Source organism: Staphylococcus sp. AtHG25, from assembly GCF_003217445.1.
In the GTDB taxonomy this organism is placed as follows: domain Bacteria; phylum Bacillota; class Bacilli; order Staphylococcales; family Staphylococcaceae; genus Staphylococcus; species Staphylococcus haemolyticus.
On record NZ_QJSN01000009.1, the window covers coordinates 57,422 to 98,440 of the forward strand.

Annotated in this window: 39 protein-coding genes, 1 tRNA gene and 1 pseudogene (1 of these 41 running past the window's edge); 14 read left to right on the forward strand and 27 right to left on the reverse strand. The window is 32.9% G+C overall.

Annotated features, from left to right (window positions below; all coding sequences use genetic code 11):
• Positions 1 to 635, reverse strand: the 5' portion of a protein-coding gene (locus BDW31_RS08040) for a sugar-binding transcriptional regulator (protein WP_016930995.1). It extends 379 nt beyond the left edge of the window; 635 of the gene's 1,014 nt are visible here — the first part of the coding sequence; the start codon lies at positions 633 to 635; its stop codon lies off the left edge, out of view.
• 337 nt (positions 636 to 972) lie between these two features.
• Between BDW31_RS08040 and BDW31_RS08045 the strand changes: the two genes are divergently transcribed.
• Positions 973 to 1,182, forward strand: coding sequence for a hypothetical protein (locus tag BDW31_RS08045; protein ID WP_053024255.1), 210 nt, complete (start codon positions 973 to 975; stop codon positions 1,180 to 1,182).
• A 66-nt stretch (positions 1,183 to 1,248) separates the two neighbouring features.
• Here BDW31_RS08045 and BDW31_RS08050 read toward each other — a convergent pair whose 3' ends face one another.
• Positions 1,249 to 1,998: a DUF4887 domain-containing protein gene (locus tag BDW31_RS08050; protein WP_016930993.1), complete on the reverse strand. Its 750-nt coding sequence runs from the start codon at positions 1,996 to 1,998 to the stop codon at positions 1,249 to 1,251.
• 207 nt (positions 1,999 to 2,205) lie between these two features.
• On the opposite strand from BDW31_RS08050, the gene BDW31_RS08055 reads away from it, so the two are divergent.
• From BDW31_RS08055 to BDW31_RS08065, 3 genes are all read left to right on the forward strand, one after another.
• Positions 2,206 to 2,385 carry a hypothetical protein gene (locus tag BDW31_RS08055; RefSeq protein ID WP_053024254.1) on the forward strand — a complete coding sequence of 60 codons (180 nt, stop codon included), beginning with the start codon at positions 2,206 to 2,208 and terminating at the stop codon, positions 2,383 to 2,385.
• Between the two features lie 305 nt (positions 2,386 to 2,690).
• A complete protein-coding gene (locus BDW31_RS08060; protein ID WP_110709496.1) occupies positions 2,691 to 3,590 on the forward strand; it encodes a TIGR01777 family oxidoreductase in 900 nt (299 codons plus the stop codon).
• A gap of 22 nt (positions 3,591 to 3,612) precedes the next feature.
• On the forward strand, positions 3,613 to 3,798 hold the full coding sequence (locus BDW31_RS08065; protein WP_180529069.1) for a hypothetical protein: 186 nt from the start codon (positions 3,613 to 3,615) through the stop codon (positions 3,796 to 3,798).
• Positions 3,799 to 3,866: 68 nt separating this feature from the next.
• Here the strand turns inward: BDW31_RS08065 and clpP are convergent, their stop codons facing one another.
• Positions 3,867 to 4,454, reverse strand: a complete 588-nt coding sequence (gene clpP, locus BDW31_RS08070; RefSeq protein WP_011276385.1) for an ATP-dependent Clp endopeptidase proteolytic subunit ClpP — start codon at positions 4,452 to 4,454, stop codon at positions 3,867 to 3,869.
• A gap of 193 nt (positions 4,455 to 4,647) precedes the next feature.
• On the opposite strand from clpP, the gene BDW31_RS08075 reads away from it, so the two are divergent.
• Positions 4,648 to 4,719, forward strand: a tRNA-Arg gene (locus tag BDW31_RS08075).
• Between the two features lie 169 nt (positions 4,720 to 4,888).
• Here BDW31_RS08075 and whiA read toward each other — a convergent pair.
• The 20 genes and pseudogenes from whiA to fakB1 all read right to left on the reverse strand — a co-directional run bounded on the left by whiA (position 4,889) and on the right by fakB1 (position 29,581).
• The gene (whiA, locus tag BDW31_RS08080) at positions 4,889 to 5,833 is read right to left on the reverse strand and encodes a DNA-binding protein WhiA (protein WP_053024253.1); all 945 of its coding nucleotides are present in this window, start codon (positions 5,831 to 5,833) and stop codon (positions 4,889 to 4,891) included.
• Positions 5,834 to 5,964: 131 nt separating this feature from the next.
• Positions 5,965 to 6,951: a gluconeogenesis factor YvcK family protein gene (locus tag BDW31_RS08085; protein ID WP_110709498.1), complete on the reverse strand. Its 987-nt coding sequence runs from the start codon at positions 6,949 to 6,951 to the stop codon at positions 5,965 to 5,967.
• Positions 6,948 to 7,862, reverse strand: coding sequence for an RNase adapter RapZ (gene rapZ / locus BDW31_RS08090; RefSeq protein WP_053023054.1), 915 nt, complete (start codon positions 7,860 to 7,862; stop codon positions 6,948 to 6,950). The genes BDW31_RS08085 and rapZ overlap by 4 nt, the downstream gene beginning before the upstream one ends.
• Positions 7,863 to 8,060: 198 nt before the next feature.
• A complete protein-coding gene (trxB, locus tag BDW31_RS08095) occupies positions 8,061 to 9,002 on the reverse strand; it encodes a thioredoxin-disulfide reductase (RefSeq protein WP_110709500.1) in 942 nt (313 codons plus the stop codon).
• 63 nt (positions 9,003 to 9,065) lie between these two features.
• Positions 9,066 to 10,505 carry a tetratricopeptide repeat protein gene (locus BDW31_RS08100; protein ID WP_053024250.1) on the reverse strand — a complete coding sequence of 480 codons (1,440 nt, stop codon included), beginning with the start codon at positions 10,503 to 10,505 and terminating at the stop codon, positions 9,066 to 9,068.
• Positions 10,506 to 10,521: 16 nt separating this feature from the next.
• Complete coding sequence (locus BDW31_RS08105) at positions 10,522 to 11,001, reverse strand: acyltransferase (RefSeq protein WP_011276391.1); 480 nt, start codon at positions 10,999 to 11,001, stop codon at positions 10,522 to 10,524.
• Positions 10,998 to 11,846 (reverse strand): prolipoprotein diacylglyceryl transferase, encoded by an 849-nt coding sequence (lgt, locus tag BDW31_RS08110; protein WP_053024248.1) that lies wholly within the window; start codon positions 11,844 to 11,846, stop codon positions 10,998 to 11,000. The genes BDW31_RS08105 and lgt overlap by 4 nt, the downstream gene beginning before the upstream one ends.
• A gap of 3 nt (positions 11,847 to 11,849) precedes the next feature.
• Positions 11,850 to 12,785, reverse strand: coding sequence for an HPr(Ser) kinase/phosphatase (gene hprK, locus BDW31_RS08115; protein WP_110709501.1), 936 nt, complete (start codon positions 12,783 to 12,785; stop codon positions 11,850 to 11,852).
• Positions 12,786 to 13,121: 336 nt separating this feature from the next.
• Positions 13,122 to 15,956, reverse strand: coding sequence for an excinuclease ABC subunit UvrA (gene uvrA, locus BDW31_RS08120; protein ID WP_053024247.1), 2,835 nt, complete (start codon positions 15,954 to 15,956; stop codon positions 13,122 to 13,124).
• A gap of 7 nt (positions 15,957 to 15,963) precedes the next feature.
• Positions 15,964 to 17,949 carry an excinuclease ABC subunit UvrB gene (gene uvrB, locus BDW31_RS08125; protein ID WP_110709503.1) on the reverse strand — a complete coding sequence of 662 codons (1,986 nt, stop codon included), beginning with the start codon at positions 17,947 to 17,949 and terminating at the stop codon, positions 15,964 to 15,966.
• A 451-nt stretch (positions 17,950 to 18,400) separates the two neighbouring features.
• The gene (locus BDW31_RS08130) at positions 18,401 to 18,628 is read right to left on the reverse strand and encodes a CsbA family protein (RefSeq protein ID WP_011276396.1); all 228 of its coding nucleotides are present in this window, start codon (positions 18,626 to 18,628) and stop codon (positions 18,401 to 18,403) included.
• 5 nt (positions 18,629 to 18,633) lie between these two features.
• Positions 18,634 to 19,275 carry a YfbR-like 5'-deoxynucleotidase gene (locus tag BDW31_RS08135; protein ID WP_037548811.1) on the reverse strand — a complete coding sequence of 214 codons (642 nt, stop codon included), beginning with the start codon at positions 19,273 to 19,275 and terminating at the stop codon, positions 18,634 to 18,636.
• A 207-nt stretch (positions 19,276 to 19,482) separates the two neighbouring features.
• A pseudogene (locus BDW31_RS08140) lies at positions 19,483 to 20,310 on the reverse strand (oxidoreductase).
• Positions 20,311 to 20,697: 387 nt separating this feature from the next.
• Positions 20,698 to 21,555 carry a COG3942 and LysM peptidoglycan-binding domain-containing protein gene (locus tag BDW31_RS08145; RefSeq protein WP_176743853.1) on the reverse strand — a complete coding sequence of 286 codons (858 nt, stop codon included), beginning with the start codon at positions 21,553 to 21,555 and terminating at the stop codon, positions 20,698 to 20,700.
• 259 nt (positions 21,556 to 21,814) lie between these two features.
• A protein-coding gene (gene prfB / locus BDW31_RS08150) for a peptide chain release factor 2 (RefSeq protein ID WP_110709505.1) occupies positions 21,815 to 22,931 on the reverse strand; the annotation gives its coding sequence in 2 pieces (ribosomal slippage) (positions 21,815 to 22,858 and positions 22,860 to 22,931; 1,116 coding nt in all).
• 103 nt (positions 22,932 to 23,034) lie between these two features.
• Positions 23,035 to 25,572, reverse strand: coding sequence for a preprotein translocase subunit SecA (gene secA / locus BDW31_RS08155; protein ID WP_110709507.1), 2,538 nt, complete (start codon positions 25,570 to 25,572; stop codon positions 23,035 to 23,037).
• 433 nt (positions 25,573 to 26,005) lie between these two features.
• On the reverse strand, positions 26,006 to 26,584 hold the full coding sequence (hpf, locus tag BDW31_RS08160) for a ribosome hibernation-promoting factor, HPF/YfiA family (protein ID WP_037548740.1): 579 nt from the start codon (positions 26,582 to 26,584) through the stop codon (positions 26,006 to 26,008).
• 61 nt (positions 26,585 to 26,645) lie between these two features.
• Positions 26,646 to 27,320 (reverse strand): ComF family protein, encoded by a 675-nt coding sequence (locus BDW31_RS08165; protein WP_037548715.1) that lies wholly within the window; start codon positions 27,318 to 27,320, stop codon positions 26,646 to 26,648.
• Positions 27,313 to 28,500 (reverse strand): DEAD/DEAH box helicase family protein, encoded by a 1,188-nt coding sequence (locus BDW31_RS08170; RefSeq protein WP_306432109.1) that lies wholly within the window; start codon positions 28,498 to 28,500, stop codon positions 27,313 to 27,315. Before BDW31_RS08170 ends, BDW31_RS08165 begins: the two co-directional genes overlap by 8 nt.
• A 214-nt stretch (positions 28,501 to 28,714) precedes the next feature.
• Positions 28,715 to 29,581, reverse strand: coding sequence for a fatty acid kinase binding subunit FakB1 (gene fakB1 / locus BDW31_RS08175; RefSeq protein ID WP_110709509.1), 867 nt, complete (start codon positions 29,579 to 29,581; stop codon positions 28,715 to 28,717).
• A gap of 143 nt (positions 29,582 to 29,724) precedes the next feature.
• Here fakB1 and BDW31_RS08180 point away from each other — a divergent pair, with 143 nt between their 5' ends.
• Positions 29,725 to 30,366 carry a YigZ family protein gene (locus BDW31_RS08180; protein WP_037548661.1) on the forward strand — a complete coding sequence of 214 codons (642 nt, stop codon included), beginning with the start codon at positions 29,725 to 29,727 and terminating at the stop codon, positions 30,364 to 30,366.
• A gap of 60 nt (positions 30,367 to 30,426) precedes the next feature.
• Here the strand turns inward: BDW31_RS08180 and BDW31_RS08185 are convergent, their stop codons facing one another.
• Positions 30,427 to 31,512: a glycosyltransferase family 4 protein gene (locus BDW31_RS08185; RefSeq protein WP_037548644.1), complete on the reverse strand. Its 1,086-nt coding sequence runs from the start codon at positions 31,510 to 31,512 to the stop codon at positions 30,427 to 30,429.
• Between the two features lie 363 nt (positions 31,513 to 31,875).
• Between BDW31_RS08185 and gdpS the strand changes: the two genes are divergently transcribed.
• The 4 genes from gdpS to pepT all read left to right on the forward strand — a co-directional run bounded on the left by gdpS (position 31,876) and on the right by pepT (position 35,686).
• Positions 31,876 to 32,946, forward strand: a complete 1,071-nt coding sequence (gene gdpS, locus BDW31_RS08190) for a GGDEF domain-containing protein GdpS (RefSeq protein ID WP_053024242.1) — start codon at positions 31,876 to 31,878, stop codon at positions 32,944 to 32,946.
• 223 nt (positions 32,947 to 33,169) lie between these two features.
• Positions 33,170 to 33,931 (forward strand): threonine/serine exporter family protein, encoded by a 762-nt coding sequence (locus tag BDW31_RS08195; RefSeq protein WP_053024241.1) that lies wholly within the window; start codon positions 33,170 to 33,172, stop codon positions 33,929 to 33,931.
• A 16-nt stretch (positions 33,932 to 33,947) separates the two neighbouring features.
• Positions 33,948 to 34,442, forward strand: a complete 495-nt coding sequence (locus BDW31_RS08200; protein ID WP_110709511.1) for a threonine/serine exporter family protein — start codon at positions 33,948 to 33,950, stop codon at positions 34,440 to 34,442.
• 14 nt (positions 34,443 to 34,456) lie between these two features.
• Positions 34,457 to 35,686: a peptidase T gene (gene pepT, locus BDW31_RS08205; RefSeq protein ID WP_110709513.1), complete on the forward strand. Its 1,230-nt coding sequence runs from the start codon at positions 34,457 to 34,459 to the stop codon at positions 35,684 to 35,686.
• Between the two features lie 75 nt (positions 35,687 to 35,761).
• On the opposite strand, the gene BDW31_RS08210 is transcribed toward pepT, so the two are convergent.
• From BDW31_RS08210 to BDW31_RS08220, 3 genes are all read right to left on the reverse strand, one after another.
• Positions 35,762 to 36,883, reverse strand: coding sequence for a glycerate kinase (locus BDW31_RS08210; protein ID WP_053024238.1), 1,122 nt, complete (start codon positions 36,881 to 36,883; stop codon positions 35,762 to 35,764).
• Positions 36,884 to 37,193: 310 nt separating this feature from the next.
• Positions 37,194 to 37,514, reverse strand: coding sequence for a bacillithiol system redox-active protein YtxJ (gene ytxJ, locus BDW31_RS08215; RefSeq protein ID WP_011276412.1), 321 nt, complete (start codon positions 37,512 to 37,514; stop codon positions 37,194 to 37,196).
• A gap of 132 nt (positions 37,515 to 37,646) precedes the next feature.
• Complete coding sequence (locus tag BDW31_RS08220; RefSeq protein ID WP_110709515.1) at positions 37,647 to 38,522, reverse strand: EMYY motif lipoprotein; 876 nt, start codon at positions 38,520 to 38,522, stop codon at positions 37,647 to 37,649.
• 109 nt (positions 38,523 to 38,631) lie between these two features.
• Here BDW31_RS08220 and BDW31_RS08225 point away from each other — a divergent pair, with 109 nt between their 5' ends.
• From BDW31_RS08225 to BDW31_RS08240, 4 genes are all read left to right on the forward strand, one after another.
• Positions 38,632 to 39,147 (forward strand): GrpB family protein, encoded by a 516-nt coding sequence (locus BDW31_RS08225; protein WP_037549157.1) that lies wholly within the window; start codon positions 38,632 to 38,634, stop codon positions 39,145 to 39,147.
• 89 nt (positions 39,148 to 39,236) lie between these two features.
• Positions 39,237 to 40,160 (forward strand): UDP-N-acetylmuramate dehydrogenase, encoded by a 924-nt coding sequence (murB, locus tag BDW31_RS08230; RefSeq protein ID WP_037548545.1) that lies wholly within the window; start codon positions 39,237 to 39,239, stop codon positions 40,158 to 40,160.
• Positions 40,161 to 40,192: 32 nt separating this feature from the next.
• Complete coding sequence (locus BDW31_RS08235) at positions 40,193 to 40,507, forward strand: CHY zinc finger protein (RefSeq protein WP_053024334.1); 315 nt, start codon at positions 40,193 to 40,195, stop codon at positions 40,505 to 40,507.
• A gap of 188 nt (positions 40,508 to 40,695) precedes the next feature.
• A partial coding sequence (locus tag BDW31_RS08240) for a transposase family protein (protein WP_181414822.1) occupies positions 40,696 to 41,019 on the forward strand: 324 nt, incomplete at its 3' end.

Here is a 41,019-nt window from a genome sequence, read left to right on the forward strand (position 1 = left end):
GTTGATTCACTTACATTATCTGGTACATAAAGTGTTGTATAATAACCACCTGTTTGTTGCGCCATGCTCGCTGAAATCGTGTTAGCTTGATAAATAACATTTTCACCAAGACCACCACGAGCTGGTACGAAAAATACATTAAATGGTAGAAGATGCATGGCTCGGCTTACATTTGCCATTGTTGAACCACCTGTTACTGAAACAATAGCGTCTTCATATAAGATGCTTTCTAATAATTGGCCAGCTTGTCTTCCCATTTCGGATTTAACATTCTCTTGAGCATCTGCATCACCAGGTATAACGTGAACTTCTTTAATACCAAAAGTTGACTTAATTTGATTAGCTAATTGATTATCATCAGTATAAATATTGAAATATTCGTTAAGCTGATTCAAAACTGACTTGCCTTCTTCAGTGATTTCCATTCCAGTCGATTTGACTTGAATTAAATCTTGCTTTTTCAACATATCAGTTTCAGATCTTAAGACACGTTCGGTAATGTCCATGTGCTCACTTAAACTTCTTCTACCTACTGGTTGATTATTTGAGATAGTAGTTAAGATAGAAAAGCGTCGATACATTTTATCAATTAAATCAGGTATCAGCTTCTGTTGAATTTTAATCAAGTCCTTCACTACTACCTTCCTCCTTTATGTATAAAAGGTAACCAATAGCATAAACCCAGTTTGACTTATTGTGTCCCGCGCGGGACAAAATCTAACCTCTTTACACTTGCAATAGTACTATTGTGTTGTTGAAAATGCAAGAGAAAAACTCTAATATTTAAAATTATCTGTAAAATCCCCTAATTTAAGTAGTATTTCCCTTTTTGTAAAGTGCCACAAAGTTTAATTAAACCCTTATTTTGTAGTATTACCCTTTAAGTTTAGAAATTATTCTTTTGCAAAATACTTTCTTGTTTAAACTATTTTAATTTACAATATAAGAAATTCATTTAAGGAGGATGAAGAAATGGTTCGAGAAAATGATAATAATGTAGAAGTCATTGACCCTGAAGATCGTAGATATAAAGATGGTAACTATTTTAATGGTAATGAACGTAACAACTATTCAATAAGATATCATTATGGTTGTGGTTGTCCATTTGGTTGCCTTTCTTCAATAATCATTTCTATTTTGCTTTCAATTATTTTTACCTTTTTACTCAATTGGATGTTTTAAAAAAGTAAAAAGTGAGACTTGAAACATGACTGTTTCAAAATCTCACTTTGATAACTACTAACTATATTATTCATTACTATTTGATGATTCTTGGCTTGACTGACTTTGACTAGACGTAGCACTTCGTTGTGAAGTTTGTCTTGTGGTTGATTGCTGCGTAGACGACTGAGTTGTTGATCGTTGTTGGGTCTGTTGTGATTGTTGTGTTTGCGGTGATTGTTGCGTTCTAGTTTGATTGCTTGTCTGGTTACTATTAGACTTATCCGTATTTGACTCACTAGAATTACTATCACTGCTATTATTACTGTTACTTTCTTGAGTTGCTTGTTCTTTAGTGCGAGTTTCTTTTGTTGTAGCTTCTTCTTTAGTTGTTTTCTCTTGTGTTTTTTCTTCCTTAGTCTGTGCTTCTTTGGTTCTTTGTTTCTCTTCTGTTGATGGTTGTTGTTTAGTTCTTTGTTGAGTTGAAGGTGTTGCTTGTTGTGTCTGACGTTGTTGGGTTTGAGCTGTTTGCTGCGTAACATTTTCTTGAGTCACATTCGAACTATCTTCACTTGTTTTTTTATCTTTATCTGACTTATCCTTTTTGTCTTTATCTTCTTTGTCTTTTTTATCATTTTTATCTTTGTGCTCTTCAGTTGATTGATTGTTTAAGCGTTCACTTGAACGATTTGAATGATCTACAAATGCAAAAATCGCAAATGCTAATCCGCTTAATAATAATAAAACGATAATCGTACTAATAAGTTTCGAAATGCCACTCATTTTTTTCTTTTCCGGTTCACCAAAGTCATCTCTATTTCTATTGTTCTTAGACATAAGTTACCTCACTTTAATATATTAAAATTGTCTAGTCCCCTAAATGTAGCATATAATTTTACAGTAATTCGCACGGAAATGAAATAAAAAGGTTTAAGACATTAATTATAATGATACATAATCACTTATATATGATAACATCATAAGTAATTACAAACATCAATAATGCAAATTTAATTTTATTATAATGTGAAAGTGTGAGTCATAATGAAAAAATTTGTTTCTGAAGATATATTTGAAGATGAAAATGTTCCTAAACATAATCTAAAATCTATGATGTTGAATAATAATGATTATGATGACAGTCATACATCTCAGTTTGATTTTATATTTTTATCAGTCATTTTCATTCCTCTAATCATATTATTCTTAATCTTTATTCATTAGGACTATAATAGATATACAAAGAGCCCACACGATTCTCGCATGGGCTTCTACTAAAGGGAGTCAAAATTGACCTTCGTTTATTTTGTGTAGTCTATGGGGTATACTCAATTTACTCAGAGATATTGAAATCTACTATAGCGAAGGTACAAATTAATTATAACTTAACTTTAGATAATTTAAATCCTGTTTACAGCTTAGTAAATGACATATTATTGACTAATCATTGTACATTTTTTGAACAAGAAAAGTTCAATGTTGATAATAGAAAAGCTATCTTAATACTATAAATTAATAGAGGTGTAAATATGAAGCAATTCTTAATAACTGGCGGAACTGGAATGGTAGGCAGTCAATTAGTAAATGAATTAAAGAATCGCGATGTACATATTACAATACTAACTCGTAGTGATAAGCAAAGTGATGATCCAAAGATTTCTTATGTTAATTGGTCAAAAGACGGTTGGATGTCCCAAGTTCCAGATATAGATGTTGTAGTTAATTTGGCTGGTGCAACTTTAAATAAACGCTGGACTCCATCATATAAACAATTGATTATGACTAGTCGTATTCAGTCAACACAAGCACTAGTTGACTTGTTTAGCCAACGGGAACATAAACCTGAAGTGCTCTTTAATGCTAGTGCAATGGGTTATTATCCACCTAGTTTATATCATACGTATACAGAAAAATATCAAACACATCCGTTTGATTTTCTATCTGATGTGGTTTATCAGTGGGAACGTTTTGCTAAACGCTTTGAGTCATTTGGTACGCGAGTAGTACTTGGCAGATTCAGCATGATTTTATCTGATGATGGAGGCGCCTTACAGACGATGAAGCTTCCTTATAAATTCTTCGTAGGTGGTAAATTAGGATCTGGTTTCCAATGGTATTCATGGATTCACATTAATGACTTAGTGCGCGCAATTCTATTCACAATCGATAATCCTAAAGCAAAAGGTCCATTCAATATGGCTGCACCAATTGCTGAACGCCAAAATTTATTTGGATACACACTTGCGCGTGTCATGCATCGCCCTCATGAAACATGGGTACCATCATTCCTAATGCGATTAGCACTTGGTGAAATGTCTACGGTTGTTTTAGATACGCAAAGGGTATTACCAAATAAACTGGATGCGCTCGGTTTTATATTTAACTATCCTAATCTAAAAATTGCTTTCGAAGATTTAATAGATGCATAATAATTTAATTGGAGTTTTGAAAATGAATGACGAGAAATTAACTTATATTCTACTTATCATCGCAAGTCTATTTCTTATACTCAATGGTATTTTCGCTTTCGAACATAATTTAGTAATTATATTAATGTCTATATTCTTCATTTTAATTGGCATTATTTTACTTATTATATCTATTCGACTGTTCCTAAAACGTTCTTCAAACAATTAAAATAGTCATAAAAAAACGGGGAGTGTTTGTTTAAACACTCCCCATTTTTATGCCATGGTTAAATTCGATTATTTATCTTCTGGTTGCATAACATTATCAATTAAACCATATTCTTTAGCTTCGTCAGCAGTTAAGAAGTTATCACGATCAGTATCTTTTTGAATTTTTTCAATACTTTGACCTGTACGTTCAGCTAAAATTTTGTTTAATTTTTCGCGTGTTTTTAAAATGTGGTTAGCAGCAATTTCGATTTCAGTTGCTTGTCCTTGTGCACCACCTAATGGTTGGTGAATCATAACTTCAGCGTTTGGTAATGCAAAGCGTTTACCTTTTGCGCCAGCTGCTAATAGGAATGAACCCATTGATGCAGCCATACCGATACAAATTGTTTGTACATCTGGTTTAATATGTTGGATTGTATCATAAATTGCAAATCCAGCAGTAACACTACCACCTGGAGAATTAATATATAGATAGATGTCTTTCTCAGAGTCTTGAGCTTGTAAGAATAATAATTGTGATACAATTGAATTTGCTACATTATCATCAATTGCAGAACCTAACATAATAATACGGTCTTTCAATAAACGTGAATAAATATCGTATGCACGTTCACCGCGATTTGTTGTTTCGATTACTGTAGGAATTAAATTCATTTATATTTCCTCCTTGTGATTAACTGTTAATTAGTATTTTACATCAAAAGTCAAAAATGGTCAAAATTTAAACTCATCTAGCATTAAGAAAAGTTGACCATATTTTAATAGATTTTGTACACTATAAACATACATTCAGATTGTACTTTTAAAATAACAATTAGTACAGAAATTTGTCTTTATCATTTAATATCTCCTCGTAGTGTAACGGATAGCACGTAAGATTCCGGTTCTTAAGATAGAGGTTCGACTCCTCTCGAGGGGGCTAATATCTTCAATTATACATATTTAAATTTCAAGAATGCCGTTGTGACGGCGTTCTTTTTTATTTATCTTTTAATTAAAAACCAAAGAAAACTAAATTTCAGGGACTTTTCAGGGATCCAAGTCCCTAGTTCTAAAAAAGAACTCGCCAATCCATGACGAGTTTATACTTATAATTCTATTTTTTCACCACTTCGAATTTTGTCTGCAAGTTCATTTAACTTTCTTAAACGATGGTTGACTCCAGATTTAGATATCGGACCAGTCGATATCATTTCTCCTAGTTCTTTTAAAGAGATTTCTTGATGCTCAACTCGAAGTTTAGCAATCTCTCTTAAGCGATCAGACAAATTATCTAATCCGATTTCCTGTTCAATTAACTGAATACTTTCTACTTGTTTCATAGCGGCACTTACAGTCTTATTAAGGTTTGCAGTTTCACAATTTACTAAACGATTCACTGAATTTCTCATATCCCTAACAATTCGCACATCTTCAAACTTCAATAATGCCTGGTATCCACCTATTAAACTTAGAAAGTCAGAAATTTTTTCAGCTTCTTTTAAATAAGCAATACTACCCTTTTTTCGTTCTAAATGTTTAGCATTTAATCCATAACTATTCATTAATTTAGTTAAACCTTCAGAATGATTCTCATATTGAGAAAATATTTCTAAATGATAGGATGATGTCTCTGGATTATTTACAGATCCTCCAGCTAAAAATGCGCCTCTTAAATAACTTCTACGCATTTCATCATCTTTAATCATGCTAGCATCAATATCGTGAACAAAAATACCATTCTTTAATATACCAAGTTCATCTAGAATTTCTTTAGCTCGCACTTTTGTACGACAAATATAAATATTATTTTTCTTTAATTTCATTTTTTTACGAACTAGAATTTCCACTTCTACATTAAATATGCGTTTAATTAATGAATAAATTCTTCTAGCGGTCGTAGCATTCTCTGTTTGAACATTAATTACGAATTGTTGATTAGATAGGCTAAGTGCACCGTTCATACGAATTAATGCGCTAAGCTCTGCTTTGGCATTGCTTTCATCAACATCAATGCGTGTTAATTCATTCTTCATATCTGATGCAAAACTCATCACATTTCCCCCTCTAATCAATTTTATATATACATGTAACTAACATCCTATATAGTTGCACTATATTACACGAATACATTAATAAACATACGTTCTATATCATACCATAGTTATACAGATGATTAGAAGTGTTATTTTTTAGGTCTAAATTGAATCGTACTTGTCATTTCAAGTGCTAAATCATAGATCAATCTTGCTAAAACTTTAGTATTGTGACGTACTAAATGATCATCTAATATTTCGACTAAATTAGATGACGTAATCATTCTAATATTATGATCTGTAATTTTATGTTCATCCATAACAACCGGTTTAGCATTACGCTCTTTATAACGTTCTAACACTTTATCATCGTATTTATCATTACTACAGATGACATAATCAATAAAATCACTTCCAGCATGTTTATGTATTGCTTGAATATGGTCCATAACATCGTAATCTGATGTTTCTCCCGGTTGAGTCATAACATTAGATATATATAATTTAGGTGCTTTAGAACGTAAAATAGCTTCTGACATACCTTTAACACATAAATTCGAAATAACACTTGTGTATAGTGAGCCAGGTCCGAGCACGATTAAATCTGCATCTTCTAATGCGTCAATTGCTTCTTCCATAGGCTCAACATTTTCAGGTTCTAAAAAAACACGATCAATACGTTTGTATTTCTCTGGTATTTGAGATTCTCCTCGTACAATTTCTCCATCTTCTAACACTGCGTTTAGCATCACATTAGTATTCGTTGAAGGAATCACTTTACCTTTAATATTTAAAATCTTACTTAATTCTTTAACTGCATGACCGAAGTCATTCTTTATATTTGTTAAGGCTGCTAGTAATAAATTACCTAGTGAGTGTCCTTCGATTTGATTTTCTTTAAATCGATATTGAAATAATTCTTCAATGACTGGTTCAGCATCACTTAGTGCTGCGATAACATTTCTAATATCACCTGGAGCAGGTATATCCATCTCACTACGTATTTTGCCAGTACTACCACCATCATCAGCTACAGTAACGATGGCCGTTATATCAATGGGGTACTCTCTCAGCCCCCTCGCCAATACTGATAGGCCTGTTCCACCGCCTATGAGTACAATCTTTAATTGTTTCATTTTCTCACGCCACTTTCGATATGTGCATCTCTGTGATGAACATAGACATTATAATCAAATATTTCTGTTAATTCTTCACCAATGCGTTTAGCTAACGCAACAGAGCGATGTTGCCCCCCTGTACAACCTATTGCAATTACTAATTGTGATTTACCCTCTTTTTTATAACCTGGTATCATAAATTTCAGTAAATCCATTAATTTTTCGAAAAACATTTCAGTTTCTTTCCATTTCATAACATAATGGTAAACTGGTTCATCTTCTCCTGTCATCGGTCTTAAGTCTTCAACATAATAAGGATTTGGTAGGAAACGAACATCAAATACTAAATCTGCGTCTTTTTGTATACCATGTTTAAAGCCGAAACTTGATACATTGATACTAAAGGATTTAAAATTCTCATCTTCAAATTTTTCTTTCACTCTAGCTTTAAGTTCTTTCGTCGTCAATTGCGTTGTATCTACAATATAATTAGCGATTGTACGAATATTGCTAAGCAATTGCTTTTCTTCTAAGATCGAATCCATCAAAGACATTTGTCCATTTTCATTTAAAGGGTGGGCTCGTCTAGATTCTTTGTATCTAGAAATTAGTTTTTCTGTTTCCGCTTCTAAAAACATGACATCTACAATTACATCGTTTCTACTTTTGATTGCATCAATTTCTTCTACTAATGATTTAAATAATTCTTTACCTCTTAAATCTATAGCAATAGCTACTTTTTGCAAAGAAGGATTACCTTGTTCCATTAATTCTACAAATTTAGGGAGTAAAATAGGTGGTAGATTATCAACACAGAAGTAACCAATATCTTCTAAACATTGTATGACCACTGATTTACCCGCACCGGATAGACCTGTTACTACTAATAGTTCACTTTTACTCATTTCATTTTCTTTATGGTTCGTCATTTTGACACCGCCTAGTTAATCTTTTTATTGTATACATACGTTTTAGAATATCGTTAATTTACTTTCATAATATCATATGAGCTACTTATCGTAACTATTATAGCGATATCTGAATCTAATATTGATTTAAATAAAAAAGGCTAGAATTCATGCTTTAATCACTATATGATGTGATTGCATGCTCTAGCCTAATCTTATTTATGCTTCTTGCTTATCTTTTAATTCTTCAATGTAATCAATAGCACTTTGTGCTGCTATACTACCATCACCAGTAGCTGTTACAATTTGACGTAAACCTTTATCTCTAACATCACCAGCCGCAAATATACCTGGCACTTTCGTACTCATATTATCTTCAGTTACAATATAGCCCATATCATTAATAATTCCTAGATTCACAAATGGTGCTGTTAATGGTTTCATACCAATGTAGATGAATACCCCATCTGCATCTAAAGTTTCTTCAGAGGCATCTTTGGTAGAAACAAGTGTTACAGAACCTACTTTTCCATCTTTTTCGTTAATAGATTTTAAAGTATGACTCCATATAAAATCGATTTTGTCATTTTTAAACGCACGATCTTGCAAGATTTTTTGTGCTCTTAATTCATCTCTTCTGTGTACAATTGTAACTTTATCTGCGAATTTAGTTAGGAATGCACCTTCTTCAACTGCAGAATCCCCGCCACCTATTACAAATAGGTTTTTATTTTTGAAGAATGCACCATCACATACTGCACAATAACTTACACCGCGTCCACCTAGTTCTTGTTCACCAGGGACACCAATTTTTTTATATTCAGCACCAGTTGAAATAATTACCGCACGAGCTGTTATCTCTTTATTGCCTAAATTAATTTCTTTATAGTCACCTTTATCTTCAATAGATTTAATATCTCCATATTGATATTCAGCACCGAATTTTTTAGCGTGTTCGAACATTTTAGTTGATAAATCTGGACCAGTAATCATTTCGAATCCTGGGAAGTTCTCTACTTCCTCTGTATTTGCCATTTGTCCACCAGCCATGCCTCGTTCAATCATTACTGTGCTTAAATTTGCACGTGATGCATAAACTGCCGCAGTCATACCGGCTGGTCCAGCACCGATAATTGCAACATCATAATTTACTTCAGTCATTTTTATGCCTCCTACGTTTTTAATATCATGCGCATTATATATTAATATTTGAAATCTTTAAATTTATATGCTCAACAATTGATCAATTGCGTTATCTAACTTATAACGCGATACATTAAACAATTCCATAATTTTCTTTTTAGTCATATGGCTATGATAATAACGATGATATAGATAAGCATGTGCAGCTACATATCTGTCAACTTCACTAAAATCAACATCGTTCGCAATTAACCCTTCACTTTTATCAATCCAACTTATAAATAATTCCGTATCTTTCTGTATGTCGTCCATTTCATATAAACTCACTAAACCTTTGTGAATGAAATCTAATTTATTTAAATGCAGTCCCTGTACTAAATAAGTAAGGTAAAGTTTTTCATAGTCATTCATTGTTTCTAAAATAGACCAAATCTCTTGTGTCAATAATATTTCTTTACCATTTAATTGATTTAATAAAAACACACCATAAAGTCTATAATGGCTATCATCATCTAATAACAGTGGTAATATTTTTTGATCAAATGTTTGTTTACTCTCTTCAAGTACCCAAGGTGCGTAGCCCACATCAACTTTAGAAATTTGCAGTAACTTCTCCCAAAACACTTTACTCTGTTCTTTATTTCCGAGGTAATAATAATTAAAGCTCAATGCATTAAACATTTGAATTGAGGCAAATTTACCTTTTTTGTATAGTGGTAATAATATTTGTTGAGATGCATCGTACTGTTTTAAATAGCTTAGTACTATGCCCAATTTAAAACTTTCATCATCATTCATTGGTACTACTTTACTTAATATTTTAAGATACTTGTGATACTTATCTTTTTCATTCGTATTGTAAAGTAGCAATGTATAGTGACATAGTGCATGTACATCTGAATTATCTTCTGCTAATAACGCTTCAAACATGTCTTTAGCAATATCATATTCACTTAAATACAAATAGCACATTGCTAATAAGTTGCGAATGACTCTATGTTCTTGAATTTTCTCATCTTGATTCAAAATATATTTACGTGCATCTTGTAATCTTCCTTGAGAAAATAAATATTGGAATAGTAATTGCGTCGAGAAAAGTTGTGCTTCGAGCTGAATTTTATCTTCACTCATATAAGACACTTCGAATGTTTTTTCTAATTCTTCTCTAAAGTCAGTATCATCAGTTAAAATCACATAATTAATACCAAACAAGAAGGCCTTGTTTGGCTCATTAAGGTCAATGTTTAATTGACTAAGTTGGTAGTAACTGTCGGCAACATGATTACCTTCAATAATGCTGTCATAAAACAAATGCTCAGCTCGTCTACCTAAATTAAGTTTGTTTAAGCAATAAGCATACTTTAATTTAATATCAAAATCTTGTGGTGACAAATCAAGCACTTTTTTATAGTATTCTACTGCCTTATTAAAATCTTGCATTTTATATTTTTGATCAGCCATTTTACGATAAAATGGTTCATCAAATTTCATCGAGATAATATTGTCATTGTTTTGCGCCATTCTTTGTCACCTCTCTTTATTTATGATGTATTTGCATAGGATTGCCATATGCAATGGCATAATCTGGTATATCTTTTGATACAACTGTTCCAGCTTTAACGACTACATGATTACCAATATGTACACCTGGTAGAATGGTCGAATTTGCACCGATTAATGTATGATCACCAATGTACACTGGACCATAGCGATATTCATCCACTAATACTTCGTGCGTTAATATTGTTGTATTATAACCAATTACAGAATTATTGCCAATTGTAATGAGTTGCGGATAAAAGAGATCAGGCATTACTTTATAGGCAATAGCAGTATGTTGTCCAATGGTCATATTCAATAGATGAATGTATATCCAGCGTTTCCATTTTAAATTTGGTATAAAACGACATAATTCAATTAGCAATGTATTGGTGAATACTTTTGAAAAACGTACTAAACTATAAATTCGCCATAGCGGATTAATCTTATGATGGCCTTCTTTAGTTAACCGTCTCATGATTTCACTTTCGTCTTAGAGCTATTCCAAGTTAATGGACCTGCTTCTTTGTACAATGATGGTTGATATTTAATGCGACGATAAATTAAAATCACCAAACCAATTATAATTAAAATAACTGATACCAATTGCGCTACTCTAATATGACTTGTCAGCATTAAACTATCCGTTCTTAATCCCTCTACAAAGAAACGTCCAATTGAATACCATATTAAATAGAGTGTGAATGTTTCACCTACACGAAGATGCTTTCTAATTGTAATTAAAATGATGAATCCCAAAATATCCCATATAGATTCATATAAGAATGTTGGATGGTAGTATACCCCTTCAATATACATATTACGAATAATAAACTCAGGAATATGTAAATTTTCTAAAAAGGTTCTTGAGACTGGACCGCCATGGGCTTCATGATTCATAAAGTTACCCCAACGTCCAATACCTTGAGCTAAAATAATACTTGGTGCTACAATGTCACCAATTTGAAATGGATTTAAATTTTTAATTTTACAAACAATAATACCAGTGATAAATCCACCTAAAAGACCACCATGTATTGCAATACCACCATGCCATATCATTGGAATTTCAATAGGGTTTTGGGCGTAATATGGCCATTGAAAAATCACGAAGTAAATACGTGCAGCGATGAACCCAAAGATGGCACTGTAAAAGATGACGTCAACAAGCGTATCTTTATGTAAACCAACATATTTCAAGCTTTCTTGAGCTATGAAATAACCAATAAGGATTCCTACCGCAATAATGATACCGTACCATTTTATTGAAAGTGGACCTATGCTAAATGCAGTAGGATCAATATAATTCAGATTAAAAAGCATGTTTTAGTTCTCCTTGCTTTGATGACCTTTTTTTAAGATTTCTTCATTTAAACGTTGATTAAATTCTTCAGCTGTATTAATCCCCATTATATTTAAACGATAATTCATTGCTGCGACTTCTATAATGACTGCAACATTTCGTCCTGGTCTTACAGGAATTGTTTTTTTAGTGATTTCTGTATCAAGAATTTGTAATGTTTCTTCATTCAATCCAACTCGGTCATACAGTTTATCTTTATCCCAATTTTCAAGGTTAATGTTAAGACGAATTTGTTTTTGTGTGAGGATTGACCCCGCTCCAAATAATGTCATGACATTGATGATACCGAGACCCCTAATTTCTAATAAGTGCTCAATTAATTTAGGTGGTGTCCCTATTAATTCATCTTTAGTTATTTCACGAATTTCTACATTATCATCAGCTACGAGTCGATGACCTCTTTTCACTAATTCAAGTGCAGTCTCACTTTTACCTATACCAGAATCTCCAGTGATTAACACACCCACACCATAAACATCGACTAATACACCATGTAATGATGATGTCTTAGCTAATTCATGTTCAAGGAATGTCGTTAATCGACTCATTAAACTTGTAGTTGCATCCTTTGATACGATTAGTGGTGTATCCATTTCTTGAGCGGCATCAATCAGCTCTTGCGGAGGTTCTAATCCTCTTGTCACAATAATTGCAGGTGTTTCAGGACAACATAATTTTCTCATACGTCCATGACGTTCCTCGTCTGGTAATAAATTATAAAACGATAATTCTGTAGTACCTAGTAATTGAATGCGGTCTGCAGCATAGTGTGAAAAATATCCAGCCATTTCTAGACCTGGTCTAGAAATATCCGTATTTTTAATAGGTTTATGTAATCCTTTTTCACCCGTAAACAATTCTAATTTAAGTAATTTGACTAATTTCTCTGTCGTTAACATGAGTTCACCTCAAAATTTTCACTTGAATTCATTCACCTATTATCATATCAAAAATAAAGACAAGATTAATATAAAAAAGAAGAAATCCTATTATATTTGTTTCGTATACACCTTAGATTGCTTTTAAATGATTAAGGGAACAACATACAGTTTGTATTAAATCACTTAACCTCACTTATTGAATTTCTTATTACAATTCCCTTTGTTGGGTTTAATGTTATGTTATTAAAAAAACTGAGAAAAGCTCGATGTGAGCGTATTCTCAGTTAAGTCATTTAATGCGAGATGCCTATGATCCCTTAAATTACTATTAATTTTCAAAATCTATATTTCAATTTATTCAACTTTATCTCGTTCAAGTACCGTTTTTAAATATTTACCTGTGTATGATGATTCTACATTTGCAATCTCTTCCGGTGTACCAGTAGCAACTAGTGTACCACCACCATCGCCACCTTCAGGTCCTAGATCAATAATATGATCTGCTGTTTTAATGACATCTAGATTATGTTCAATAATCACAACAGTATCCCCGTTCTCAACTAGACGATTAAGCACTTTTAGCAAACGACTAATATCATCGACATGCAAACCAGTTGTAGGTTCATCAAGAATATAGATGGAACGACCAGTTGAACGTTTATGCAATTCAGATGCTAATTTAACACGTTGTGCTTCTCCTCCTGATAGAGTTGTAGCTTGTTGTCCAAGCGTGATGTAACCTAAACCAACATCTACAAGTGTTTGTAATTTACGATGTATTTTAGGAATGTTTTCAAAGAAATACGTTGCTTCTTCGACTGTCATTTCAAGCACTTCAGCAATATTCTTACCTTTATAAGTCACTTCTAATGTTTCACGGTTATAGCGCTTCCCATCACAAACTTCGCATGGAACATACACATCAGGTAAAAAGTGCATTTCAATTTTAATAATGCCATCACCTTTACAAGCTTCACAACGTCCACCTTTAACATTAAAGCTAAAGCGTCCTTTTTGATAACCACGAATTTTCGCTTCATTAGTTTGAGCAAATACATCACGTATATCATCAAATACGCCAGTATAAGTGGCTGGATTAGAACGTGGCGTTCTACCGATAGGAGATTGGTCAATATCAATAATTTTATCTAATTGATCAATACCTTCAATGCTATCAAAGGCACCCGGTTTAACTTTAGATTTATTTATTTTTTGAGCTAATGATTTATATAATACTTCATTAACTAGTGAACTTTTACCTGAACCAGACACACCTGTTACAACTGTCATTACAGACAATGGAATATCTACATCTACACCTTTTAAGTTATTACTTCGTGCACCTTTGATACTAATTTTGCGATCAATTACTTCTCGACGATGTTCAGGAACGTCGATATGTTTCTTACCGCTTAAATATTGTCCTGTTAAAGATTTCTTATCTTTCATGACTTTACTTGGCGTACCACTAGAGACGATTTCACCACCATAATTACCTGCACCAGGACCGACATCTACGAGATAATCAGCTGCTCGCATAGTGTCATCATCATGTTCAACAACAATAAGTGTATTGCCCAAATCTCGCATTTCTTTTAAAGTACTTATCAAACGATCATTATCACGTTGGTGTAAACCAATAGAGGGTTCGTCAAGCACATAAAGTACCCCTGTTAAGCGTGAACCGATTTGTGTCGCTAATCGAATACGTTGTGCTTCACCACCAGAAAGAGTACCTGACGCACGATTAAGTGTTAAATATTCTAATCCAACATTATTTAGAAATGACAATCTTGAAATGATTTCTTTTAAAATTTGATTTGCAATAGCTCTATCTTGTTCTGAAAGCTCGATATTTTCATAGTAATTTAATGCATTCTTGATAGAATATTCAACTACTTCTCCAATATTATATCCACCAACGTAAACAGATAACGCTTCTTTACTCAAACGTTTACCGTGACAAGTTTCGCAAGGCAGTTCAGTCATGTATTTACTCATTACTTCACGTGTATATTCTGATGGTGATTCATGATAACGACGGTCAATGTTGGGAACAACACCCTCGAATTTCATTCTTCTATGACGTGTCCCACCGTTACGACTGTGAAAAGAAAAATCAATTTCTTTATCACCTGAACCATTCATTAATATGTTTTTCTGTCTATCAGTCAACTTTTTATATGGCTTATCCATATTTATTTTATATACTTCACATACGCGTTTTAATAAAGTTGGGTAAAAATCTGAGCTCGTAGGTTCCCATGGTTCAATCGCACCTTCATTTAGAGTCTTATTAGGGTCTGGAACTACCAAATCAAGATCGACCGTTAATCTTTGACCTAAACCATCACAAGTTGGACAAGCACCAAACGGACTATTGAAACTAAACATTCTAGGTTCTAATTCACCAATAGAGAACCCGCAAATTGGGCAAGCATGATTCTCAGAAAATTTAAGGTCCTCTCCATCAATTACATCGACAGTAATATTGCCATCAGCTAATTCTAAACCTGTCTCAATTGAATCTGCTAAACGTGTTTCAATACCATCTTTAACTACCAAACGGTCTATGACTACCTCGATGGTATGGTTTTTATTTTTATCTAATTCTGGAACCTCATTGACATCGACAATATCGCCGTCAACTCTAAGACGTACATAGCCTTTTTTACCAATATCTGCGATAAGTTTCTCATGACTACCTTTTCTATGAGAAACAACTGGCGCTAAAATTTGAATTTTAGTGCGTTCTTCAAGCTCTAAAATGCGATCAACCATTTGTTGCACAGTTTGAGATTCAATTTCAATATTATGATTAGGACAATATGGCTTGCCTATTCGTGCGTATAACAAACGAATATAATCATAAATCTCCGTTACCGTTGCTACTGTTGATCGAGGATTTTTACTTGTCGTCTTTTGGTCAATTGAAATAGCTGGTGATAATCCCTCTATCGTATCAACATCTGGTTTATCCATCTGCCCCAAAAATTGACGCGCGTATGCACTTAATGATTCTACATAACGTCTTTGACCTTCAGCATAAATTGTATCGAATGCTAAAGATGATTTACCTGACCCAGATAGCCCTGTCATAACAATTAATTTATTTTTTGGAAGTTCAATGTCTACGTCTTTTAAGTTATGTACACGTGCACCCTTTACTACAATACTTGGTCCCTTCATTTAACTGTCACCCTTCTGCTTTTAATTCAAATAACATATCTCTTAGTTCTGTTGCTTTTTCAAAGTCTAAATCTTTAGCTGCTTTTTTCATTTCTTTTTCTATATTTTCAATTGTTTTTTGTCTTTCTTTTTTAGTCATTTTCTTAGGTAATTCGTTTTGTTGTTTTTCATTTGTTTCATCATTATCAACCGTGGCACTAATAACATCATGAATTTTCTTATTAATTGTTTTAGGTGTGATTCCATATTTTTCATTATGTGCCATTTGTATATCACGACGTCTTTGCGTTTCATCAAGCGCATACTGCATTGAATCGGTAATTTTATCGGCATACATAATCACTTCACCTTTCTCATTTCGTGCAGCACGACCTATCGTTTGGATTAATGAGCGGTTTGAGCGCAAGAAACCTTCTTTATCTGCATCTAAAATAACAACTAATGAAACTTCCGGTATATCAATTCCCTCTCTTAATAGATTGATACCGACAACAACATCATACGTTCCCATTCTTAAGTCACGAATAATTTCAATACGTTCTAACGTTTTAATCTCTGAGTGTAGGTAATTTACTTTTATACCCGCTTCTTTCATGTATGTCGTTAAATCCTCACTCATTTTTTTAGTTAACGTTGTGACTAAGACACGTTCATCTCTATCAATACGTTCTTGAATTTCACTAAGTAAATCATCAATTTGATTTTTAGTTGGTCGAACGTCAATTTTAGGATCTAAAAGACCAGTAGGACGAATAATTTGTTCAATCATTTCATCGGTATGTTCAATCTCATAAGGTCCTGGTGTAGCTGATACATATACCAACTGATTCGTTTTTTGTTCAAACTCCTCAAATTTTAATGGTCGGTTATCCATCGCACTAGGTAATCGGAAACCATGATCTACTAACACTTGCTTACGCGCACGGTCACCGTTAAACATCCCTCTTATTTGTGGCAATGTAACGTGAGACTCATCGATCATTACTAACCAGTCATCACCGAAATAATCTAGTAACGTATAAGGTGTTGAACCTAAAGGTCTTAACGTTAGATGTACAGAATAGTTCTCGATACCCGAACAGAATCCCATTTCTCTCATCATTTCTAAATCATAATTCGTTCGTTGCTCTAGACGTTGTGCTTCTAATAGCTTATTCTCATTTTTTAATTCTTTTAATCGCTCTTCTAATTCCTTCTCAATACGCTCTATGGCAATCTTCATTTTTTCTTCTCGTGTTACGAAGTGAGACGCCGGGAAAATCGCGAAATGTTCACGTTCGCGAATGACTTCTCCCGTTAAATAATTAACTTCTCGAATACGATCAATTTCATCGCCAAAAAATTCAACACGAATACACATTTCTTCACGTGAGGCTGGGAAAATTTCAACCACGTCGCCACGTACTCTAAATGTACCACGTTGGAAATCAATATCATTTCTAGAATATTGTACGTCTACGAGTTTACGAAGCAGTTCACTTCGATCCATTTCCATACCAACTCGAACACTTACTACTAAATCTTTATATTCTTCCGGATTACCTAAACCATAGATACAGCTGACACTGGCAATGATAATGACATCATCACGTTCAAATAATGCACTTGTGGCAGAATGTCGTAGTTGGTCAATTTCGTCATTAATTGAGGCATCTTTCTCAATAAACGTGTCTGTTGAAGGTACATAGGCTTCTGGTTGATAGTAATCATAGTAACTAACAAAGTATTCTACTCTATTTTCAGGAAAGAATTCCTTAAACTCACTATACAGTTGTCCCGCTAATGTTTTATTGTGTGCAATGATGAGCGTTGGTTTCCCCACTTCTTTAATAACATTACTCATTGTAAATGTCTTACCTGTACCAGTGGCACCTAAAAGCGTTTGATGACGCTTTCCTTCTTTAACACCTTTGACTATTTTCTCTATTGCTTGTGGTTGGTCCCCTTGTGGATCAAACTCAGAATTCAATTTAAACGGGTAATGTTCCACCATTCTGATAAGCGCCTCCTTGAATTAAGCATTCTTAACTATTTATTTGAAACTTTGGTGTAAATAAATGATGTATGAAAATTTAACAATGATTTGTTTTAAATTGTATCTTTATTCTTAATAAAAATTCTACTGAAATAATTTAAATGACCTCTTTAAGTGAAAATCATAAATTCATTCACTTAATAATTTCCTATTATTTGTATAGTATTCTCACATAAGGCTATTTTATCAAATATATAAATAAAAATACAAACGTTTGTTCGCTTACGTTTGTATTTTCAAAATCATTTATTATTATTTAATATTCCACTAATGCGTGTGATTTATTCATATACAATTTAATGGCGCCCGCTCTTAAATATGCTTTAAATTTTACTTCCATCTGGACAAATTGTGCATTTACACTATAAATCAACTTACAGTAACATTCAAAAGTTCTGTTTGATAGTATTTAGTCTTGATGCTTATGAAATTCAAGGTTATCTATAATGACATATCCAGCTAATAGGGATACTACATCGATAAAGATTATCCATTCATTATGAAAGAATCCTTTGTAAATTGAAGCAGCTATCAAAATCAATGTCACAATAACACCCACCCATTTACTTCGAGTTATGACACTAAACAACACGACTAATACACATGGAAAAAATGCAGCTAAAGCGTACCAAATCATTTATCTCACCCATTTATTCGATTTAAAATCGCCATTGTAGTTTCTCGCAATTCTGCTCGAGGAATGAAGTTTTCAGTTAGCATTTCTGGTATGACATTTTCTATGAAATCTTGAACAGAACTTAAGTGATCAAATTGCATGATTGTTTCCAAGCTGTGTTCATAAATTTCAAAGAATAAGTCCTCGGGATTACGTTTCTGTATTTCGCCGAACGTTTCATACAATAAATCAATTTTGTCGGCTACAGATAAAATTTGACCCTCTAACGAATCATCTTTCCCCTCTTGTAGTCGTTCTCGATAAATATCTTTATAAGGTTCAGGTATTTCTTCATTAATAAACGTGTCCACCATATCTTGTTCAACTTGAGAAAACAACATTTTCAATTCCGTTTTAGCATACTTCACTGGTGTTTTAATGTCACCAGTAAATACTTCGGCAAAATCATGATTCAGTGCTTTTTCATATAAACTTTTCCAATCAATAGTATTACCATGATGTTCTTCTACAGTCGCTAAATATTGTGCAATCTTGGTAACTTTAAAAGAGTGAGCAGCAACATTATGTTCAAAATATTTAAATTTACCTGGTAAGCGAATTAATTTCTCTAAATCAGAAAGTCTCTTAAAGTATTGATGAACACCCATTTTACCTTACCTCCATACTCTGTTAAATAAAGATTATACTTACATTTATTATATCAATCAACATTTCTATGAGAAGTGTCAATTCTTTATACATTGTAAAATGTTTAAAAAGTATAAAAAATAAGACCCTCAGCATAGTTTCACGCTTAAATGAACTATCGAGGTGTCTTATGTATACAATTTGTCGAATGATTATATTACGATTCGTTAAATTGAATTTGAAGCTTTCATCATTTTATCAAATACCTTGGTTGGCAATATAGCATGTAAAAATTCAAAGGATTTAGCTGCAAATCCTGTTAGACAACGTGGTTTAGGTTTATTACTATCTATTGCTTTTGCAATCGCTTTTGTTACTACCATTGGATTTGAAAGCATATTAGAATGATATTGCTTTTTCATACTTTGAGTCACTTTCATCGCAGTAGCTTCATAGGCACCGCCTTTTGCAGAATCAGCTAGTTTATCAGCAGCGATGATCCCCCAATCTGTTTTAATCCCACCTGGTTCAATAATAGATACTTCTATCCCGAATTCCTCTACTTCCATTCGTAAAGCATCGCTAAAGGCTTCTAATGCATATTTCGTAGCATGATACCAAGCGCCAAAATAAGTTGTAAGTCGTCCACCCATAGATGAAATATTAATGATATGTCCTGATTTTTGTGCTCTCATATGTGGTAAAACTAGCAGTGTAATACGTGCTAAACTAAATATATTTACATCAAATTACTGTTTCGCTTATTCAATTGTGACATCTTCGATTGCACCATATGAACCATAACCGTCATTATTAACGAGTACATCAATTCTTCCTTCGTTTTCGATAATAGTATCGATTGCCGTTTTGATTGAATCTTCATTTGTTAAATCTAATTTTAATGGGTTCACCTGTTTTATGTTTTCAAGACTTTCTATCCACCGACTAGCGCCATAAACTATATTTCCCTGTACTGCTAAATATTCTGCTGTTTTATAACCAATACCACTTGTTGCTCCTGTAATTAAAATGACTTTTCCCATAAACGGTTCCATCTTTATATTCTATTTTGAAAACACGATTATACGTAAAAAGCACAAATCTATTATTAAAAATTCGCTTACATTGAGCTTACTTCAATACATAACAATTATTTCATTTTTCTTTTATTAACCAATATATACTAGTTACACAGGAATGTATTGTGATAAGTATTTTAATTAAAGATTAGATTGTTTTCCTAAAATGTACAGAAAGCGGTTCCTAACCATTTATATAAAATACCCCCCCTTGCTCTAACTATGCCGCGCTAATTCGTTTAATCTTCCTATAAATTTCTATAAAACGGCATTTTTCAAAAAAAGAGCTCAATAACTATGCTAAATTGCATAGCCATTGAACTCTGACATCTGAATATATTAAAAATAATGTCTATAAACTTGTTAGTGAATAAAATTATAGCTCGAAGTGTTTGTAATTGTTCTATTTGTAACATGGTTATAATGACCATTCCAGTTCATTTCTGAAACATATACTGATCCATCTTGATTAACATGTTCCACGACACCTACATGACCATAATAACCAGCAGTTGTTTGGAAAATAGCACCTACTTCTGGGCGATTATCTACTGTTAATCCGGCATTTTTTGCTGAGTATGCCCAGTTATTAGCATTACCCCAATAACTACCAATTGAGCGTCCTAATTGTTGTCGTCGATCAAATGCATAGTATGTACAATTTCCGAAACTATAACGGTTACCTTGATTGGCAGTTGTAACATGTTGATACGATACTGGTGTATTCACTGATGAGTGGTATGAATCGTGCGTAGCAGTTGTAGGTGCACTTGTAGGTACAATATTGTAACCAGTCACATTTGTTGTGCTAGCACTTAGCGATTGAGGTACCACATCTCTTTGATTAAATACTGTGGTTTCTGCATAAGTTTGTGCATAATTGATCTCTTTATTTTCTAATTTTGCTGCACCTTTTTCACTTACTGCAATTAAGTCACCTGGATGAATTAATGCAGTTACACCTGGGTTAAAGTTATATAATTGTTCAAGTGATAAGTGATGTGATAACGCAATTTGGTATAATGTATCACCAGCTTTAACTTTAACGATATCTTTATTTGTTAATCCTAGATTTGTTTCTTGCTCCGCTTGACTATTGTAAGTATTTGATTGTTGTGAAGTTGTATGTGTTGAATTTGTATATTCTTGTGCATTAGCTAAACCACTTAAACCTGCTAAAGCTGCAATAGAAGTCAATGTTACTGTAAGAGTCTTATTAATCATGTTGTCATTCCTTTGTTGTTTTATATTATTATTCTTTTATACTGTAGCACAACATATTTTGTAGAAGTTCAATGTTATCGGCTTGTAATATAAAGGTTAAAAAGGGCTTAAATAACATATGAAATTGTATACTCTAGTAATAAATAACATTACATTTTACATTTACTTAGCTATTATTTAGATTCTCAAAAAATAAAGAGTAAGACAATGAATTCAAAACGAACTCTATCTCACTCCTATTTTCAATTCTATTACATTAATTGTCACTTTGATTCATTGTATATCTTAAATACGATTCAATAAATGGTCCAATCTCCCCATCCATGACTGCATCAACTTTACCAGTCTCTTCATTTGTTCGATGATCTTTTACCATAGAATAAGGATGGAAAACATATGAACGAATTTGGCTTCCCCAACCAATTTCTTTTTGTTCACCACGTATTTCAGCCATTTCACGTTCTTGCTCTTCTAATTTTAATTGGTATAATTTAGCTTTTAACATTTTCATCGCTGCTTCACGGTTTTTAATTTGTGAACGTTCATTTTGGTTATTGACTACGATGCCTGTTGGATGGTGTGTAATTCGAATTGCAGATTCTGTTTTATTTATATGCTGACCTCCAGCACCTGATGCTCTAAATGTATCTACTGTAATATCGTCAGGATTAATTTCTATTTCAATTTCATCATTATTAAATTCCGGAATGACATCACATGAGGCAAATGACGTGTGACGGCGCCCAGATGAATCAAATGGAGAAATTCTAACTAGTCTATGAACACCTTTTTCGGCTTTTAAATAACCATACGCATTATGCCCTTTAATTAACAATGTGACACTTTTGACGCCCGCTTCATCACCTGGTAAATAATCAACAGTTTCAACTTTAAACCCTTGTTGTTCACCATAACGTTGGTACATACGTAGTAACATACTAGCCCAGTCTTGTGATTCAGTACCACCAGCACCCGGATGTAATTCTAAAATTGCATTATTCGCATCATGTGGACCATCTAATAATAATTGCAATTCAAACTGATCAACTTTCTCTTTGAAGTCAAGAACATTTTGTTCTAAATCACTCTTTACATCATCATCTAACTCTTCTTGTAATAATTCCCAAGTTGCCGTCATATCCTCAACTTCTTCTTCTAATTCATGATAACCATTTACAACTGATTTTAATGCATTATTTTTATCAATAACATCTTGTGCTTTATTTTGATCATCCCAAAAGTCAGGTTCAGTCATCATTTCTTCATATTCTTGAATATTTGTCTCTTTATTTTCAAAGTCAAAGAGACCCCCTAATTTGTGCTAAGTTGTTACGATATTCATCTATATTTCGCTTAATTTCAGATAATTCCATATTTATCTCTCCTATTCTTACCTAATTCATATTTGATAGGATATGTAAAAAGTAGGAGCGTGAATTCTTTTTCACAACTCCCACTTATTATTAAACATAAAACCTATTCTTCTTTTCCATGACAATTTTTATATTTCTTGCCACTACCACATGGACATGGGTCATTACGACCAACTTTGTCGCCTTTAACAATAGGTTGCTTTTTAGCTTTTTCTTTGCCATCTTCAGCAGAGACATGTTGAGCTGTTCCAAAGTCAGTTGTTTTCTCTCTTTCTATATCTTCATCAACTTGAATTACAGATTTAAGGATGAATTTAGATGTATCTTCCTCAATATTTTGCATCATCATATCAAATAACTCATGACCTTCATTTTGATAATCACGAAGTGGATTTTGTTGTGCATATGAACGTAAATGGATACCTTGACGTAATTGATCCATAGTATCAATATGATCTGTCCAGTGAGTATCTATAGAGCGTAGTAATATCATACGCTCAAATTCAGCCATTTGGTCACCAATTTTGGCTTTTTGGCTTTCATATACTTTTTCAATTTTAGACCAAACTACTTCGAAGATGTCTTCAGAATCTTTACCGTTAATTTCTTCTTCTTTAAGATCGCCTTCTTGTAAAAAGACATCATTAACGTAATTAATAAACGGAGCGTAGTCAGGATTGTCATCTTCTTCACTTATATGATAGGTCACACCACGTTGTAATGTAGAACGTAACATTGCATTAACTAATTGTGAACTATCCTCTGAATCGATAATATTGTTTCTTTCATTGTAGATAATTTCACGTTGCTTACGTAACACTTCATCGTATTCAAGTATACGTTTACGTGCATCAAAGTTGTTACCTTCAACACGTTTTTGAGCAGATTCAACAGCGCGGGATACCATTTTTGATTCAATAGGAGTCGAATCATCCATGCCTAAACGGTTCATCATTTTTTGAAGTCTTTCAGAACCGAAACGAACCATTAATTCATCTTGAAGTGATAAATAGAAACGACTATCCCCTCTATCACCTTGACGACCAGAACGACCACGTAATTGGTCATCTATACGTCTAGATTCATGTCGTTCAGTACCAATAACTGCTAAACCGCCAATTTCTTCTACACCTACACCTAGTTTAATATCAGTACCACGACCAGCCATGTTTGTCGCTATTGTCACAGCACCTTTTTGTCCTGCATTTGCAACAATTTCCGCTTCACGTTCGTGGTTTTTAGCGTTTAATACATCGTGTCTAATACCACGTTTTTTAAGTAAATTAGAGATATATTCACTTGTTTCAACCGCAACAGTACCTAAAAGAACGGGTTGACCTTGTTTATGTTTTTCGACTACGTCTTCAACGACTGCATCAAATTTACCTTTTTGACTAATGTAAATTAAATCAGATTTATCATCACGTTGAACAGGTTTATTCGTAGGAATTTGTGTAACCGTCATATTATAAATATTACGGAATTCTTCTTCCTCTGTTTTTGCAGTACCAGTCATACCAGCTAATTTATTATACATACGGAAATAGTTTTGGAAAGTAATGGATGCCATTGTTTTCGATTCATTTTGAATTTTAACTCCCTCTTTAGCTTCTATCGCTTGGTGAAGCCCTTCAGAGAAACGACGACCAGGCATTGTACGTCCAGTAAATTGGTCAACAATGAGTACTTCTCCATCAACAACCATGTAGTCCACGTCACGTTGTAATGTTACGTGTGCTTTTAATGCTGTATTAATGTGACTAATAACTTCCACATTCTGTACATCATATAAATTTTCAATTTTAAACATACGTTCAGCTTTGTCTGCACCTTGTTCAGTTAAATGCACTGCTTTTGTCTTTTCATCATATTTATAATCATCTTCAGCTTTTAACATTTTGGCGAACACATTTGCTTGTGTATATAATGACGTAGATTTTTCTGCTTCCCCAGAGATAATTAAAGGCGTTCTAGCTTCATCAATTAAAATAGAGTCTACCTCATCGATGATTGCAAAATGTAATGGTCTCATTACACGCTCTTCGGCATAGTTCACCATATTATCTCTTAAATAATCAAATCCTAATTCATTATTCGTACTATAAGTAATATCTTGAGCATAGGCTTCACGTTTTTCATTCGTTGATTTACTATTTAAATTTAATCCTACAGTTAGGCCTAAGAATTCATATAACTCTGCCATTTCTTCACTTTGAACACTAGATAAGTATTCGTTAACTGTGATTACGTGCACACCACGACCTGCAAGCGCATTTAAATACGTAGGCATCGTCGCTGTTAAAGTTTTACCTTCACCGGTTCTCATTTCAGCGATATCACCTTTATGAATGGCGATACCACCCATTACTTGCACTTTATAAGGTGTCATATTAAAGACACGTTTTGACCCTTCTCTTACTAAAGCATATGCTTGAGGTAAGATTTTATCTAGATAGTCATTTTGTTTTTTTACATCTTCAATTTCTTGTACTTCTTGTTGAAATTGCTTCGTCTTATTTTTAATTTCTTCATCAGTTAAGATAGCCATATCTTCCTCTAATGAAAGTACTTCATCGGCTATTTTACTTAGACGTTTAGTTTCTTTTTTATTGCTGTCAACAATTTTTGATAAAAATCCCATTACGTCCGCTCCTTTAGCTTAAAAACTGTTTGGCTTACAACAGTTTATCATATCATTTATACTTTAGAATTTATACTTAAATACTCATATAAGTGCGACGCTTAATTGTGCGCAACTTAAATAACTTATTTCCTTTTTCCCCTAATTTGAATCGCTAAGCCTAATTTATTATTTAAATATCCAATTACCTCATTACATTAGCACAGCATGATATTAGCGTCCACGAATTACTATAATATTAGTTACAAAAAAGAGTGGAACAGAATTCATTTTGAATTCATCGTCCCACCCTTATAAGGATAACTATAACTGAGTGTATTTTATTATTATTATTACCTTCTCAGCTTAGTTATATCTGCAAATTGTCATTGTGAACTTAACACCATAAATATATTTCAAAATTGATTTAAATTAATAACTTACTATTAATCAATTATTCAGTCGTTTCAATTAATCCATATTTACCGTCTTTACGTTTATAAACAATACTTGTACCATCTGTTTCACGATCAGTGAAGATATAGAAATCATGTCCTAATAATTCCATTTGTAATACTGCTTCTTCAGAATCCATTGGTTTTAAGCTAAATTGTTTAGAACGAATAATCTCAATTTCACTATCATTTGTTGGTTCAGCATTAATGTCATCAACATTTTCTGGCGGTGCTTCTTGTACTTCAGCTACAAACGCTTCTGGTTCTCCATGCGTTTTATGTTTACGATTAACACGTGTTTTATATTTACGTACTTGACGTTCTAATTTGCTAGTAACTAAATCAATACCTGCATATAAATCATCATGTCTTTCTTCTGCTCTTAATGTAACATTCTTCAATGGAATTGTTACTTCGATTTTAGTTGTAGAATTTTGATACGTTTTTACTTTTACGTGTGCGACTGCATTAGGCACATCGTTAAAATAACGTTCAAGTTTACCAATTTTGTCCTCAATATAGTTGCGGATGGCATCTGTAATAGTGAGGTTATCTCCATGAATTTCAAATCTAATCATAGCTATCTCTCCTTTAACCTCTTATGTTGGTAATTCTTACTATTATAATACCACGTTTAACCTATCTTGAAAACGTAAACACTTTGAATTTTCTGACATTTTTATCGTATAATTTACACCCTGCATGATGAATTGTTAATCCTGTTGTATAAATATCATCAACGAGCAATATTTCTTTATCGGTTAAATCCACATCTTCTTTAATATAAAAAGGATTCATAGCTCTTGCTCTCTCTACTTTCCCAAGTTTTGACTGTTTGGGACGCAATTCAGTTGCCAAAAGGTTCGAATATTGAACCCCCATTTTTTCTAATACTGTTGCGACTGGGTTAAATGTTCTTTGAGTGTCTCGTTCAATTGGAGATGGAATAGGTACAATCAGATCACAAGATGTTTTTGGTAAGTTGAGTTGTGAGGCTATAACCTCAGCTAAATAATAATCTTTCATTAGTTTGTATTGCTGTATCATTTCTTTCATAATACCGGAATATTCGTAGTCACAATAAAGCTGTTCCATTAGTTTAAAATTTTTAGCTAAAAATTGACAATCCAAGCAGTCATTTTCTTTATTATCCCGATAATTTAAGCACTTAGGACAACGTTGGTCATTCTTAATTAATTTCACACTATCCCACATTTCTAGACATGATGAACACATACGTTGAGGTACTTGATAAAAGTTAAAAACATTAAGCGATTCATATATTGGCAATCCGCATTGTATACATTTAACCAATTACCCACCCACTTTCTATACCTAATCGATTCATTTTTTTAATTTCTCTTTTAGCTTGTATCATAGCTATACTTACACCTTCATGCATAAATATCACTTTTCCTGTAGGTGCTTCTTGTTTACGACCAACCCGCCCCGCAATTTGAATAAGTGCAGCCTTTTCAAAAGTATGTGCGTTGATGACAATGACATCTAATTGTGCCATTGTGAAACCTCTTTCTAGAATTGTTGTCGTAAAAACGATAGCATGTTCACCGTTTCGTAGTGCTTGAACTTTGCTAAATCGTAGTGCATCTTTGCTTGAAACATAGATTAAATCTGAAAAGTGGTAACAATAATGTTGGTACGTCTCTACCATCAATTCAATATTGTTAAAGAATACTAGTGTGTATCGTTTTTCGTTAATTTGATTCATTAAAATTCTTTTCAATTTAAGTTGTATATGCTTAACGTTTAATTTGAAATATGTGAAATTGGGGACTGGTAGTGGATGTTTATGGAAACGTGCAGGTAAGGTAATGATTTGCTCAGAAGACAAACGGTTCAACAGCTCTTTCGGAGGTGTTGCCGTCATAAATATGTGGCTATGCTTTTGTTTTGATGATAATCGAATCGCCTCCATAAGCCGAGGATCCATTGATAAAGGAAAGGCATCAACTTCGTCGATAAATATAACATCAAAGTGAGATTTAAATCTAAACAATTGATGAACGGTTGCAACAATGAAGTGACCATTATATTGTTGTTGGCTATTTTGGTGTAATACATCTATGTCTTCTGAATTGAATGCTTCTTTAATGCGCAAACTAATTTCTACTACAACATCTACTCTTGGGGATACTATGGCTACATTAAACCCAAGTTGGCGTGCTACCCGTATACCTTCATACATCATTTCAGTCTTACCCGCACCAGTAACCGCATATAATAATAATGGTTGAAGCGTTTTAATTGCTTGTACAATGGCCTCTGAAGCATATTGTTGTTGTTCTGATAATTGAAAGGGTAAGTCGTAATATCCATCAGAAATAGAATTCTCACTTTGCGTAATCCTAAATTCTGTAATATTGTCCATGCGCCCCAATTGTATACAATACCTACAATAAATAATACGTTCTTCTGAAAAAGGTGTTTCATATTCATACATATAACGTTGTCTATATTGCCACATTGAAGACATTGATAACCATCATCTGTAGCGATAATACCTGGTGTAACTTGAGTAACTGTCTCATCACTTAACGTCACATCTGGACTAACTAACTTTCCGTAGAATTTTATTACGAATCACTCCTTATAAAATAAAAAAGCCTAAAAGATGTTAAAAAAAGTATTGAAACACTATGTGATAAACAATACTTTCTTAAACGCTTTTAGACTTAAATTATAAACAATTAATTAATTTCGATTTTTCTTGGGAAATATCCTAAACCTAATCCGCCTGAACCAAGGTGAGATGCAATAACTGGTCCAAATTCTGAATACTGGATATTGATGTTTGGATATGTCTCTTTTAAATGGTTATAAAAGTCTTTACCTTCATCAATTTTATCACCATTGATTACAAAAACGGTCACTTCATCAATGTCTTTAATAATTTCAAAGATATTCTTTTCTAATGTATTAAGTGCACGTTTTTTAGTACGTATTTTTTCAAAAGGATGAATTTTGCCATCTTTTTCGAAACGAAGTACAGGTTTCATTTTTAATAATGTTCCAACCCATGCTTGAGCACCAGTTATACGTCCACTTTTTTGTAAATTCTTAAGATCATCAACAATTAAGTAAGCGCCAGCTTGTTCTCGGATTTCTTGTAATTCTTCAATAATTACTTCTGGTGTAAATCCTTTGTCAATGAGTTCTTTAGCATAGATTGTATAACTTCCTTCAATCATCGCTGCCAATTTACTATCAAACGTATGAACATTGACACCTTCTACCATTTCTCCAGCTTGTGTAGCTGATTGATAGCTGCCACTTATACCACTTGATAAAGCAATCACAATAATATCAGTGTAGCCTTTATCTCTTAACTTCTCATAATTCTCAATCCATTCCCCAATAGCCGGTTGACTTGTTGTTGGGAATGTTTTAGATGAGGCCATTTTATTATAAAAACGTTCAATTGGTACGTTATCATTCTCAGTAAACGTTTCTCCATCATCAAATGTAACACTTAATGGTGCAATAGGTATCTCATATTGGTCCATAAAGTCTTGTGGTAGATACCCAGTTGAATCTGCCATTAATGCGATTTTCATAGTAGTCCTCCTCAATTATACTCAAAGCTATTATAAATTATTTTTATTGAAAAAGAAATTCATAATCAGATATTTATTCATTTAAAATGAAGCGTGTATAATAAAGGTCAAATATTCTTTTTATATATTGGAGGTGAACATCTTTGAGCAATCATATTATTACGATTAAACAGGAACATTCGATTGAAAATGTCATTAACAAATCTAGATTCATCGCACACATCAAACCTGTTTCATCAGAGGATGAAGCTAAAGCATTCATAAACGAAATTAAGCAACAACATAAAGAGGCTACGCATAACTGTTCAGCTTATACAGTTGGTGATCAAATGAATATTCAGAAAGCCAATGATGATGGTGAACCAAGTGGCACTGCGGGTGTCCCTATGCTTGATATATTAAAAAAATTAGATGTACATAATGTTTGTGTCGTTGTTACTCGATACTTTGGGGGTATTAAACTTGGTGGTGGCGGACTTATACGGGCATATAGTGGTGCTGTTAGAGACATCATTTATGATGTAGGACGTGTAGAACTACGTGATGCTATTCCTACTACCGTGACTATCAATTATGATTTAACTGGAAAGTTAGAATATGAATTGGCCTCTACAACGTACTTACTAAGAGATACCACTTATACCGATAAGGTTAGTTATCAAATTGATGTCGTACAAACTGAATATGATGACTTTATTGCATTTTTAAATAAGAACACAGCTGGTAATTTCGAATTGCATGAAGCAGACGTAAAGAAATTACCATTTGATATACCCACTAATTAATAAAAAACCTTGTTTGTATAACACTACCTAATCATTTAAGTAGTTATTACAAACAAGGCTTTATTTTTTATCATGTTGATCTACACCATTATCACCGTGATGTTGTTCATTCTTTTTTGTTATTAAATTAAGTATCGGACGGTAACTATCATCAATCAAACCTGTAAATTCAACAATCAATTCAATTGTGATAACAATTAAAATGAACATTATGAGTACACCTAAAGGTTGAGATAAGTATAAAATGATACTTGATAAACTAAATAAAATCGCTATTGAATAAATTAATAATACTGTTTGTCTATGGCTATATCCTAAAGCTAAAAGTTTATGATGCAAATGCGACTTATCTGCTTGCATAATATGCTGACCATTTCGCATTCTTCGAATCATTGCAAATAACGTATCAATAAATGGTACAGCTAAAATCACAATTGGGAAAAACAATGAAATAAATGTGATGTTCTTAAAGCCAAGTAAGGATAGAAAACCAATGATAAATCCTATCAGTAGTGCACCACTATCCCCTAAAAAGATCTTAGCTGGGTGAAAGTTGAAACATAGAAATCCTAATAATGATCCTATTAGTACACTACAAATCATAATAATAAATACATTAGCCTGTAAAATCGCAATAAAAGCAATTGTAATAAGACCAATTGCAGATACTCCAGAAGCCAGTCCGTCTAAACCATCAATTAAATTGATAGCATTAGTTATCGCCACAATCCAAATAATGGTAATCGGTATACTTAATATTCCAAAATGAATTGTCGGGCCCATAGGAAACGAAATAAAATCTATTGTAATTCCATAAAATGCTACAATTGAAGCTGCGACAATTTGACCAATTAACTTTAAAATAGGCTTTAAATCATAAATATCATCAATTAATCCTACTAAATACATAACTATAGCCCCCATAACTAAGGGCTTAACTTCTCTTTCAATCGGATGTCCAAGCCAGATTCCTATTAAGAAAGAAAGTAGTATAACAGTACCACCCAATACTGAAACTGGTTTTGTATGTACTTTTCTAAAATTTGGCCTATCTACTAAATCAAATTTAATAGAGACCTTTATAATCATAGGTGTTAATATTAAACTGATTACCAATGTTACAGCAATAAGTAGTAAAGTATACATCAGTTCACCTTCAATAAATCTCTTTTAATTTTACACATTTGCAAGTTATCTATTCATTCTATTTAAACAATTTTCGAATCAATTTTGTATTGGACTATAGTTGTAATTTACTAACCATTCTTTAAATAGTTCATTAAACTTCAACTATTTTACCCTATTTCTTCAAATTAATCTTTATTTTTAATTAATTGTAAATTTTTTGTAAAGATAATCAATTTATATCATATCATTTCAATATTCATTTGAATATAAAAGTTCAAATATTCTATCTATTTTATTTATGTTATCTGATACAACTTAATGACAAATGGTAAGTTTTCACTTACAATAACTAATGGTTAAATTAAAGGAGTCGATTCCAATATGATTGAATCTATCATTTATAATGTTGCAGTTATGGTAGCTGGCATTTATTTATTTCATCGATTACAATATTCCGAAAATAAAATAATGGTCTTTTCAAAAGGCTATGTCACTGTATTAATGACGATTGTTGCATTGCTACTTGCAGCTTATCCAATTCCATTCCATCAAGAGTATTTAGTTCATTTAACATTTGTCCCATTGTTATTTTTAGGACGCTTTACTAATATGGGCTATACACTTGTATCGGCAGTTATCGTTGCTTTAGTAGAAGTGTTCGCATTCGGAAACTCACTTCTTTATGGTGTAGTACTTATAGTAATAGGTATCATTGTAAGTATGGTTGGACCTTTTTTAAAACAAAATGACATTGTAGCTTTAGTCGTTTTAAATTTGATTAGTGTTATTATTTTACTTATTTTATCTATCTTTAGTCCGCTATATGATCTTACTGAAATCGCATTTTTAGTCCCAATTTCATTCGTTTTAACCATCGCTTCTGCAATTACATTTGTTGATATGTGGCACTTCTTTTCATTAGTCACACGCTATGAGAATGAAGATAAGTTTGACTATCTTACTGGACTAGGTAATGTAAAAGAATTTGATAGACATTTAAATCATGTATCTCAGATTGCTGAGGATAAAAATGAAAGTCTTGCCTTATTATTAATTGATATAGATGGTTTTAAAGATGTAAATGATACGTATTCACATAAATCTGGAGATGCTGTGCTCAAACAAATGTCACAGTTATTAAAGAATTATGTACCAAAGCAGTTTCAAATTTTTCGTAATGGTGGCGAAGAATTTTCAGTTGTGATTCGTAATTACTCATTGGATCAAAGCGTTAAATTAGCTGAAAATATTCGAACAGGTGTTGAAAAGTCTTCATTCCACTTACCAAATAAGGAAGTCATAAAATTATCTGTCTCTATTGGTGTAGGTTACCTATCGCAAGATGACCATAAATCACAACGAAAAGTCTTCAAAGATGCCGATGATATGGTTCACGTTGCTAAGAATGAAGGTCGTAATCAAGTGATGTTTAATCCAATCATTAAATTATAGAAACGTAAAAAAAGTCAACATATTGATTAACCAAATTATTAAGATATCTGGTTATCTAAATATGTTGACTTTTTATATGTAATTATACTTAATTTCATGTTAGCAACGGCCTAGATGTGGTATGAATACTAAACGTACTATTGCAAGTTGTATGTGCAAGTTGTACACTTCAAATTGTCTATTGAAATAAATTCAACTATCTAATGTTACGGAGGTGCCGTTTATGTCAGATTCAATCACTATTATCGATGAAAATAAAGTGATTGATGTAGTTTTAATAGCTGGTAGAATTCTTCTAGAAGCTGGTGCGGAAACTTATCGTGTTGAAGATACGATGAATCGTATAGCTCATAGTTATGGTTTACATGATACATATAGCTTTGTAACATCAACAGCCATTATCTTTTCACTCAATGATCGAACAAATACACGACTTATTAGAATCCGTGAACGTACTACAGATTTAGAAAAAATCGCACTCACTAATAGTTTATCTAGAAAAATTTCCAGAAATGAATTAACCATTGATGAAGCAAAATCTGAATTAATTCATTTGCGCCGAGCATCATTGCAATATTCATTTTTACTAAACTTTTTTGCTGCTGCAATTGCCTGCGGATTCTTTTTATTCATGTTTGGCGGTGTAGCATCTGACTGCTGGATTGCTGTTATAGCTGGTGGAGCTGCTTTTCTAACTTTTAGTTTAGTACAGCGTTTTATTAAAATTAAATTCTTCTCAGAATTCGTTGCTTCCGCTGTCGTCATCACGATTGCAGCCACATTTACCAAACTTGGTATTGCCACGAATCAAAATATCATTACCATTTCAAGTGTAATGCCACTTGTACCTGGTATATTAATCTGTAATGCAATTCGAGATTTAATGGCTGGTGAATTATTAGCTGGAATGTCTAGAGGCGTGGAAGCTGCATTAACTTCATTCGCCATCGGTGCTGGTGTAGCCATCGTTTTACTAATTATTTAAGAAAGGCTGTTTATAAATGTTATTTTATTTATTCCATTTTACTATTAGTTTCATTTCTACAGTACTCTTCTCAATTATTTTTAATGCACCGAAGCGACTACTCGCAGCATGTGGTTTTGTAGGTGCTGTAGCATGGACAATTTATCAATTCACTGTAGATATGGATTTAGGAAAAGTAGGTGCCTCATTTATAGGAAGTTTAATACTCGGGATACTTAGCCATGTTATGAGTCGTCGTTATAAGCACCCTGTTATCATTTTTATAGTGCCCGGAATTATTCCACTTGTTCCAGGTGGAACTGCATATGAAGCAACACGTTATCTAGTCTCAAATGATTATACGCAAGCAGTGAATACTTTCTTAGAAGTTACACTTATTTCTGGTTCAATCGCATTCGGCATTTTAGTAGCAGAAATCCTCTACTATATTTACACACGTATAAAGCAGTATTATGATAAAATTAAAGGTAAAACATATAGAAAATCTTATAATATGAATAATAGAGTCTAAGGGGATGTTTTGCTATGAAAGCACAGCTTATAGATAGATTATCACGTTACGTAAAAATCGATACACAATCTAATCCGGAATCTTCAACTACACCTTCAACTGAGAAGCAATGGGATTTATTGCGTTTATTACAACAAGAACTTGAAGGTTTTGGCTTAGAAACGGATCTCGACGACAATGGATATTTATTTGCGACGTTAGAAAGCAATGTATCTTTCGACGTCCCTACCGTTGGATTCCTGGCACATGTTGATACATCACCAGATTTTAATGCCAGCAACGTGAATCCGCAAATTGTAGAACAATATGATGGTAAAACAATTAAATTAGGTGATACTGGTCGAGTATTGAGTCAAGAAACTTTTCCAGAATTAAAAAAACTTGTAGGTCATACGCTAATGATTACTGACGGCACATCACTGTTAGGTGCAGATGATAAAGCTGGAGTTGTCGAAATCATGGAAGCAGTAAAATGTTTAATAGAACACCCAGAAATCAAGCATGGTCGAATCCGTATCGCATTCACGCCAGACGAAGAAATTGGACGAGGTCCTCATAAATTCGATGTGGAACGTTTCAATGCAGATTTCGCTTATACAATGGACGGCAGTGAATTTGGAGAATTACAATTTGAAAGTTTTAATGCCGCTGAGGCTAAGATAACTACACATGGTGTGAATGTCCATCCAGGATCTGCTAAAGACATCATGATCAATGCTATCTCATTAGGCCATCAATTTCATAGTCTACTACCCGCTGGCGAAGTTCCTGAACGTACGGAAGGCTATGAGGGATTTTATCATTTGATGAAATTCGAAGGTAATGTTGAGAAAGCAACGTTACAATATATCATTCGTGATCATGATAGAGAATCATTCGAATTACGTAAGAAAAAATTATTAGAAATTCGTGACGATATTAATGTCCATTATGAAGATTTCCCAGTGAAAGTAGATATAGAAGATCAATATTATAATATGGCTGAAAAGATTGAACCACATCCATATATTATTGATATTCCTAAAAAAGTGTTCAATGATTTAAGTATAGAACCAAACACTGCACCTATTCGTGGTGGAACAGATGGTTCACAATTATCATTTAAAGGCTTACCAACTCCTAACATATTTACAGGTTGCGGTAATTTCCATGGACCTTTTGAATATGCATCTATCGATGTAATGGAGAAAGCAGTGCAAGTCATCATTGGTATTGCTCAAGAAGTCACACATCACCATAAATAAACATAATGAATAAGGCAAACCACAATTACCATGCTTATATAGGTAATTGCGGTTTGCCTTTTGTTAGTTATTCATTTATGCATTATTTAATGTCGTTTTTAATAATCTAAGTGCTTGAACAGTAAAGTGTCGAATTTGTATGCCCATTTTAAAGTCTGTGTATCTTTCTGGCATCTCAACGAAAGTATTAAACATTGCTGTAACATGGTACTGATCAAAGACATCAAATTTGTCATCAGTCGCACAAATAGCAATAGCAGGTTTACTATGTTTTTGCGCTAATTCTGCAATCGTTAAAGTCGTTGTTTCAAGTAAGTGATCCTCTTCTTTAACACCTTCACCAAAGATGATTAAATCCGCCTGAGAAACTAAATCATCTAAATGTGTTATTTGGTTAACCAATTCATGACTTGTTAATATTTCAGCATCGTACAATCCATTTAATAATGCTGCAATACCACCACCAGCGCCACCTCTTTCGATAGGGCCCATAGCAATTTTCATTTCATTTTTAACAAGCTCACTGAAGTACCAAATTAAATTATCTATTTCTGCCGCTTTTTCTCGTGTCATTTGATGTGTTTCATAAGTCTTCATAATTTCACTATGCTTACCATATAATTTACTAGAAAAATCAGACATCAATTTAATATGTGCATCTTTGAAATTTTGAGGTATTGCAGAAAAATCTATTCGACGAATAAATTTAATCACTTGAGCACCTTTACGTGCATCTAGAAGTTCTCCTTCATCATTATAGAATTGAGCACCTAAAGCTTGCATCATCCCAATACCACCATCGAAACTATCGATGCCACCAAGTGAAATAACAATGTTATCGGCTCCATTATTCAGTGCATCTATAATTACTTCTCCTAGACCGTAACTTGAACGTTGTTCAACCGGTTTTTGTCCTTTTACAAATAAATTCCCCTCAATTATAGTTAATCCTTGTTCAGTTTGACCATAAACTGTTTCGACTTCCTTCATATCCGCATCATGCACATTTACTCTATATTTCGTACCTGATTGCCATAAGAACACCGAATCCATTAGTTCATGACGCCCATTAAATAATGGCACTTGTACAATATCAGCATCTTCAATTTGACTGGCTACCGCTTCTTCAACGAAGCGATTCGCTTGATAACTTGAGATTATACCGTTAAATTCATCCATTGCTACTAATATTTTCATCTGTTAATCACCTCATGCCATTTTCTTTATTTATATATTGATTTAGATGTTATACATTCGACTTCACTTTCACATTATACATGGGTTGTCTCTACTTTTCATAATAATAGCTGTTGCAAATAGATAAATAAAAACAGGAGTGACACGGAATTCATCTAGAATTCATTGCCCACTCCTGCATGGATGACTAGAGCTGAGAAGCCATTGTGTGGCCAGTCTCTCAGATCTGTCAGCTACTGCACTTTATAATGCAGTCTAAACTATTATTTTTAACCTAAACGCGTTTACTATTTTTAATTGTTGATAGTTATTATTCTTCAGCTTGAGCTAATGAAGATACATTAATATCACTGTGACTAGCATTCCAAGTTGCTTCACCATCAATAAAATAGAATGCTTGTGGCGATTCATGTTTCACATTTGTCTTTTCAGCGATATAGTCAGAAAGTTTTCTTTCTTCTTGAACGACTAAGTAATAGCCATCCATATCTCTTTCATATAAAAATTTATTAAATTGATCGTATGCATCTGCTGAGATTGGACAAGTATCACTATGTTTTAATACAAATACATATTTATTATCTTTAAGTACTTGCTCAAACTGGTCAATCGAACTCAGCTTTATAGCCATTCTATTCACCTCTAAAATTATTTATGCCCATGTTGCTCTTTATAATCTTTATAAACTACTCAATGGGTCCAATTATACACATTTCAAAGTCCATTGTTAACCAAAAATTTTAATTTTATCAACTATGTCTATCTATTGCTTTTTTAACTTTTTCAAATCTTCGTAAAAGCCACTATTATCCTTACTTAATTCTTTACCCGTTTTCGGTAACTTTTCTACATCAATTTTAGAAAGTTTTTTCTCTATTTCAATGGTAGTTTCTCGCGTGTCATAGTAATTCAGTAAATTATAATACATTTCAATCGCATTTTTGCGAGCACTGTTGACTTTTGGATCAGTAATATTGGTTTGGTTTAATTCTGTAATTTGCTTCTCAATTAACGGTTTAATATGTTCGTCAATTGCTTTCTTAGAATTAGTATCATCACTTTCTAAGTATTTTTTTGCAGCTTCTTTAAGATTTTGATTGTTACTTTCAATTTTAGATGTTAACTGATTGGCATCTTCTTGATTAGTTGACTTTTTAATTTGCGTTTCTACTTGTGAGCGATTACTTTCAAATAACTTTGTATAATCCAAGATATCTTCATTCGCCTTAATTGACTTATTACATAAATCTACAAAGGTTTTAATATCATATATAGATTGTTTTTCCTGTTTTACATTTTCTAAGTACTTGTTCTTTAAGTCTTTAACATCTTGATGTTCAGCTGGTAATTGTTTAGCTGACTTTTCATATTTTTTAAATTGAGGAATTAAGTGTTTGTTAATATCTTTCTGTAGTGCTTCAAACTCTCTTTTATTCTTATCAGTGGTGTCCGTCTTGCTCAATTGATCCAATTGTTTCAAGTGAATCTTGTCCATTACAGTTTTTAGATCTTTCTTCTCATCTTCAACCTTATTAAGTTGTGTTTGAAAATCCTTTAAGTCCGCGCTACTTTGATTGCCACACGATGAGAGCAATATGCCACATATCAACATTATAGAAAGTATTGCTAATTTCTTCATAAATGCACTCCTATCAACACGTATTATACCTAAAGCTATTTATATTGAAAATGATTTGTGTTATAGTATTTCAGAATTTGTCAAAACTTATAATTTAAAGGAGATACGAATGTACTCAACCGTTCAACCTTTTATTCATGGCGACACTCAATCTGAATATGACACATTATATCAAACAACCAAAACATCATTATTCAACTTACTAGATTCTCCTGTAAAGTTCACGCAACATATTGGAGGCACAAGTCATTTTAATTATGCAACTGAGCCCATTTTAGATGTTTTAGTTGGTGTAAATAATTTACATGATATCACAGCTCTAGATGAGAAACGATTAAATTATTTAGGCTTTTATCGTCTCCATCACCCCTATAAGAAGAAAGTTATGATGGCTAAATTCAATAATATGATTGATTTGAGACAAACCATTCGCCTACACATTATTCAAATGGACACACCCTTATTCGAACAGTATATTGAAGTAGACAAAGTACTTGCAACACAATCAGATATAGCACGTCACTTTTCAGAAAAAAAGACTTCTATTATCCAACATGTTAATTATATAAGACCATACGAAAATCAAAAACAGAAATACTTTGAAGATATATTTCAAAAGTTGTAAAACTCTGAATTCTGTTGTCGTTTTCGCAAATCATCTATAAAATTGCTATAATAAAGATTAGATTATAGAAGAGAAGAAAGGATGTACTTATGTTAAAGCAAGAAGACATCTTACAAGATTTAAAATCCTTAATACCTGAAGATATTATTAAAGTAAATGAACCTTTAAAACGATATACATACACCGAGACAGGTGGAAATGCAGACTTTTATTTATCTCCCACTAAAAATGAGGATGTACAAGCTATTGTAAGATACGCTAAAGAAAAAGATGTCCCGGTCACATACCTCGGAAATGGGTCAAACATTATTATTCGTGAAGGCGGCATTCGTGGTATTGTTATTAGCTTATTATCATTAAAGCATATTAATGTTTCTGATGATGCTATTATTGCTGGAAGCGGTGCTGCAATTATAGATGTTTCACGTGCTGCTAGAGATCATGTGTTAACAGGTTTAGAATTTGCTTGTGGCATTCCAGGTTCTGTCGGAGGAGCTGTTTACATGAATGCTGGCGCATATGGTGGTGAAATCAAAGATTGTATCGACTACGCGCTTTGTGTTAATGAAGAAGGTGATTTAATTCAATTTACTAATAAAGAATTAGAATTAGATTACAGAAATAGTATTGTACAAAAGCAACATTTAGTTGTACTTGAAGCTGCTTTTACACTTGAACCAGGAAAATTAGACGAAATTCAAGCGAAGATGGATGACTTAACTGAACGTCGTGAGTCTAAACAACCACTAGAATACCCATCATGTGGTAGTGTGTTCCAAAGACCACCCGGTCATTTTGCAGGAAAATTAATACAAGATTCAGATTTACAAGGTTATCGCGTTGGTGGCGTAGAAGTTTCTAAAAAACATGCAGGATTCATGGTTAATGTAGATAATGGAACAGCTACTGATTATGAAGATTTAATTCATCACGTACAAAAAGTAGTGAAAGAAAAATTCGATGTCGAACTTCATCGTGAAGTTCGTATTATTGGAGAGCATCCTGAAGAATAGCAACTATATATGTTGATGGGAGACGATGAATGATGCCAAAGGTTTATGGCTCACTTGTAGACAATGAAACACGATGCACACATTACCATACTTTTTTAGATGTTATAGCAATAAAATTCAAATGCTGCAATAAATATTATCCGTGTTATCAATGTCACGAAGAACACGAAACACACCCTATCAAAAGATGGTCAGAACAAGAATTTGATCAAAAAGCAATTATGTGTGGTGTATGTAAACATGAAATGTCTATTCAAGATTATATGATGACAGAGCTATGTCCTAAATGCCAAGCACATTTTAATAGTCGTTGTAAATTCCACTATCATTTATATTTTGAATTATAATAAAGGCTTAGTAACGATTGAAAGATTGTTACTAAGCCTTTATACTTTACGTTTTTATGGCTCTATAATAAATTGGACTGATGACTAAAAATCATCAGTCCAATTTTTATGTTTGAATACAAAAATGGCACAATTACCTCTATAATTATTAGCTACCAAACAAAATAAAAAAGAAAGGTAATGCGCCTATGTGTAAGTCTATATTAAATACATTAAGAATTAAAGATAAAAATCTAAATTTTTCAGATGAAGTGATTGAGAAAAAACATAAAGGACGAATGAGCTTATTTTACTATGCCGAGCTCACTTATCAACCTATACATTGTGAAAATTGTTCAACTAAAAATGAAAATTTCTCAATAGTAAAAAATGGTAAGAAAACCTCAACGATTACTTTACTTAAAATTATGGAAATGCCCGCTTATTTAGAACTTCAAAAACAAAGATTTTATTGTAAATCATGTGACAGTCATTTTACTGCTAAATCTAATATTGTCGACGCTCATTGTTTT

Coding starts and splice junctions, on each gene's coding strand:
- BDW31_RS08045 (WP_053024255.1), top strand. CDS start 973: ATGGTTCGAGAAAATGATAATAATGTAGAAGTCATTGACCCTGAAGAT.
- BDW31_RS08050 (WP_016930993.1), bottom strand. CDS start 1,998: ATGTCTAAGAACAATAGAAATAGAGATGACTTTGGTGAACCGGAAAAG.
- BDW31_RS08055 (WP_053024254.1), top strand. CDS start 2,206: ATGAAAAAATTTGTTTCTGAAGATATATTTGAAGATGAAAATGTTCCT.
- BDW31_RS08060 (WP_110709496.1), top strand. CDS start 2,691: ATGAAGCAATTCTTAATAACTGGCGGAACTGGAATGGTAGGCAGTCAA.
- BDW31_RS08065 (WP_180529069.1), top strand. CDS start 3,613: ATGAATGACGAGAAATTAACTTATATTCTACTTATCATCGCAAGTCTA.
- clpP (WP_011276385.1), bottom strand. CDS start 4,454: ATGAATTTAATTCCTACAGTAATCGAAACAACAAATCGCGGTGAACGT.
- whiA (WP_053024253.1), bottom strand. CDS start 5,833: ATGAGTTTTGCATCAGATATGAAGAATGAATTAACACGCATTGATGTT.
- BDW31_RS08085 (WP_110709498.1), bottom strand. CDS start 6,951: ATGAAACAATTAAAGATTGTACTCATAGGCGGTGGAACAGGCCTATCA.
- rapZ (WP_053023054.1), bottom strand. CDS start 7,862: ATGACGAACCATAAAGAAAATGAAATGAGTAAAAGTGAACTATTAGTA.
- trxB (WP_110709500.1), bottom strand. CDS start 9,002: ATGACTGAAGTAAATTATGATGTTGCAATTATCGGTGCTGGACCAGCC.
- BDW31_RS08100 (WP_053024250.1), bottom strand. CDS start 10,505: ATGGCGCAAAACAATGACAATATTATCTCGATGAAATTTGATGAACCA.
- BDW31_RS08105 (WP_011276391.1), bottom strand. CDS start 11,001: ATGAGACGGTTAACTAAAGAAGGCCATCATAAGATTAATCCGCTATGG.
- lgt (WP_053024248.1), bottom strand. CDS start 11,846: ATGCTTTTTAATCTGAATTATATTGATCCTACTGCATTTAGCATAGGT.
- hprK (WP_110709501.1), bottom strand. CDS start 12,785: ATGTTAACGACAGAGAAATTAGTCAAATTACTTAAATTAGAATTGTTT.
- uvrA (WP_053024247.1), bottom strand. CDS start 15,956: ATGAAGGGACCAAGTATTGTAGTAAAGGGTGCACGTGTACATAACTTA.
- uvrB (WP_110709503.1), bottom strand. CDS start 17,949: ATGGTGGAACATTACCCGTTTAAATTGAATTCTGAGTTTGATCCACAA.
- BDW31_RS08130 (WP_011276396.1), bottom strand. CDS start 18,628: ATGATTTGGTACGCTTTAGCTGCATTTTTTCCATGTGTATTAGTCGTG.
- BDW31_RS08135 (WP_037548811.1), bottom strand. CDS start 19,275: ATGGGTGTTCATCAATACTTTAAGAGACTTTCTGATTTAGAGAAATTA.
- secA (WP_110709507.1), bottom strand. CDS start 25,572: ATGGGATTTTTATCAAAAATTGTTGACAGCAATAAAAAAGAAACTAAA.
- hpf (WP_037548740.1), bottom strand. CDS start 26,584: ATGATTAGATTTGAAATTCATGGAGATAACCTCACTATTACAGATGCC.
- BDW31_RS08170 (WP_306432109.1), bottom strand. CDS start 28,500: ATGTCTTCAATGTGGCAATATAGACAACGTTATATGTATGAATATGAA.
- fakB1 (WP_110709509.1), bottom strand. CDS start 29,581: ATGAAAATCGCATTAATGGCAGATTCAACTGGGTATCTACCACAAGAC.
- BDW31_RS08185 (WP_037548644.1), bottom strand. CDS start 31,512: ATGTATACTTTACTACTTATTGCTGTAACATTGGTAATCAGTTTAATA.
- gdpS (WP_053024242.1), top strand. CDS start 31,876: ATGATTGAATCTATCATTTATAATGTTGCAGTTATGGTAGCTGGCATT.
- BDW31_RS08195 (WP_053024241.1), top strand. CDS start 33,170: ATGTCAGATTCAATCACTATTATCGATGAAAATAAAGTGATTGATGTA.
- BDW31_RS08200 (WP_110709511.1), top strand. CDS start 33,948: ATGTTATTTTATTTATTCCATTTTACTATTAGTTTCATTTCTACAGTA.
- pepT (WP_110709513.1), top strand. CDS start 34,457: ATGAAAGCACAGCTTATAGATAGATTATCACGTTACGTAAAAATCGAT.
- BDW31_RS08210 (WP_053024238.1), bottom strand. CDS start 36,883: ATGAAAATATTAGTAGCAATGGATGAATTTAACGGTATAATCTCAAGT.
- ytxJ (WP_011276412.1), bottom strand. CDS start 37,514: ATGGCTATAAAGCTGAGTTCGATTGACCAGTTTGAGCAAGTACTTAAA.
- BDW31_RS08220 (WP_110709515.1), bottom strand. CDS start 38,522: ATGAAGAAATTAGCAATACTTTCTATAATGTTGATATGTGGCATATTG.
- BDW31_RS08225 (WP_037549157.1), top strand. CDS start 38,632: ATGTACTCAACCGTTCAACCTTTTATTCATGGCGACACTCAATCTGAA.
- murB (WP_037548545.1), top strand. CDS start 39,237: ATGTTAAAGCAAGAAGACATCTTACAAGATTTAAAATCCTTAATACCT.
- BDW31_RS08235 (WP_053024334.1), top strand. CDS start 40,193: ATGCCAAAGGTTTATGGCTCACTTGTAGACAATGAAACACGATGCACA.